The following is a 53,424-nucleotide window of genomic DNA, read 5'->3' as shown; positions in this document are numbered from 1 at the left end:
CCGCGCTCCACGAGCGCGCCTCGGACGCCGTCGACGCGGTCGCCGAGCAGGCACCCGACGGGATCGAGGTGGAGACGGTCGTCCGCGAGGGGCACCCCGCCGACGCCATCGTGGACTACGCCGAGGAGGCCGACGCCGACAGCGTCGCGCTGGGGACCCGCGGCCGTGGCGGCGAGGGCGGGTTCCTCCTCGGGAGCGTCGCGGAGGCCGTCGTCCGGACCTGCGAGCGGCCCGTTCTCACGGTTCGTGGCGACCGTTCCGGCGAGGGCGCCGCGGCCGAGGGCTGACAGCGCTGTTCGGTCGGGGTCGCCCGGCGGATGCCCGGCGGACGCCACTCTTACGCCCGGCCGTCACATCCGGCCGGTATGGTCGACCGACTGATGACGGTGAACGCGTACACCACGCTGGACCTGGTGGACGCCGTCGCCGAGGGACACGAGTTCGAGGAGGAGGCGTTCGCGACGCTGAACGTCACGTCGCCGAAGAAGAACCCCGACCACGTCTCCCTGCAGCTGGAACTGGACAACACGCAGCTGACGGAGCTGCCCGCACACGCCGAGACGGTGACGCTCACGCCCGAGCAGGCACGGAGTATCGCCGCCGACCTGGAGAAACACGCCGAGAAGGTCGAGGCCGCGCTGGCCGACGACGCGGACGACGCCTGAGCGCGGTCACCCCCCGTCGTCGCTCGCCGTCCGGTCCGCCTCGCCGTCGCTCGCCGCGCGCCACGCCTCACCAGCGGCCCGCTCGCGCCAGCGCCGCTGCTGCCGCCGTTCCGTGAGATGGTGGCCGCCGCCGGCGAGCGCCTCGCGTGCGTCGCCCTCGATGGCCGTCGCGTCGGCGAGGAACCCCGCGCGGAAGTCCGCCACCAGCTCGTACGACCAGCGGTCGCCGACGGCGCCGGCCGGCAGCACCTCGTCCCGGAGACGGTCGGCGAGGGCGTCGTGGCCGGCCTCGCGGAGGCGGCCGCGCGCCCGCTCGAACCGGTCCATCCCGCGGCCGATCTGGTGGTGGAACGTCACCAGCGCGCCGTACCCCCGCCGGACGTGTTCGAGCCCGAGTTCGAGGTCGTGGAGCGCTGCGCGCTCGATGTCCGTGAGCGCCTCGTCGTCGCCGGAGTCCCGGTCGCTGTCTGTGCGTGACATGTGGTACCGTTACACGCTTCTCGACAAAAGCCGTGTGGCGAAGCGGGTCGAGCCCACGCACGCTGGCGAGCCGGGATGACGCTGGCGGGATGACGCTGCCGGGGTGGCGCTGCGACTGTTTTTGTCCGTGCGACACCAGGGCCGGACATGGGTTCGACCGGCGACCCGCGCCGCACCCGGACGGACAGTCCGGTCTCGCGGGAGCGTGGGTTCTGTCCCTGCTGTGGCTTCCGGACGCTGGCGCCCGACACGCCCGGGTCGTACGAGGTCTGTCCCGTCTGTGGCTGGCTGGACGACCTCGTGGGGTTCCACCACCCGGACCACGAAGGGGACTACAACCACGTCTCGCTCCGCCGGGCCCGCGAGAACTTCGCCGAGTACGGTGCCTGCACCCCGGAGGCCGTCGAGGAGACGCGGGAGCCGGCGGGTGCCGAGCGGGACCCGAACTGGCCGTACGACTGACCCGCCCTCGCGGGGCTAGCCCGCCGGCCCGCCGGCCCGCCGGACCGACGAAGGGAAACGCCGTCCCGGTCTACCGGCGGGCATGGAACTCCAGTTCCTCGGTGGCGCGGGCGAGGTCGGCCGGAGCGCCGTCCTGGTCGACGGGCGCCTCCTGCTGGACTACGGGATGAAGACGGGCACGCCGCCCGCCTACCCCGTCGGGTCGGTCGACCCGGAGGCCGTCGTCGTCTCGCACGGCCACCTCGACCACGCGGGCGCGGTGCCGGCCCTGCTGTCGGGCCGCGACCGCCCCGAGGTCCACTGGACGCCACCGACCCGGGAACTGGCGCTGACGCTCGCGCGGGACACGCTGAAGTTGCACGGGAACAGCCACCGCTGCCCCTTCACCGAGACCGACCTGAAGCGGGTCGGGGAGGTCGACCACCCGCACGGCTACGGCGAGCCGTTCGAGGCCGCGGGCTACGAGGTGACCTTCTTCGACGCCGGCCACATCCCCGGGAGCGCGCACGTACTGGTCGATGACGGCGACACCCGGCTGCTCTACACCGGGGACTTCCACACCACCAGCCAGCGCGGGAGCGACGCTCCCGCGAGCCGCACGGATCGCCACGGGGAGCCGATCCGTGGACAGCGCCTCGTCGCGGGCACCACCGCACGCCCCGACGCTGACGTGGTCGTCTGCGAGTCCACCTACTCCGACGTGCAGCACGACCCCCGCGGCACGGTCGAGGAGCGCTTCGCCGAGAGCGTCCGGACGACGCTGTACGAGGGCGGTACCGTCGTCGTCCCGGCCTTCGCCATCGGTCGCACGCAGGAGCTGTTGCTCATCTGCGAACGATACGACATCCCCTGCTACGTCGACGGGATGGGACAGGACGTGACCCGGATGCTGCGCTCGTATCCGGAGTACGTCCGCGACGCCGACGCGCTCCAGCGGGCGAAATCACACGCCCGGTTCGTCACCGGCCGCGACGGACAACGCGAGCGCATCGCCGAGCAGAACGCCGCCATCGTCACGACGAGCGGGATGCTCTCGGGCGGCCCCGCGATGAGCTACATCCCCGAAATCCGGCGCAATCCGACGAACAAGATCGCGATGACGGGCTATCAGGTGGAGGGGACGCCCGGGCGCGAGTTGCTGGAGACGGGCAGTGCCGAGATCGACGGCCGCGTGATGCCCGTGGCGGCGCAGGTCGAACAGTACGACTTCTCCGCACACGCCGACCGCGACGGGCTTCTGTCGTTCCTCGACAGCTACCGCGACACGCCGGTCCTCGTCAACCACGGCGACCGCTGCACGACGTTCGCCGAGGAACTGCGGGTCGAGGGCTACGAGGCGAGCGCGCCGGCACTCGGCGACGCCGTGACGGTCTGAGCGAGCGTGGCGCGGGTACCGTGGCCGTTATGTCCGTCTCGACACAGCAACCGGCCGATGCGTGCGACTGGTTCCCGCCGCGAGACGCGTAGCGAGGTGACCGTCCGATGGGACTGTTGAGGCGTCTGCAGACCGGATTCCGGTTGACCGGCCAGAGCGCCGGCCTCCTCCGTCGGAACCCCCGGTTCGCCGTCCTGCCGCTGGTGAGCGGACTCGCGACGCTGGTCTACCTGGTCGCCGTCCTCGGGAGCACGCTCCTGGTCGGCGATATCGGCTCCCCCCTCGTCGCCGTCGGGGTGCTGTTCGCGGTCTACTTCGGCACGAGCCTGCTGGCCGCCTTCGGCAACGCCGCACTGGTGTACGCCGCCCGCGAGTCGTTCCGTGGGGCGGACCCGACGGTGGTCGAATCGCTCCGGGCCGCGGCGGGCCACGCCGGCGCGCTCGTCGTCTGGGCCCTGGCGAGCGCCGTCGTCGGGCTCGTCCTCCGGGCCATCGAGTCCTCCAGCGACCTGCTCGGCGACCTCGTGGCGGCGCTGCTCGGGCTGGCCTGGGGCGCCCTCACCTACTTCGTCGTCCCGGTGGTCGTCTTCGAGGACGCCGGTCCGGTCGAGATGTTCCGCGAGAGCGGACGCACCGTGCGTGATATCTGGGGGGAGGCGTTCGGCGCCGATTTCACCACCGAGGCGGTGAGTCTCCTGCTCGTCCTGCCGGGCATCGCCGTCGTCGCGGTGGCACTGCTGGTCCCGGACCCCACCGGGGCCGGCCCGCTGTTGCTCGTCGGTGTCGCGCTCGCGGCGGTCGGCTTCCTGTTCGGTGCTGCCCTCCAGGGCGTCACGAAGGCCGCACTCTACCGGTACGCCGCCGAGGACGGCTCCGTCGAGGGGTTCGACGAGGCTGTTCTCCGCGAGGCGACCGGCGACCGCTGACTCAGACGTTCCGCTCGATGATCTCGCGGAGGTCGCGCTCGACGGCGCCGGCGTCGGCGGTCTCCACGACGAGCGAGTCCTTGCGCTCGTCCGTGTCGGTCATCTCCGAGAGCAGGCCGCCCCGGCGGTCGACCTCGACGGCGACCGTGAGCCGGTCCGGCCCGGGGTCGAAGATGAGCTCGATCTCGTCGAGGTCACCCGCGAACGGGCCGCCGCTCGTCCGGAACTCGAACTCCTGGACGAAGCGGTTGCTGCCCCAGCCCGGAACCTCCTCGTTCTTCGCGGTGTGGAGCGAGAGCCCGAGCGACTCCGCGGCGTCGAACACCGCCTGCATCCGGTCGGTCGGCCGGACGTCGAGGTAGTCCTTGTCCTCGGGGTCGATGCCGGTCACGTCCAGCTCCGTCTCCAGCCACACCTCCACGCCGCCCATCGTCAGCGGCGTTCCCCAGGGGATATCGACCTGTGTGTCGATGGTCCGGGACTCGTCGGGCTCGATGGTGAACCCGTCGGTGAGCCGGGCCGTGTCGACGGTCCCCTCCCGGCGACCGTCCTCGGTGTGGTAGTACGTCTCGAACTCCAGGTCGATGTGGCGGACCTCCTGCTCGGCGTTGCCGCCCTCGATCCTGATCTCCGCGTCGACCGTCTCCCCCGGCTGGACCGTCTCGGAGGAGAGCACGGTGTCTACGGTAGCGTTGCCGATGCCGACTGTCGCGAGGACCTTCTTCATGGCCAGGTGGTGCTGCTACCGGCTCCAGCAAGTGTTTTGCCCCCCTCCGGAACTGTTGGTTCATTGCTGTCGAAGTGTCCAATCTAGGCATCAACCTGTTCCTACGGGCATTTGTTGGACAGATCTACCGATTCTCGGTCATCCATCCGACAAACCGAGGCGTTCGGCCAGCGGCCGCGTCACACGCTCGACCCGGCACGCCCGCTCGGGCGTCGCGTACCGCTCCGGCCGCGGCGGCGTCCCGGCGTGGCGGTGGACCTCCGTATGCGGCCGGCCGTCCTCCAGTCCGGTCGAGGTTGCGGGCGCGTAGTGGACCACGTCCACGACCGGCGTGGCGGTCCAGTCGGTCGTCGCGAGGTCCCGGCGAACACGGTCCGGCCAGTCGCCCGTCGCGCGGACGCGGCGGACGCGCCGCTCGCCGTCGTCGATGGTCGGGCGGCCGCCCCGGCCGTCGTGGCTGGGGTCGGCCATCCCCTCAGAAGGTGTGTTCGTCGCTCTCGTCGCTCATGTCCGCGGGGTCCTCGGCCGTGTCCCACATCTCGGTGGCGTACTCGTCGGCGAGCCCCGCCTCGCCGTCGTCCTCCTCGACGTTGTACGCGTCGAGCCCCATCCCGATGAGTTCCTCGTAGGCCTCGCCCTCCGAGATGAACTCGCTCTCGGCGATGCGCTGGAACCGCGCGTACAGGTCGTCGGGCAACTGGACTTCGAAGGTTGGCATTACGTCGAGGTAGGGCACCCCCCCATTTCAGACTTCGGCCCGCGGCCGCGGTCGGGGTCAGTTCCCGTCGCCGGTCGTGCCGTCCTCCGCGCTGCCGGTCGCCCCATCGTCCTCCCCGTCGGCCTCGTACTGTCGGACCTGGAACTCGGCGAAGCCGTGTTCGAGGTCCTCGCTGCGCCCGAACGCGATCTCGAGCGACCCGAGCCACCAGTTCCACTTCGAGGCGAGCCCCTCGTCCGGCGCGTCCTCGAGGTTGGCCACGACCAGCTCCGGGGTCAGGTCGTGGCCGGCCACGTCGCTGTAGTGGCCGGCCGCCGCGAGATCACTGGCCATCCGTACTACCGCGCGTCGCTCGCCGGCCGCGGCATCGAACGCGTCGGCCAGCACTCGGTCGAGTTCGTCGGCGTCCACGGCGGTCGTTCGGGGGCGGTCCCCTTAATCGCCGTCGTGTGTCGGGCATAGGTGCAAACTTTATCCCGCCGCTTACCCTTCGCTGCGTATAGATGTCGCTGGGCATCCTCATCGTGGACGACTCCGACTACATGCGGAGCCGTCTGAAGAGCGCGCTCGGCGACGACGAGTACCACGTCGTCGCGGAGGCGCCCAACGGGGCGTGGGCGGTCAAGCACTACCAGGAGCACCGCGAGGACGTGGATCTGGTGCTGATGGACATCGTGATGGACACCGCCAACGGGGTGAAGGCGACGGCTGCCATCAAGGAACTCGACGCCGACGCCAGGATCATCATGTGTACCTCGGTGGGCCAGCACAAGAAGATGAAACTCGCCCGGCAGGCCGGCGCGGACGGCTACGTGACGAAGCCGTTCACCGACGAGGAGGTGGCGACGGCCATCAGCGAGGTGCTCGCGGCGGGCGAGCGCGTGGGCGACGACGCCGAGCCCGACGAGGACGGCGACGCCGACGCCGACTCGGACCCGGAGACCGATGCGGAGTCCGACACGGACACGGAGGCTGAGTCGACCGCATGAGCGACCGCGACCCGGAGGCCAAACGGGCGGGCGGCGACCGGCACCGCGGCCGTGTGCAGCCCCCCAGCGAGGGCGCCCGCGAGAGCTGGACCATCCCCATCGAGAAGCTCGCGGTGATGAACCGGCTCGGCGAGGTCGGCGCCGACGGCGTCGAGGAGCGTGTCGGCAGACTCGGTATCGACGAGGTCGTCTCCGAGCAGGTCAAGAGCGGCTACGTCACCCCCGACGACGCGCATACGCAGTTCGGCGACGAGGACCGCGTCGGCGTCCGGGTGCGGCTCCCGGGCGCGCCCGGCGGCTACGTCCTCGTGCTGTTCGACCCCGCGAGCGCCAACCGTGCCGCCGCGGTCATGCTGGAGGATTCCGACGAGGCGGTCGAGACGGCCGGCGAGGAGATGGCCTGGAGCACCATCCAGGAGCTCGGCTCCATCATGTCCAGCGGCTTCGTCGACAGCTGGGCCAACATGTTCGACGAGCGCATCGACATCGCCACGCCCGATACGGTGTCCAACACCGAGGCCGAGATCCTGCGGGCCACCGTCGCCGCCGGCGACGACCTCGGTATCTACATCGCCAGTCAGCTCCACATCCCGGCGTACGACATCGACGCCTCCGTCTACGTCCTGCCGGACAACCGGACGTTCCTGAAGATCCTCGGACAGCTCGAGGTGGGCTCCATCCAGCGATGACGGCCGACCACCCGGACTGGTTCGGCGCAGGCGACGCGGCGCCCGCCGAGCGCGCTGCGGCGGCCCCCGCGGCCGAGTACGACGCCGCCGACTGGTTCGACGATGTCGAGCACACGGACCCCACGCCCGAGGAGGAGCCGTGGAGCAGCAATCCGCCGGCGGCCTCGCGCGGCGATGCGGCGGCCGCCGGCACAGCCGGCACAGCCGGTTCGACCGCCGCAAACGATTCGTCCGGCCGGGCCGCGGGCACCACCTCGGCGACCGGCACCTCCTCGACTGCCGACACCAGTTCCGCGGGCGGCGACGCCATGCAGCCGACCGCGGCCTCGGCCGACCGGGACACGGCGGGCGATGGCGCCACGTCGGGTCGTGACGCCGGCGGGCAGTCCACTCCTCGTGGCGGCCGCCGGCGGAGCCAGCAGGACGACTCCTCGGGTGGGTTCTTCGCATGGCTGAAGCGACTGCTCGGGCTGAACTGACGGCTCGTACCCTGCCTGCCGCCTACTCCACTTCCGTCTCCGCATCCACGTCCTCGTCCGGCCCCAGCGCCGTCACCGTCACCGCTTCCGGGAGCGTCGCGAGAACCTCGTCGGGCCACTCCCAGTGAGCGAGCGTGAACGCGACATCGGGGTTCGCCTCGACGAGCGCGGTCACGCCCCTGGCGGCCGCTGCCTGCGCCGCGCGGTCGGTCCGCTCGGGCACCTCCGCGGTGAGGGGGTACGTCTCCGAGAGCGCTCGGGGGAAGGGTCCGAACGGCGGGACGACGCGCCAGGTCTCGTCGTAGGAGTCGTTCGTGCCGCCCTCCGAGAGGAGGACCTCATCGCCCTCGACCGGGAGGGCGGCGAGTCGGTCGTGGTGGCGCAGAACCTCCGGCCGGCGGGCGCTCTCGGTCGAGAGGTGGAAGAAGCTCTCCTTGCTGGCGTCGTCGCTCCGCTCCAGGTCGTCGGCGTGGTCCAGCAGCGCGCGGTAGCCGTCCAGCACGGTCGGGTGCGAGCGTGCCCGGGCCTCCACCAGCTCGAGGAGGTCGCCGGCGCGGATGGCCTGCCGGACGCGGCGCATCTCCGCGAACGAGACGTGCAGGTTGTGTTCGGCGAGTCGGCGCTCGCGCTCGATGTCGTCCAGCGCCTGCAGCCCCTCGGCACCGTGTTCGGTGCAGACCGGACAGGAGCAGGGGAGGTACTCCAGGTCCGCGAGGTGTTCCGTGCTGCGGACAGTGAGGTAGCGGTCGTCGCGGGCGTACAGCGCGTACGCGGCCGAATCGAACAGGTCACAGCCGGCGGCCGCCGCGAGCGCGAACATCATCGGGTGGCCCGCGCCGAACAGGTGGACCGGCGCGGCCGGCCCCAGCCCCCGTTTCGCCGCGAGCGACACCTCGACGGCCTCGGCGTAGCGGTAGTCGTTCAACAGGGGGACGACCGCGCCGACCGGGAACACGTCGGCACCGGTCGCGCGGGCGTCCGCACCCGCCTGCTCGCGGAGGTCCGTGTCGGTGGAGCCCTGGACGGGCGCGTTCAGCAGCATCTCGCCGAGGTCCAGTCCCGAGGCGAGTTCCAGGCGCTCCTGCGTGCTCGCGAGTTCCGCCTCGGCGCGCTCGCGGGCGGCGTCCGGCGGCGTCGGGATGTCCACCGGCGTTCCGATGTCCGAGCCGATGTCGTACTGGAACTGCAGTATCTCCTCGGTATCGATGTCGACCTCCTCGTCGCCGTACACCGAGAGCTGGAACGAGCCCGAATCCGTGACGATGGCGCCCGAGAAGTCGTACAGCGAGTGGAGGCCCTCCTCGAGGGCCTGCTCGCGGTAGTCCTCGCTCCCGTAGAGGATGTAGCCGTTCGTGATGAGCACCTGCGCGCCGAGTTCCTCCATCCGGGCCGGCGAGACGGTCCGGAGATGGGGGTTGACGACGGGCATCAGCGCCGGCGTCTCGACGGTGACGCCCGCGCGGGGCACGTCGAGACTCCCGAGCCGGCCCGCGCCGTCCCAGCGGCGGACCTCGAAGACGTCGGTCATTGGTCCGTCTGCGGCGTGGTTGGCGGTAAGGGTTGTGTGTCGAGGGGAGCGGTGTGCGAGGTCCCCGCTCCCGAGCGCCGCTGCTGTCCGTACTTCCTCCGAAGAACGGGGATGTGCCCGGCCGCGGTGGATCGCCGCGATTCGCGCGGCTGGCCCCCCCATTCCACCAGGAACCGACGGGCGAGTGTCCAGTTCTCCGTCGCTCCCTGTACCCGTGTTGTGTCCTCTCACTATCGGAAATCTCTCCGAGTCGAATGGCTGCTCAGGAGATAATTGCCTGATGATTGCCGCGCGCGCCGCTCATGGCGGGGTACACAGCTGCGGTTCATCGCCGGCTCGGGCACATTCGTGTGCAACGGTATCCCACGAGTGGTCCACACATACTCTGGATAAGGGGCCGGATATATCCGCCTGAACCGAGAAAACCGCAGGACAGCGTGGGGGTGAACGGTCGGTGAAACAGTGTTTAGGTGACTCGTAACGGTCTGCAACAGTCGTAACTGCGGCGTGAATCTCCGATGCACGATTATTTCCGCAGATGGATCGAGAATATTCCATCGGCGGTGGAACGGTATGGCTTCCGGGGTGGAATGGTTCGCAACAGCCGTGAACGGCGCTGAACCGGGCGAACCGAGTTTCTTCTTTATCACCCCTGGCCCGATGGACTCGGATGCATACAATGAGTGTCCAGACAGACTTCGAGTACGATGCCAGCGAGCAGGAGACAGCTGACACGGACGGCCCCACGCGCACGAGTATCGAGAAGGACGACGCGTTCCACATCCTGCAGAACTCCCGGCGGCGTGCCGTGCTCCGCTACCTGCTCGACCACGACGAGGAGGACCGCTTCGTGATGCGGGACCTGGCCGAGGAGGTCGCGGCGTGGGAGCACGACACGACGGTCCAGCAGCTCGTTTCGGACGAGCGCCAGCGGGTCTACATCGCGCTCTACCAGTCTCATCTCCCCAAGCTCGACGACCACGACGTCATCGAGTACAACCAGTCCCGCGGCGTCGTCGAGCCGACCGGTCTCATCGAGGTGTTCGAGCCGTACCTCGAGGAGAGCCTCCACGCCGACACCGACCTCGCCGTCGACGGCACCGACACCCACGAGGAGTCCGACGAACGCTCCGAGGGCCGCTTCACCGGCACCGTCTCGTCGCTGTTCAAGCGGTGACCCCTCGACGGGCTGATTGACGCGCGCTCGTTCCGGACTGGAACGCGGTATATCTCTATTATATTGCTTCTAATTCAGATGAAGGCTGGATAATATCTTTAATACTCGGAAATATTATCGGTATATCTAGTAAGTGAACGGACTCACTCCTCCGCTGCGTCGGCTTCGTGCTCCAGTGCCCGGAGCGCGTCGAGGATGACCTGCTTCGTGACTGCGCCCCGCGTCGTTCGGTGGGACAGGTGCTGAGAACCGTGCGTCAGGGGAGAGTGATAACGATTCAACTGCTGTGGCCGTCCTGCCACACCACCCAGAGCAGCGAGCCGACGACGAACACCGCGAGGAATCCCAGGAGCTCCGTGCCGATCGTGACGTATGGAACGAACCCTCCGCCCGGAATCCCGTTGTTGTTCCCGAACCGGAGCAGCGTCACGCCGTAGGTGAGTGGGACGAAGAATAGCCCGAGGACGACCCATCGTAACCACTGCCGCAGTTTGCTCGGTTCTACCTCCCTCGGATGCAGACGGTGGGATGTGGTTCCTCCAGACTCACGGCGGAGATTGGCGACGACGAACCCGTATACCGTCCCTGCAGCCTCGTGACCCGTCGCGTACTCGTCCTGCAGTTCCTGCCACGCCGTCTCGTCCCTGACCTCGACTGCGACGGTCAGCACCAGCGCGTACTCCCCGTCGAACCGGTCCAGCCGCGTCCGGAGCCGCCCCTGTCCGCCTTCGGAGACGACCGGTTCGACGAGGATACCGACACGGTCGCCCACGACCACGTCAGGCGCCGAACCGCTCCGGTGTGACGCCACGACGTGCTGGTCCACCCCAGGTCCGCAGTTCAGTTTCCCGTCGAGGTACTCGCGGATGCTCGTCCGGTAGTCGTTGAGCCCGGATTCGTCGCCCTCCGGCGACCAGCCCTGCAGCTGCTTTCGAACAGCCGCAGCCACCCCTGGGTCGTCCGTCGACACGGCTCTCCGGTCGGTGTTCTTCCTGATAAACCTCCGGGCGCCGACAGAGTTAGTAACACCCGAACACGATTGTACAACACGAGATGTCAAGTAATACCTCAGAACCGACGGTCGTCAACGTCTCCGGGAAGGGGCAGGCGACCATCCCGAAGCCGCTCCGGGAGAAGTTCGGCATCGAGGCGCCGGGCGAGGTGTTCATCTACGAGGACGAGGGGCGCATCGTCGTCGAGCCCGTGCCGACGCTCTCGGACCTGCACGGCATCCACGCCGGTGACCACGACCCAGGTGAGGTCCTCGCGGAAGCGCGGGACCTGCGGGCAGCCGACCGCGAGCGCGAGGAGCGCGAGGCTGACGAACTGGTCGACCGGCACGGTGACGGGGACTGATGGTGGACTACGTCCTCGACACGGAGCCGCTGGTCGCCTTCCTCTACGACGAACCCGGGCACGAGGCCGTCGCCGAGGTGCTCGAACGGGTCGCATCGGGTGCGGCCGACGGCCTGCTCGCGGAGGTCAACGCCTCGGAACTGCTCTACCTCGTCGCGCGCATCGAGGGCGTCGACGGGACAGCGACCGACGCGTCGCTCCGCACCGCGGACCGGGACGTTCGCGCGCTGACCCGCCACGGACTGGAGCTGGCGCGTGCGGACTGGGCCCTCGCGGGTCGCGTGAAGGCCCACGGGGGAATCGCACTCGGCGATGCGCACGCCGTCACGCTGGCTCACGAGCACGACGCGACCCTGCTGGCCGGCGCCGACGGGGAGTTCGACGAGTTGCCGGTCGAGGTGACCGTGGAGCGGTTCCGGGACCACGGCGTGTGATTCGCTGATAACTCGTGAATATCTCGATAATGTGCTCGAAAATCGGATAATGGGGCTGTTAATGCTCTAGGGACGGGGGCGACTACTCCGATTCCACGTCCACCTCATCCTCCGGCTCCAGCGTCCGGAACGCGTCGAGGATGACCTGCTTCGTGATGGCGCCCCGCGTCGTCCAGTGGTGGGCGTAATCGAGCATGTCGTCGTAGATGTCCGGTTTACACCCGGCGGCCTTCGGGTGGCCGCCGCCGTTGACCTGCGCGGCGACCTCGTGGCAGCGTTCGAACGCGTCCGTGCCGCGGATGCTGGCCGAGCCCGAGGGCTTGACGACGACGGAGGCGTCGGCGCCCTGCTCGCGGAACGCCTCGGCGACCTCGTTCTGCGAGCAGCGGCCGTACGTCACCCCGACGGTCCAGCCGTTCACGTCGACGATCTGCCCGCGCTCGACGGCCTGCTCGATGAGCGCCTCCTTCTCGACGCGGCGCTCGGCGATGTAGTCCTCGACGTCCTCGGGGAGGTCGGCGCCGTGCTCGCGGACGACCTCGACGTACTCCTCGGGTTCGACCCAGTAGGCGTAGTCGGCGAGGTCGTCGCTGCGGGGGTCCTCGCGGAGCCAGAGGTCGTGGTCACGGGTCACCTCCGCGAGGTCGGTGAACCGCGCGGGGAAGTCGTAGTCCAGCGCCTCCAGCGCCACGTCCGCGGTACACACCTCGTCCGAGGGGCCGACCACGAGGTCGACGCCCGCCTCCTCGACGAGCAGGGTGAGTTCGTCGTGCCACTGGTGGTGGTCGAACCAGCGGATTTCGTGGCCGTCGGCCACGTCCCCGAGCGGTTCGATGTCGCGTTCGTCGTCCGGGCAGAGGTCACAGACGACGACGCGGGCGTCGGGGTCGGCGAACTCGGCGACGTACTCCAGCGAGTCGGCAATCTCGTGCGGACCGGTCGGAACGAGCGCGGCCGAGCCGAACGCCTCGCGCAGCAGTGCCACGCAGGCCAGCCCGTCGGCGTCCGGGTCCGCGATGACCACCGTCGAGGCGCCGACGATGGCCTCGCGTGCCTCGGCCTCCTCGCGTGCCTCGTCCACGGAGTCGGGCACGAAGAAGCCCTCCCCCGGGAGGACCGACTTCCGCGAGAGCGAGAGCCGGTCGTCGTCGATGAGATAATCGTCCATGCCTGTTCGAGCGCCCCGAGCGGTATCAAACGGCCGGTTGCGGTCGCGGGGGAAGGGTCGCTGTCGGCCGCGGGATGTCGTCGGCCATCGTCGAGCGGTTCGCGCCGCCGCACTACTTCGATCCGCCGGACGCGGACCACCCGCCCGTCCCCCGTCTCTCTCGGGAGGTGACCGACCCCGACGCCGGGGACGGCTGAGGAGGCCTTCGGGTGCAAGCCTCGCCGCCCGGACACTCCCGCCACCCGGCCGCCCGACGATTTAGGGCCTGGCGGGCCGTGCCTCGCGTATGGAACACGTGGCCGACGGGGAGCGCGAGACGGTCGAGGCCGTCCCGGGGGTCCACCTGACCCAGCTGGCGGCGGGCGAGGAGCTGAGCATCCAGCGGTTCCACATCGAGCCCGACGCCGAGGTGCCGGAACACGACCACCACCACGAGCAGACCGGCTACGTTGTCGAGGGGACGCTGACCTTCCTCGTCGGCGGCGACGAGTACGCGATGGGGACGGGCGACTCGTTCACCATCCCCGGCGGGGAACCCCACGCCGCGGTCAACCGGGGCGACGAGCCGGTCGTCGGCATCGACACGTTCGCACCGCCGCGGCCGACCCCGGACTGGGCACCCGACCCGGACGCCGAGTGACGACCCGCGGGCGCCGGCTCGTCGGCCCGCTCGCACTGGGTGCGCTGCTGGTGCTAGCGGGGTGTAGTATCGGCACCGGGGGTGGCGTTCCCGACCGGACGCCGACGCTGACGCCGGCGCCCATTCCCGGTGGCGAGCGCGCGGCGACGACCGATGCCAGCGGGTCGGGCGGCCCGCGGCTCGTGGAGGGCCGCCAAGTCGCACCGGGGCTCCGGACGGGTGGCGTGGCCGACCCGTTCGCGCTCGCGAGGGCCCACCACGCCCAGCTCTCCGACCACTCGTTCACCCGGGCCGACAGCCGGACCGTCGTCGACGGGAACGGGACGCTCCGCGCGACCCGGACCGACATCGAGGTCGCCCGTGGCGGCACACCGTTCCTGCTGACCCGGAGCTCCGTCTCCGCGCCGCGCTACGACGTGAATGCCCCGTACAGCGACGCGATGATATACCACGACGGGGACGCGGCGTTCTACCGGCTCGTCGCGGCGGACAACGTCACCTACGGGACCGATGCGGGGGCCACCGCTGCAGAGGTCGAATCCGACCGGACCGGCAGCGACGCGGTGCTGGGGCTGCTCACGACGTTCCGATGGGAGGTGACGCGGCTGGAAATCGGCGGTGCGGTCCGTTATCGCCTCGAATCGACCGCGGTCGTCGCGCCGGACGCGCTCGACGACGCCTACCTGCTCACGGACCCACGCGACGCCGAGGTCCGGATGCTCGTCGGCCCCGACGGTCGGGTCTACCGCTACCGGCTCGAATACGAGACCACCTACGACGGGCGTCGGGCCGGCGTGACGGAGACGGCCCGCTGGTCGGACGTCGGGACGACGACGGTCGACCCACCGGGGTGGCTCGACCGCGCGAGAAACGAGAGCGTCGGGGCGCCCAGCGAGGGCGAGACGAGGCCGTGAGCGGAGCGCTGGACGGCTGATTCGGCCGCACTGGAGCGGACGCGGGCAGCCGTCAGTTCCCGAAGAGCGACGACCAGGCGTTCCAGTTCAGGTTGGGGAAGGTGGTGTCGAACTGCGACCGACTCGGGTCGACGTTGCCGTCGCCGTCGTGGTCCGTGAACGTCCCCGCTCCCGCACCGGACTGGGCCATCCGGGTGGCTCCGCTGTTGCCGTTCCCGTTGTTGCCGTTGTTGTTTCCGGCGTTCCCGTTGTTGCTGTTTCCGGCGTTCCCATTGCCACCGTTTCCGGGCCCGTTCAGCTGCTCCTCGGGCGTGTAGACGTAGAGGCAGTCGTTCTTGTAGGAGCGACCGAACTGGTCGGCGTCCTCACAGCAGAGGACGCGACCGTCCTCCATCACGTAGACGTTGTCGACGTTGACGAGCGCGTCGTCGGCCACGTCGGCGGTGTCGGTCCCGTCCGGGCCGACGATGACCGGCTCCAGCCGCGAGACGTTGTAGTCGGGTTCGAGTTCGCCGCGGTAGACGACCCCGCCGTCGACGCGGTGCATCCGCAGGTCGCCCGCATCGTCGGCCATGTCGTCGTTGAACTCGGAGATGCCGAAGTAGACGTAGTCGCCGGGCGTCGCGCCGGGCACGCTGTCGACGCCCTCGGCCTTGTTGAACTCGACCGTGGCGCCGATCTCCTTCGCGGCGGCGCGGGTCTCGAGGAACGGCACGCGCCGGAGCTCCTCGGCGACGCCGTCCGGGCCGTTCGCCTCGTACTGCCGGGCCCACTCGACGATTTCCGCGTCGGTGATGTAGTCCCGGTTGCCGTTCTCGACGACCTCGCGGTCGGCCTGTTCCAGCACCTCGGCGGTGACCTCGTCGCCTCCGCTCCAGTCGCTGTGGGTGGCGAGGTAGTCCTTCTGGGTCACGCCGTCGTAGTCGGCGATCCACTCGGCGACCTCGCCGTTCGAGGCGTGTCCGAGTTCGAGCCACTCGATGTCGAGGGTCACGTCGGCCGGCGAGTTCTTCTCGGCCGCCGCCCCGGTCGTCACCTTCGGGGCGTACAGCGTCCCCGAGACGTCCATCGGGTCCGAGTAGCTCGGGATGGGACGGTCGGCGACGAACTTGTAGATGCCCTTGCTGTCGCCGTCCGAGCACTGGTAGACCGTCTTGCGGTCCTGCTGGAAGTCCGGGGCCTCCCACGACGCCCGGCCCATCGCGTAGTGCTTGACCGGCGTCGGCTCCTCGGCCGTCGGGTCCTGGAACTCCAGCTGGTAGCCGTAGCGATACGGGTTGGGATAGCCCTCGCCGATGGGGGTCGTGGTGTTGGTGTCGCCGTCCTGGTCGACGGGGTCGGCGCCGAGGTAGTACGCCAGCAGTTCGACGCCGCCCATCGCCCAGTACCCCTGGACGTACCAGGAGTCGTCGCCGTAGTAGGAGTCGACGGCCTCCTGGATGTCCGTGGGGTCTGGCCGGTTCCAGAACTCGTGTGCGGCGCGGAGCCCCTGCCCGCTGCCCGCGTCGACGATGTCGCCCACGGCCGCTGTCAGCGAGATGCGCGTGTGGGCGTAGTTCTCCTCGGAGGAGACCATCGTGTCCCACGGCGTCTTGTCGCCGTAGCAGTTGATGCGGGTGCCGCCGAGCTCGCGCATGGCCTCGGTGTTGGCCAGGTTCAGCGCGTTCTCCAGGTCCGCCTCCCACGACTCGCCGTCCTTGCTGACCGGGATGCGCGTGACGTTGCCGGGGCTGGCCTCGAAGTTCGTGAACAGGTAGCCCTCGGTGCCCGCGCCGTTCGTGGCGATGAACTGGTTGCAGTCCGGCGTGTAGCCGGCCTCGCTGTACCGCGAGCCGGCGAACTCCGTGATGGGGGTCCCGTCGGGCGTCTCCGGGACGCCGAGCTCCTCGCCGTTTCCGAAGGTGTCGCCCTGGCTCGCCAGCAGGACGTACTCGCCGTCGCTGACGCGGACCCTCCCCTGCTCCTCGTTGGTCTGGGGTGTCGACAGCTCGTCGAACTCGCTGCTGTCACCGTCGAACTCGAAGTTGAACCCCTCGACGTAGCCGATACCCGCCTTGTCGAAGGGCGCGGGATTGTCCGTGCTGGGGTGCTGGAGGCTGTACAGCAGCGAGCCGTCGTCGAAGACGAACGGTCCGGTCACCTCCGCGCCGAGCGCCGTCGAGGAGAACCGCTTCAATTCGCCCTTCACGCTGGGGGCACCGGGTGTATCCGACTCCTCCTCGTCCGCGACCGCGACGCCGCTCACGCTCGCTCCCACTGCCGCGGCGACGGAGGTCGCCATCAGGTTCCGCCGAGTGAACTCGGGCATACGAACGGATACCCACCTGTCGGGGATATGAACGCTTGTAATAGCCGTCCGGCCCCGTACGGTGACGGCCGAACCGCTCTGTGTGTTCGGGTCGGATATATAGCTGCCCGGGCCTCGTGAGAGGGTTCCCGATTCGCCGTGGCGCCGCTCGATACGAACGTCGAACACCGAACGTGTCGAAGATATAGGATATCAGTTATGTTGCGTGGCGGTTCGCTGTCACGCCACGCCGCGCTCGACGGCCCCCTCGCGGACCTCCTCGGCCCGCGCCCGGACGGTCTCGATGTACCGCTCTATCTGTCCCGGTTCCTTCCCGAAGAAGGAGGCGACCCACGCGGTGTCGGCGTAGCGCTGGGTCCGGAAGTACGCCGCCAGCGTGTCCCGTCCCGCCTGGATGATCTCCGGTGGAACGCCCCGATCGCCCGTCCCGTCCTCCTGGAACCCGTTCACGTCGAAGTAGACATCGGCGTACAGCTCCGCGTCCGCGACACTGTCGAACTCCTCACCGCGGTGCTGGGGCGCCTCGAACCGGTAGCGGGGGGCGTCGGCGCCGTCGGGGGCGACCGTGACGATGCGCACGTCGAGGATGTACTCACGGTGGACCGATTCGCCGTCTCGGGGTACGGACTCGGGTCGTGACATGGTGTCGGAGACCGCCGGCGGGCGGTCGCTCGACCGTGAGCACTGCCGGCCGTGGGTAGTTCGTTGCTAGTTTCCCTATATACCCGTCCGGACGGGACCGAACCTCCACAGCCCGCACCCTCGACATATCTGTCGAAATATCACCTCTGTCTGCATATCCTTGGATCTAATAACAAAAGCTCTGTATTACTCGGATATACTCTATCGAACGGGGGGTCGGGTCTATTCCCCGCTGTCCGCTTCGGCCACCCACTTCTCGGAGTAGGTCGTCCCGCAGTCGCACGCCGCGTACGCGTGGATGACATCGCCCTCGGCGTACTGGCCGCCGACCTCGGTGTTCTGTGCCTCCGCGAAGGCGAAGACGAAGCGGGCGCCGTGGTCGTCGCCGGCGCCCTCGGGGCAGTCGCCGCCCGTCGCGTCGCGGTGGACGTGCCCCTCGGTCTCCATCGCGCTCCCGGCGAACGACATCGGGTCGAGGCCGGTCGCGGACTCGAACGCCTGCCGGCCCTCGGCGCCCGGCAGGACGAGCACGACGCCGTCGTCGGTCCGCTCGCCGAGTTCGGCCAGTTCCTCGGGGTCCGCGATGCCGTCCTCGCGGAGGTAGATGAGGATATCGTCCGGGCGGTCGCCCGCGAGGAAGCTCCGGCGGGCGTCGCTGATTCCGTCGTCGGCGTCACCGCTCGCCGTGCCGTCGGTGTCGTCGCTCATGGTTCCTCCAGGTCGCGGGCGATGGCCGCGAGCCCGTCGTCCGGCCGGTCTGGCACCTCGTACACCGCCGACTCGCTCGGGGCGCGGACGCCGTAGAAGAAACCCTCGTCCACGACATCGACCAGTACCGAGCGGCCGAACGCCAGGTCCCGGTCCGCGACCCACGCGGGCAGGCGGTCCTCACCGTCGCCGGTACGAGCCTGCCGGGGATTGTCGTACAGCGCCCGGAGTTCGAGGCCGTCGTCGAGTCCGCGGTGGACGCGGGCGTGGCGGGTCCGGCCGTCGAGCGCCACCCGGACGACCTCGCCGACCGGGAAGGCGTCCCGCTCGCCGTCGGGGAGGTCGATACGGGGACGGTCCGTGCGGCCGACCCGCTCGAGCGTCGCGCGGACGGTCCGGACGGCGTCGTTGTCGTTGGCGATGCGCTCCATCGACGAGTGGCTTACTCGTCGTCCTCGTCGCCCTCGCCGAGCAGCTCGTCGATGGAGCTGTCGCCGCGGGTGACGATCTTGGCGTTGATCTGACGGGTGTCGTCGCTGACCTCGCGACCCCGGACCGTGACGCGACGGCGCTCGCCGTCGACCTGCGGCTCGTAGCCGACGCCGCCCGTCAGCAGGAGCTGCTTGAGATCCGTCCCGGGCACGTCGCCACGCATCGGGCGGCCGGCCGTATCGGAGCCGCCGGTGATCTCCACCTCGTAGCCGTCGAGGCCGACGGCGGTGCCGTCGACGGCCTCGCCGATCTCCCGACCCTGGAATCGGTTCGCGTCCTGTCCGTCGATCTCGAACTGGTAGGTCGTCCCGTCCTCCGGGTCCGCGACGACGACCTGGAAGTCTGCCATGCACGCAGCGAGTCGTGGAACGGCCAAAAGGGTATTGGAACGCGCTCCGGGCGGTACGTGCCCACACGCCGGCCTCGAAGGCGGTCTCGGCGGGCGACTACCGTCCGCCCACGAACGCCCGCGGGTCGAGGACGGGGACCACCCGCCCGGCATCGCAGACGACGGCCCCGTCGACCGCCGGGCTCGTGTCGACGCCCGCGAGCGGCGTCACCAGCGTCTCGTGCTCGCTCAGGACGCCGTCGCACCGGAGCGCCACGCGACCGCCCTCGCCGGGCTCGTCGCCCTCCACCCCGCTCGGCGGGTCGACCAGCAGGTACGCCGGTTCGTGCTGCTCGGGTGCCCCAGCCGCCGTTTCCGGCGCCACGAGCGCCGTCGCGAGGTCGACCGTCCGGTAGTCCACGGTCGACCCGAACGCCGTCTCGGTGCCCATGGCGTCGCGTTCGAGTTCGTCCGCACTGACCCGGACCGCGCCGTTCTGCACGCGTGCCTCGCTCGCCGGCACCACCCGCTCGAGGGGCCACCCGGGAACGGCGTACGTCTCGCCCCCCGCCGCGACCAGGTGGACCCGCTCGACGACCCCGTCGACGGGGACCGAGAGCCGGACGGCCGTCCCCTCGCCGGGCGTCGAGTCGACGGTCACCTCCCCGTCGAGGTCGGTCATCGCCCGGCCGACGACGTCCATCCCGACGCCGCGCCCGGAGAGATCGCTGTCGGCGTCGGCCGTCGAGAGCCCGGCCTCGAACAGCAGGTCGAGCGCCTCGTCGTCGGTCGTGTCGGCCGCCCCTTCGATACCGGCCGCGACGGCGGCCTCACGGACGGCGCCGGCGTCGATGCCGCGCCCGTCGTCGCCGACGGTGACCACCAGCCGCCCCGCCTCGCGGCGCCCCCGGACCGTGACGGTCCCGGCTTCCGGCTTCCCGGCGGCGCCGCGCTCGCGTGGCCCCTCGATACCGTGGTCGACGGCGTTGCGCACGCAGTGGACCAGCGGCTCCGAGAGCCGGTCGACGGTTTCGCGGTCGACCGCGGTCGGCGCGAGGTCGGCCGTGAGTTCGACGGGCGTCTCGACGTGCCGCCCGGCGCGCTCGACCGCGCGTTCGAGGTCCGGCGCCAGCGCGTCCAGCCGGCGCAGGTCGCCGGCGACCGTCTCGCCGAGCGCATCCGTGGCGAGGCGGAGCGAGGCCAGCGCGTCGGCCGCGTGCCCGTCGGCGTCGCCGAGCGCCGTGGCCAGCCGGCGCCGCTCGATGGCCAGGCCCCGGATCGCACCGAGCGGTTCCAGCGCCGCGCTCGGCTCGCGCTCGGCCTCGTCGGGGTCGATGTCGAACCGCTCGGCGTCGAGCGAACTCGACGCGATGGTCACCGCCGCGTCCGGCACCCGCCCCAGTCCCGAGATGGTGGCGCTACCGCTCGGCCCGTCCCCTGTGCTCGGTGTTCCGGTGGTCTCCGGTGCCATATCCGGGTCGGGTGTGGGCAGGGCCTCGCGGGACCGTTCGGGCTGTGATCGGTCGGCGGCCGACGCCACGGGTGCGTCGGTCTCGGCGTCGCGGATCGCAGCCCCGTCGGGCACCGATCCGTCCGGCGGGTCCGGTTCGGGCTCCACCACGGAACCGGCGTCGACCGCCTGCTCGGTGGCCGTGTCGTCGCCGGGCCCGGTGGCCGCCGCCTCGGCGTCGGCCTCGACCTCGTCGAACGAGCCGCCGCCCTCGAGGTCCGCGTACGCCTCGGCGTCGTCGTCCATCGCCGCCACGAGCGCGTCGAGGTCGTCGTACTCGCCGGCGGTCTCGAACGCTGCCCGCGCCTCCTCGTCGAGCCCGAGGTCGTCGAGGTCCGGCTCGGACGGGTCGGCCGCCGACTTCGTTCCGTCCCCCGCGTCCGCTGGGGCCTCCGCGACCCCGTCGGTCGCCGCCGACCCCGCGGTCTCCGCGCCGACGGCGTCGGTCCCGCCGAGATGGCTCTGGAGCTGTTCGGTCCACTTGTCCGCCTCGATGGCCGGACTGTCCCCGTCGCTCCGGATGCCATCGAGCACGCGCTCGATGGCTTCGACGGCGGCCACGCCCGTCTCGACCGCCGGCTCGTCGAGCGTCGCGTCCCCTGCCCGGGCCGTCGCGAGCACGTCCTCGACGGCGTGGGCGACCGCTGCAACGTCGTCCAGCCCGACGAGGTCGCAGTTGGCCTTCAGCGAGTGGGCCGCGCGGAACGCCTCGTCGACCGCCTCCCGGTTCGGCTCCTCGCCCAGCGACGCGAGCGACCCGGCGAGCGTGCGGACATGCCGCCGGTTCTCCCGGACGAACTCCTCCGAGATGTCGTCCGCCGGCCGTCCGGTCTCGCTCACGGTCGATACCCCCCGTTGCTGGTCAGAGCGTGCACGCTGCCGGGCGACAGTACGTACGCCGGCCCGTCGTCGAACGTGACGACCGCGCGGAACAGCGGGTCGTCGGTGGCGTCCCCGAGGAAGAAGTCCCCGGACTCGGCCGGCGGTGTCACCGCGTCCACCGGTGCCGTCAGGAGCCCGCTCGTCCCGTCGACCAGCAGGCCCACCGGCGGCCCCTCGTCTCCACGGATGACCACCACCTCGCGGTCCTCGCCCTCCGGGTCCACGTCGAGGCGGTCGGCGAGCGACACGAGGGTGGTCGGCCGGCCGGCGACGTAGCCCAGCCCGACCACCGGAGCGGGAGCGCCGGGGAGTCGTGTTCGCTCGGGGACCGGCGACACCCGGGCGACGTGGCCAGCCTCGAGCGCCAGCGGGAAGCCACCGAGCCGGAACCGGACGAACGCGACGCTGTCACGCTCCGCCTCCCCGTCTGCCCGGTTGCGCTCCGCCGTCTGCATGGCGCACCCGAGGGAGGGCGGCGCAAAGAGCGTTTCCCGGCTCGCCGACGCTCCCCGTGGCCGGCCGCGCTCGTGCCGACGGCTCCCGCCCCCCGACAGCTCCCGGCGGCCCATCGACGGGTTTCAAGTCCGCCGGCCGCCGAGACGTGGATATGAACCCAGGGGACCGCGTCCGCGTCGACCGCGGCGGGACGACCTACGAGGGCGTCCTCATGCCGTCGACGGACGCTGACCGACTCGTCGTCAAACTCGACGGGGGCTACAACGTCGGTATCGACCGCGCGGACGCCGAGGCCGAACTGCTCGAGTCCGGCGTCTACGACGTCGAGAGCGCACAGGACACCGACGAGGGGGCCAGCGAGATCCAGTTCGACGACGACCTGCCAACCGTCTCGCTCATCTCCACCGGCGGCACCATCGCCTCCACCGTCGACTACCGGACGGGTGCTGTCACGGCCCAGTTCGACGCCGAGGACGTGCTCCGCGCCGTGCCCGACCTCGCGGGGCGGGCGAACTACCGCGGCCGCGTCGTCGCCAACATCCTCTCGGAGAACATGACGGCCGACATCTGGCAGGAACTCGCCGAGGCCGTCCACGAGGAGATCGAGGCGGGCGCCGACGGCGTCGTCGTGATGCACGGCACCGACACGATGCAGTTCACCGCGTCGGCGCTCGCGTTCATGCTCGACACGCCCGTGCCCATCGTCTTCACGGGGAGCCAGCGCTCGGCCGACCGGCCCTCCTCGGACAACGTGATGAACGCAGTCTGCGCGGTCGAGGCGGCCAAATCCGACTGTGCGGAGGTGCTCGTCTGTATGCACGCCACCGAGTCCGACGACCGCTGTGCCCTCCACCGCGGCACGCGCGTCCGCAAGAACCACACCTCGCGGCGCGACGCCTTCGAGACGGTCGGCGCCGAGCCGCTGGGGTACGTGGATTACGATGCCGAGGCCGTCCACTTCCGCCGGGAGTACGCCGAGCGCGACGGCGTCGACCTCGACATCCGCGCGGACCTGGAGACGGACGTGGAACTGGTGAAGTTCACGCCGGGGATGGACTTCTCGCGGGTCGAGCGGCTCTCCGATGCGGCGGGTCTCGTGGTCGAGGGGACGGGTCTCGGCCACGTCCACACGGACCTCATCCCGACGTTCGAGTCGATGGTCGACTCGGGCACGCCGGTCGTGATGACCAGCCAGTGCATCGAGGGTCGAGTCTGCGACCGCGTCTACGACACCGGCCGTGACCTGCTCGATGCCGGCGTCGTCGAGGCCGAGGACACGCTCCCCGGGACGGCGAAGGTGAAGCTGATGTGGGCACTCGCGAACGTCGACGACGAGTCGGTGGCGGCGACGATGCGCCGCTCCGTGGCGGGCGAGATTCAGGACCGTTCGACGCCGTGGCAGTAGCGCGATGAGCGACGACGCTGGCGCCGACGGCGACGGGGACGCCGACGAGTTGACCGTCCGGCAGGTCCGCGCCGACGACCGCGAGGCCGTCGTCGCGTTCACCGAGTCGACGTGGCCCGAGCGCGGCGACGACTACATCCCCCGCGTCTTCGACGAGTGGGTCGAGACCGACGGCCCCACCCAGCGGACGTTCGTGCTGGACGCCGGCGACGACATCGCGGGCATCTGCCAGGGCGTCCTCCTCTCGGCACACGAGGCCTGGGCCCAGGGGATGCGCGTCAACCCGGACTACCGCGGGCGGAAGGCGAGTCCCCGCCTCACCCACGCCGTCTTCGACTGGGCGCGCGAACAGGGCGCGACGGTCTGCCGGAACATGGTGTTCTCGTGGAACGCGGCCGGCCTGGGACAGTCCCGCGCGGTCGGGTTCGACCCGCGGACGGAGTTCCGCTGGGCCGAACCGGCGCCGGACGCCGACGTGGCGGGTCCCGACGGCCTGCGGGTCGTCGAGAACCCGTCTACGGCGTGGACTGCGTGGCACCGCTCCGAGGGCCGGGACCACCTCGCGGGGCTCACGCTCGCCAGCGACGAGTCGTGGGCGCTCGCGGAACTGGCGCCCGAGCGCCTGCACGACGCGGCCGCGGACGAACGTGTGCTCGCGGTCGTCGACGACGACGGCGTCCGTGGGATGACGTTCCGCGTGCGCACGGACGAACACGAGGTGGAGGGCGAGACCGAGCGGTTTGCGGAGTACGGCGTCGGGGTGTGGGACGACGTAGCGGCGGCGCGGGCGCTGTTCGCCGCCGTCGCGCGGGACGCGGCCGACCTCGGGGTGGACCGGACGCGGGTGCTGATTCCGGAGACGGTCCGGCACGTCTCGGACGTGGCCGCCGCACGGGTCGGGTTCAGTGACGAACCGGATTTCGTGCTGGAGGCGGACCTGTCCGAGGTGTAAGTGCCGTATTAATTCCCGGAGTCTGAAATTAGTGTGTAATTTCTGGTGTTGGTCGATTATGTGGGGTACAATCTGCTATCCACCACTCACTGGTGGGAACAGCGCGAGGTCGTCCCCGTCCTCAAGCACGGTGTCGTAGCCATCGTCGACGACGAACGGGTTGCTGTCGTTGCGCAGCACCCGGATGTGGTCGCGGATGTCGCCGTCCTCGTCCAGTATCTCGTCCTCCAGTTCGGGGTGTGCGTCCAGCAACTGCTCGAACGCGTCCCGGAAGGTGTCGCCCGGTCCCGCCTCGACCGCGACGTGCTTCGTCCCGGCGGTCTCGGCGAGGTTGGCGAACAGTCTCCACTCCATACCCGGCGGTGGGTCGGCGGCGCGTTTAGGGGTTTGGCTCGCGGGAAACGTGGATGCCCTCGTTTCGGGTGGAACCGGCTGGGGCGGGTTCGTATCCACCGTCGTTTCGGGTCGAGTCGGCCCGTTCCACGATGGATTCGGGTGGGAATGAAAGGGGCCGGTCGCTCGGCGGTCCCCGGACGAAGCAAGCACGCGAGCGAAGCGAGCGCGCACAGCGAGTCCCGGGGCCCCGAGCGACCGGGGGCTTTCGACAACTGCTTGTGTCTCGTAACAGCAGGCGACCAGAAGCGGTAGAAAGCCCCCGCCGGCTGCGGTCGCGCGGCTCGCTGCGGTCCTCACTCCGCTCGCTACGCTCGCTCCGTTGTGGTCCTTGCGTCGCCGTGCTTCCCGCAGCCGGCGGCCCCTTTCAGTCCCACCCGAGTTCATGTCCCGGCGGGCGAATCTGTCTCGGGATGACGGTGGTGCGAACCGCGGTTGCCATCCCTGCGTTCGACTACATCTAGCTACCCGAACCCCTAAACCCGGCCGTGACCCATCCACAGCCAATGAGTCTCGACGTCTCGGTCGTGGGGAGTGGCTACGTGGGCACGACCCTCGCGGCCTGTCTCGCGGACCTGGGTCACGACGTGACCGCTATCGACATCGACGAGGACATCGTCGAGCAACTGAACGCCGGGGAGTCGCCCATCCACGAGCCGGGGCTGGACCCGCTGCTGACGGCGTATGCAGGCAACTCGCTCCGCGCGAGTACCACACACGACAGCGTCCCCGAGTCGGATGTCGTCTTCCTGACCATCCAGACGCCCGCGCGCGAGGACGGCAGTATCGACATCGGGCCGTTGCGTGCGGCGGCCGAGGACGTGGGCCGAGCACTCGCGGACGCCGAGGACTACACCCTCGTCGTCGTGAAATCGACCGTCATCCCGGGGATGACCGAGGAGGAGCTGATTCCGGTGCTGGAGGACGCCTCCGGCAAGACCGAGGGCGAGGAGTTCGGCGTCGCCGTCAACCCCGAGTTCCAGTCGCAGGGCTCGGCCGTGGACGACTTCATGAGCCCGGACAAGATCGTCCTCGGGACCGACGGCGACGAGCGGGCGCTGGACCTGTTCGCGCAGCTGTACGAATCACTCGTCGCCCAGTGGGAGGCACCGGTCGTCGAGACCGGCCGGCGCGAGGCCGCGATGGTGAAGTACGCCAACAACGTCTTCCTCGCCGCGAAGGTCTCGCTCATCAACGAACTCGGGAACATCTGCAAGGAGTACGATGTCGACTCCTACGACGTGGCCGACGCCATCGGCATGGACGAGCGCATCGGCGCGAAGTTCCTCCGGAGCGGGGTGGGGTGGGGCGGCTCCTGCTTTCCGAAGGACACCGCGGCCATCATGGCCGCAGCACGGCAGGCCGACTACGACCCCGACCTGCTGGAATCGGTCGTCGGGGTGAACGAGAAGCAGCCCCGACGGATGCTGGGGCTGCTCGACGAACACGTCGATGTCGAGGGCGAGCGCGTGGCGGTGCTGGGGCTGGCGTTCAAGTCCGGCACCGACGACATCCGTGGGTCGCGGGCGAAGCCCGTCATCGAGGGGCTGCAGGAGCGGGGCGCCGACGTGGTGGCGTACGACCCACTGGCGAACGAGTCGATGGCCGCCGAGTACCCCGACGTGACGTACGTCGACAGCGCGGCCGAGGCGCTGGACGGGGCCCACGGCACGCTGGTGGTCACGGACTGGGACGAGTTCGCGGCACTGGACACGGAGTTCGACGCGATGGAAGAGCGTGTCGTCGTCGACGGCCGGCGCGTCATCGCACGGCGCGAAGGGCTGACCTACGAGGGGCTGACCTGGTAGGCCGGGCGGCGGAGGCGGGTCTGGTTCCCGTTCGTCGTGCCTGACGAGCCGGCGGTGTCGAGGGTACCGGCGTCGACGCGTTCGCCGTTCTCGATGGCGGCCTCCGGTACGGTGACCGTCGCTGTGGTGTTGCTCTTCTGGAGGCTGATCTCGTACTCTCCGGGGTACGCGACGCGGAGCTGGTACCGGCCGTCGTCGCCGGTGCGGGCCTGACGGATGTACGTCGCCTCGGCCTCCTGACCGCTGACGGATACCGTGGTGGACAGTCGGACCGTCGCGTTCGACACTGGGCCGGTCTCGTTCTCGACCTCGCCGGTCAGGTTCCCACCGGGGACGACCTGGTGGACCTGATGGCGGTCGGTCACGTACAGGGCTCGGTAGTGGCCCGATCCGTCGAAGCCGTTGTATCGGCCGCCTAGCCCTCTGGTGAGCCGCGTCTGGAGCGTCGCGTCCTCCGCCTCCTGGCGGTTGAAGACGATGAACCCGTCACGGTTCCGCTCTCGCAGCCGCTCGTACCAGATGTCCGGGTCCGTCGACCGAAGGAACGTCTCGTAGTCGCTGAAGGCGAACCCGTACGACCGCGATTCCCCGTTCACGAAGTAGTTGTACATCCGATTCCGGCTCCAGGGAGAGAAGACGTAGTTCTCCGGATACTCGATATCGTTCTCCGCGGCATAGCCGTCGATCCACACCGCGGTCTCGAACTTGTGTTCGTCGATGGGGACCTGGTTGGCCTTGACCGGGGCCTGCGCGATGCTGAGGCCGGAGACGAGGAGGAAGAGGAACACCAGGGAGAGCGCTCCTCTCGCGCTCGGGATGCCGATGGGTGATTCCTGTCCGCCGCCGTCGCTCCGGACTGCGGTGGCATCACGGAACGGGACCGGGGGGCGAGCCAGGTCGACCCGCTCTGCGATGTGGACGAACCCGAACCCGGCGAAGGCCGCGACGAACGTGGAGAACTCCCCGGCGAACCGGATCTGGAACAGCGTGAGGACGAGGAACAGCCAGGCGTAGCTCCCACCGAGGAGCCAGCCCCTGCGCTCGGTGGCCTGGTCGGCTCCTGCGGCACGCACGAGCGCCAGGCCCATGTACGGAATCGCCAGGAAGAGGAGGAGCCCGAAGAGGAACAGCCAGCCGAAGGTCTGTGTCGAGAACAGCGATTGCCCCTCCACGATCTCGCTCCGGGTTCCGATCCGACCGAGCTGACTGAACAGCCGATCTCCGTACGCCGGGAGGACGACCACGAGCAGGCCCAGTCCGGTGACGAAACCGGCTGCTTCGAGGGCCGCCAGCGCGCGCACCTCCGAGACCGGAAGTGTCGGTGCCCGCCGAACCGCCTCACCGATGCCGGCGACGCCGACGACGCCGCCAGCGAGCAGCAGTGGTGAGAACGCGACCACGTCCGTCTGCCAGCCCAGCGACAGATGAATCGCCGCCGTCAGCAGCCCCGCGACGGCGGCGCCGGCGGCAACGGGTGCCAGCGCCAGCGCGGTCGAGTCACCACGTTCGAGCGAGACGAGCGCCGCGAGCGGCGCGTACAGGCCCAGCGGGAACAGGAGCAGGGGCCCCGCTTCCCAGGCAAGCACCTGTCCGGCGATGCCGACACCCATCACCAGCGCCCAGCCGAGGGTCCGCTGACTCCCCACCGAACTCCGAGTTGCCGGCGTCCGTGCCAGCCGGACCGCAGCGGCGGCCGTCATCGCGAGCCAGACGTAGTCGAAGGCGTGGTGGTCGGCGAACCCGATTCCCGAACGGAACGCCAGCACGGGGAGCACCGCGAGCATCACGACGGACGCGATTCCAATACGTTCGTCGTCGGTGAGACCCGTCGCGAACAGGTAGGTGAAGACGCCCGTTGCAACCCCGGCCACGACGGGGTACCACGCGAGCACGAGGGGTGCCTGCTCGATGCCCCCCACTAGCTCGGTGGCGACCCAGAGGACTGCCACGAGAAGAGGTTCGCTCTTCAGGAGTCCGAACGAGCCCGCCGTCAGCGCGCTGAGGTCCAGCACACCGTTCGACTGGCGGCTCAGCTCCTCCGTCCAGTAGAGGTAGAAGTACGGGTCGTTGCTCGAGAGCACGACCCGGCCACTGCGGAATATCGCATCGAACGCCAGGACCCGGAACACGAACACCAGCGCCAGCGCGCCCGTGAGCGCCGCGGCCACCCGCGGGTCGATGTCGAACTCGGGCAGGGAGAGCGAGAGCGACGTTCCCGAGCCGTCGCCGCTTTCGACCTCGCCGGCGAGCCCCCGCTCGACCGCATCGGGGTCCGCCAGCCGGTACTCCCCGTCCACCTTCTCCACGACGCCTTCGTCGACGAGCGCACCGAAGCTCCCGGAGTCCACTCCGGCATCGTCGAAGGTCCAGGTCGCGTGGCTGGCGTCGGTCTCCAGCAGCGACTCGAGCGCGGGTTCGAGGTTCGGGCGGTCGTCGAGCAGCGCCCGGACCTCGCGCGCGTCAGTCATGGACGGCGTTCGGCCGTCGGCGCGAATAAACCCACCGCTACCGCCAGGCGTGGCTCCCGCCGGACAGGGCGCGCACGCCGGAACCCGGCCGTCTCCCGGTGCGAACCGGCTTTGTGGGTCCCCCGCGTCCCGCCGGTATGCGCGATTTCGTCTGCCTCGCCCACGAGGTGCCGCTCGACGGGACCGTGTCGCTCGACGACCTGCCCGGTGCCGGCCGGCTGGACCTCCTCGCCCGGTTCGTCACGAGCGCCCTGCTCACCTCCCACGGCGTCCGCGAGGACGCCGCCGCCCACCTCGTCGTCCGCGACGAGTTCACCGTCCGAGTCGACGGCGCCACCGTCCGGAACCTGCGCCCGGACGAACGCTCGACCGCGGCGCGCCTCCGCGACGCGCTCGGCGCACGCGACGGCGCCATCGGCCATCAGGAGGCCGAGCCCTCCCCGGGAGTCCATGTCGGCCGGTTCGACCTCGCCGCGACGCTTTCCCGCCTCGACGGCCCGCTCGTCCAGTGCCACGAGGCCGGCACGCCGCTGTCCGAGGAGTCCGTCCCCGACGACCCGACGTTCGTGCTGTCCGACCACCGCGACTTCACCGACGCCGAGGCCGACCTGCTGGCCGAGCGTGCCGACGCCCGCGTCAGCGTGGGACCCGAGCGCCTCCACGCCGACCAGACCGTGACGGTCGCGCACAACTGGCTCGACACCGGCGGCTACCGGACGTACTGACCGGCGACCGGGGTCCGCAACGGTTTTACCCGGCAGGTGTCTTGACTCGACTGCGGGCCGGTGGGGTAGCTTGGTATCCTTCGAGGATCGGGTCCTCGGTACCTCGGTTCAAATCCGGGCCGGCCCACTTCCACGATATCACTTCTCTTGATAACTTATTTGTGCCTCCAATTACCTCATGGTACATAGACGAAATACGTATTTATCGGACCATTTCCATATTCAACCTGTAGAATAAAGAAGTCTCCACCAAGGGTTCCCCCTCCCTTCGAGCTATCGATACAGAAGAGGACAGGTGTTTCTTCATTCCCGTCGAAGGTCGGATTGGATTGAAGCGTTTCAAAAGGCTTAGTAACAACTAAACCATCGCTCGAATTATCCTCAAGAAATACGGAAACTGGGTTGTTCTTGTTTTGGCTACCGCTCCAGAAACTAATCCGTCCTCTTTCCCACTCTCGGGGTTGCGATCCAGAATTATTGAATGTAACTGTTAGTGGTGTTCCCTTTGTATTGGGGCATTTCCCGGTAGCATCTGTGCCGTTGAGAAATACAGTCCCGGAACCGGCTGGATTAATAGTAAATGGACTCGTCGGCCCGAGGCCACTACTATCTGTGTTCTGCACTTTGAACTCGACCTCTGCGTTCTCCTTCTTCCCTGGGGTAAATCCTGGGTCTCCGGGTGTACTGCTACCGAATGTAACATCAGCAAACTTCGGATCCTGGCTGATGCCGCTGATATCACTGGTAGACTCGATAAGGAACGTCACCTGTCCTTGCTCGTCAGTGATATCATTCCCTACGGCCGATACAGTCACATCTGATGATTCGGCTCCGGCATCAAGCGAAACTCCACTGACTGGGTTATTGAATTTATCCCTGGCCTCAACAGTGAAGGTACCCGTACCTCCCTCCGGGACAGAGGTCTGCTCACCTCTGACTACAGTAATATAATGCTTCTCTGGGTCCGATGTCTGCGATCCAATCCCGAGTTTTGTCAACTTCACGGAGTATTCCGTTCCTTTCTCCATGAAGATGGTGAGCTGTTTGAATTCTCCACTGCCCGTATAGTCACAGTCCACGATGAAGCGGCCGTCATCATTAGTCGTAGAGGGGTCTAAATCGGCGCATTCAGTGGCTCCACTGTCAGTAGAGTCGATCTCATCACTCAACAGAGTCCCGACCCACTTCTCTTCCGACAGTCGGGTCTGAATAGAGACCTGGACTCGGCCTGTTCCAGACTCTTGCACCAATACCCGGTTCGATGAAGCACTGAGAGTCTTGATATCAACAGAGACAGAATCAGTGGAGGCTTCCCTAAAGTCGCCCTCTATACCGATTAGATTGATACTCTTGCCGCTGACTAACGTCTGTTCTGAACTCGTGATGGTATCAGCGTCCTCGAATTTTCGGTAGAACACCGAATTCTCGATGACCATCTCGGGACTCTGGGAATGGAAATTGTAAGATGGTCGATATATGAGCGCTCGAGTCGGGAATGCAGGACTGGTAGTACCTGTGCTACTATCTCCTATGTAATCCTGTGTCTCTGGATTAGTTGCCTCTACGTTTTTAAGTGAGAGGTCGGAACCTGGGTCTACTGTTCTGAGGCTACCGCTAGGCGATGCTGGATTGATTGCAAGATAGCGTGCTGGGTATCGCGGGCCAAGCTTAATTCTGGTAGATTGCCCTTCGCCCAATGAAGACGCCTGTTGGATATTATTCCGTAAATTCGCCATATCTCCTTCAACTTCTTTACTATGTTGGAACTCTATCTCGGCATTCGCCTGTGGAACGAGAACTGTCTGATTGAGTCCCAGCAGTAGGACGACAAATCCAAACACGAATACCGCCCCTATAACTTCGGACTGTCCCCTGTTGTCCCCCCTCAGTACCATAGAGGGTGTCACTCTCTGACGGGCCTAAACTTTTCGCCGGACAGGAGATCCCTCTAAGTGGATTTTTCCGCCCAGGATAGTTTTCATTTCAGATTAATCTTCTTGCATGGAGGGCTCTTATTCGGCAAATACGATGCGGGCAGCAACACACTCACCGATGCTATCTTCTCACAACCCCCGACTCAGAATATTCCACAACCGGTTCTGCCGCTTCCGAATCGCGGCAACGGGCGACACCACCTCGTACTCCCTCCCCATCACGCTCGGCGATACCCTCCATCTCGAAGTCGCCGAGCGTCTCCTCGACGGTCGCCTCGGTGAACAGCGTCTGGCTCGCTACCGCCGCGGGCGTGGTCGGCTGCTGGCGGAACGCCATGAGGTAGACGGTCACGCGCTGGGGTAACTCGAAGAGGTCCACCAGAAGTCATCGACGAGCCTGCCACTGTCCCCGCCCAACCTTCACCTTCGATAACCGTCAATACCCGTGCGTTTATCAGTTTCCACGAGTACCTGTCGGCAATGCGCTGTGGGTGTTATCCGGTGACAGAGCCCAAGGTATGCGTGGTGGACCGGGGTAGGGGGGAGCGCCGTGCTTCCTGAACTCTGGCAGGTCGGGCTGGTCGCGAGTGCCGTCATCACGGTGTCGTTCGCCGCGATCGCGATCCGGCTGGTACTCGACCTGACGCGAACCGAGCAGTGGTCGGGGAACCCGCTCGGCGTTGCGACGATGCTCATCTTCCTCACCTGTGCGGCGAGCCACGGGGTCCGGACGGTGCAGTTGCTGGGGCCGGTGCTGGGCGTCGGGAGGCTGCCGGGGCTGGCCTCGCACGTCGAGTACAACTGGGCGCACATGGTGGTGCTCGACCTCCTGACGGCGTCAGCGGGGGCGTGGTACTGGACGATGCGCCGGCGGTATCCGACGCTCGCGCGGGGGGCGTCGCTGTTCGAGGACCTCCGGAGCCGGAACCGGCAGGCGCTGGCGGTGCACGACAACATCGTCCAGGGGCTCTCGCGGACCAAACTCGCGCTGGAGGCCGAACAGGACGAACTCGGGGAGGAGGCACTGGAGGAGACCCTCGAGGAGGCCAAGACGATGATAACCGAGCTCATCGACGAGGAGGGGACCGAGGGAACGCTCCGCCGGGAGGACGACTGAGATGTTCGGTGTCGAGCTGTGGGTCGTCGGCGTGGTGGCGACGACGCTCATGTGGGTGAGCTACGTCGGCATCGCGGCCACGCTGTTGCGCGGGCTGCTGGAGGGGCGCCAGTGGGCCACCAACCACCTCGGGATGGCCACCGCGCTCATCTTCGCCACCTGTGCGGCCGGCCACGGGATGCACACGATGCACGCGCTCCTCCCCGTGACCGGGACGGACCTCACGCTCGGCTCGGCCGCGCGCGTCGTGTTCGGCGACCCCCGGCTCGTCGTGGTCAACGTGTTCGCGGGGGGCGTGGCGGTGTGGTATCTCTCGTTGCGGAACCGGTTCAAGCTCATCTGGCGTGGCTCCGCGCTGTTCGACGACATGCGCGAGCGCCAGGAGCGGGCACTGGATATCAACGACAGCGTCGTCCAGAACCTCTCGCAGGCGAAACTCGCGCTCGACCAGGGCGACCGCGAACTGGCGCTCGAACTCGTCGACGAGACCCTCGACGACAGTAAACACCTCATCACGGAGATCCTCGGCGAGGAGGGCTCGGAACTGGCCTTCGAGGCGGGTGAGATACACCGACCGGACGCCGCCGACCTCTCCGACGCCACCGACGGCGGGGGGTCGTCGTGAGAGCCGCGACGGTGGTGCTGGCGGGGCTGGTGCTGGCGCTCCTCGCGACCCCCGTCGCTGCCCACCCGTTCCTCGCGTCCAGCGACCCGGCACCGGGCGAGTCGCTCCCCGAGGGGGCCAGCGTCGTCATGCTGGAGTTCGGCGAGTCCATCGACGCCGCGACGCTCGAGGTCACGGTGACCGACGGTCAGGGTCCCGATCTCGTCGAGTCGGTCGAGACCACCGGCGACGCCCGGACGGTCCGGGTGACGACCGCGTCGCTGTCGCCCGGGACGTACGAGTTGGCGTGGCGCGTGACGAGCACGGACGGCCATCCCGCGACCGGGACGCTCGCGTTCACCGTCGGGTCGGGTGGCGGCGGCGGTGCTGCCGGCGGCGATGCCAGCGCTTCGGATAGCGCGGCGCCCTCGTGGGATACGGTTCCGGGTGGTGCCGTGGCGCTGTTCGCGGAGACGCTGGCGGGCTGGGGGCTGCTCGTCGGCGCGCTGGTGACCGCGGGACTGGCGTTCGTCGGCACCGTCGTCGAGCCGACGGTCCCCCGGGCCTGGCGCTCCGCCGTGGTCGGAACGGCCGGTCTCGCCGTCGCCGGCGGGCTGGGCGTGGTCGCCGCGCTCGCCTATCGCCACGGCGACCTCGGAACCGCCGTCGGAACGACTGGCGGCGCCGTCCGGGTGGCTGGCGTCGGGCTCTTCGTCGCCGCCCTCGCTGCTGCGGTCGTCGCTCGCTGGCGACCCCGGGCCCGACGCCGCCCCGGACTCGGGGGTGACTTCCACGGCGGCGCCTTCGCCGGTGCGGGGGCGCTGGCGCTCGGCGGCCTGCTGGCGGATTCGTTCGCCAGTCACGGACTCGCGGGCGCGAGCGCGATGGGTATCGAGGGGGCCTGGGTCATGCTCGTCGGCCTGGTCCACACGTCCGCGGCGGCGGTCTGGTTCGGCGGGCTGGTCGGTGTCAGCCTGACGGCACTCCGGGCCTCGCGGACGGACGCGCTGGCCGCGGCCCGCCGGTTCTCGCCGTGGGGCCTCGGGGCCGTCGTCGCACTGGCTGTCACCGGTGTCGTCTACGCCGACGCGCACCTGCTCCGGTGGAGCGACCTGCTGACGACCCGGTACGGCGGGCTCATCCTGCTGAAGGCGGGGCTCATCGTCGTCCCGCTGGCCTTCGCCGTGTACCACCGCTATCGCGTGCTGCCGTCGGGCCGGGGTGACCGACTCCGGCGGTCGGTCCCGATGGAGGCGCTGGCACTCGCGGCGATGCTCCTGCTGGCGGCGCATCTCGCGGCCCACCCGCGGCCCGCCCACGACGTGGCCGACGCCGACCTCGACCGTGGCCGCTGGCAGCAGGTCGAGCGCGGCGAGTACCGGTTCACGCTGGTGACGCCCGACCCGCCCCGTCCCGACGCTGACACGCCCGTCCGGTTGCGCGTCGACAGCCGCTCGCTCCCCGGCATCTCGCTGCCGACGCCCGAGGTGGTGGTCGACCCGCCCGGGTCGGCGACGCCACACTCGGTCGCGCTGGTCCGGGATGGCGGCGCGTGGCGGCTCCCGGACGATGTCCTCGACCGCCCCGGGGAGTGGGAACTCGAAGCCCGGCTCCACGGGCCACACGGCGCCGCGAGCGCCGACTGGACGGTCCGGCTGGAGCCGACGCCGGAGGTGACCGAGCCGTGAGTCGCTCCGACGAGACGCCGACGGTCCCACTCGAGTCGCTTCCGACCGCCGCGCTCGTCGTCGCGGACGGGCAGGTCACCGCCGCGAACACCGCCGCACGCGACCTGCTCGGCGACGGTCTGCAGGGGACCCCGCTCGCCAGGCTGTTCCCCGCAGAGCTGCCCGATCCAATCGCGGACGCCGCCGAACGACCGGCGGGCCCCGAGGCTGCATCCACCGGCCACGATACGGCGTCGTTCCAGCGCGTCCGGGCGACGCCCGTCGATGGTGACCCGGTCGAGGTGGCGGTTGCGCTCGGCGACGCCCCCGGCGATGGGAGCCTGCTTCTCGTGGTCCCCGCCGACCGGCTGGCCGACCACTCGGACGACCTCCAGCAGTTCGTCTCCGGCGTCTCGCACGATCTGCAACAGCCGCTGGGCGTCATCCGGGGGTACCTGGAACTGCTGCGGCCCGCCGTCGAGGACGAACTCGACGAGGAGGCTCTCGACCACCTGCAAGGAGCCCACGGTGCCGTCGACCGGGCCGAGACCCTCCTCGACGACCTCCTGACGTACGCCCGGGTCGGCCTCGACGAAACCGAACGGCCGGAGAGCGAGGCGGTCGACCTGAACGACATCCTCGACGAGGTGGTCGACGCGCTCCCGGCCCGCTGGGACGAGCCGGCGTCGGTAGACATCGGGTCGCTCCCGACGATTCGGGGGCAGCGTCATCGGCTCGTCCGCCTGTTCGAGAACCTCGTCTCGAACGCGCTGAAGTACCAGGACGACTCCCCACACCGCGTCCGTATCTCCGCCGAGCAGGCAGGAGCGGACGGCGACTCCGTCCGGATAACCGTCGCGGACAACGGCATCGGCATCGACCCGGACGAGGTCGACACCCTCTTCGACCTGTTCGAGCGGGGCAGCGCCGGCCGGGAGGTCGACGGGTCCGGTGTGGGCCTCGCGCTCTGTCAGGGTATCGTCGACGACCTCGGCGGTCGCATCGAGGTCGAGACCGAGCCCGGCGAGGGGTCGTCGTTCCACGTCATCGTTCCCCCGGGCGTGGTGGCCGAGCCGGCTCGGGTGGCCGACTCGAGCCCGGAGACGGCGACCGAGTCGGAGCTCGCGTCGGGGTCGGACGCGGATTCCGGGCCCCGCTCGGTCATCCTCGTCGACGACGTGGAGGGGCTCCGGTCGCTCGTCCGGACGGTGCTGGAGAAGACCGACCGGTACGAGGTGGTCGGCGAGGCCGGCACCGGCGAGGAGGGCATCGAGGTCGCCGCGGAGACGGAGCCGGACGTGGTCCTGCTGGACCTGTCGATGCCGCGGATGGACGGGCTGGAGGCGCTCCCGGAGATCCGCGATGTCGCGCCGGACGCGGACGTGGTCATCTACTCCGGCTTCCAGAAGGGACGGATGGTCGAGAAGGCCCAGGAACGCGGCGCGGTGGGCTACATCGAGAAGGGGGCGAACCCGGGGGAGATAATCGAGCAACTGGAGGCTGCCCTCGACGGTGACGCCGGCGACGGCTCCGACGCCCCCGAGTCGGCCGGCTCCGTCTCCTGAGGCTCAGAGCCCGCGGCTCAGCAGGTTCCAGAGCCGGTTCTGCCGCTTCCGGATGACCGTCACCGGGGAGACCACCTCGTACTCCTCGTCGCCGTTTCGCTCGGCGATGCCCTCCATCTCGAAGTCGCCCAGCGTCTCCTCGACCGCCTCCTCGGTGAACAGCGTCTGGCTGGCGATGGCTCCGGGCGTGGTCGGCTGCTGGCGGAACGCCGTGAGGTAGACGGTCACGCGCTGGGGTGACTCGAGGATGTCGACCAGCAGTTCCTCGACGAGACTGCCGCCGGGGTCGGCGTTCTCGGCGGTGTACTCGATCTCCTCCTCGTCGGGTGCTTCCTCGCGGGCCACCTCGAGGCGGTCCTCGATGGCCTCGATGGCGGTCTTGCGGGCCTTCCCCTCGCGCTCGCGTTCGAGGAGCCGCTCCAGTTCGACCGGCTCCCGGAGCTCGTCGACCAGGTCCTCCAGTTCCGCGACCGTGTACTCCGCCGGGTCGACATCGACCAGGTCCGCCTCGGTCACATCGTCGTCCGTCTCGAAGCCGACCATCCCGAACCCCTCGATGTCCATCTCCATGCCCAGCGTGTGGGTTCCCTTGCGGAGCCGGGGGGCGTCGATGATGACCTGGACCGTCTCCGCGAGGTCGAACGGGACGGGGTCGTCGGCCGAGACCGTCGCCGCCTCGACCAGCGTCCCGTTCGACAGCTCCAGCGTGATATCCTCGGGGTCGACCGTCTCGTCGTCCAGCGTCACGTTGCCGATCTCGTGGAGTTCCCCCTCGATGAGCCGGTTCTTCAGTTCGAACTCCACCCCGCGTGTCGTGTTCTGCAGGCTCTCCCAGGTGAACAGGCGCTCCAGGTACTGCTGGACGGACATGCCCGGCGCGAAGCGCCCCGCTTACTTCGTTCTTGTTGCTGCCACGAGCCCCGTTCCGCCGTGCCATGGTTCGGGACGGCTGCCCGGCGGCGGTCGCCCCTCGCGTGGCTCCGTGGCCGAGATTTAAGCGCCAGTGCTTCGCGAGGCGGGTATGAGCCTCGGGTCGGAACTCCGTGACGGGTTCGTCACCGGTCTCCTGCTGGTCGCACCGCTCGCGGTCACCCTGTTCGTCGTCCAGTTCGTCGTGCGCCGGCTGTCGGGCGTGCTGGACCCGGTCGTGGCGACGCTGGGCCTCGGTCGCGTCGTCAACGACACGCTCGCGGCGCGGGGGCTCGCGCTGGTCGTGCTCCTCGTCGGCCTCACGCTGCTCGGGCTGCTCGCGAGCTACGGGACCGGGCGCCGACTGGTCGACGCCATCGACCGGGCCGTCAGCCTCGTACCGCTGGTGAGCGTCGTCTACACCGGCGTCCGCCAGGTGAGCAACGCGCTCTCGGAGGGTGACACCCGCTTCCGCCGGGTCGTCATCGTGGAGTACCCGCGGCTGGACGTCTACTCGATGGGATTCGTCACCGCCGACGCGCCCGCGGCCGCCGACGAGGTCGCGGGTGAGAAGACCTCGACGGTCGTCGTCCCGCACAGCCCGAACCCGACGGCCGGCCACCTCATCTTCGTCCCCGACGACCGCCTCCACGAGACGGACCTGTCGGTCTCGCGGGCGGTTCGCCTGCTCGTGACGACCGGTGTCGCCGAGAGCGAGGAGGAGTTCGTGGAGATGCGGGAGGACATCGAGGGCGACCACCCGCGGGCCGCCGACTGAGCGGGCGCGGTCCAGCAGGCGCGGCCCGCCGACTGAGCAGACGCGGCCCGGCCAGCCGCCCCCGCCAGCCGCCCGCGTCGTCGGGCTTTTCCCCATGCCCGCCGCCTGCTCGGGTATGACCGACGACGCCGACCGCGACGCTGACACCGCCGACGCCGACGCCGACCCTGACGCCGACTCGGATGCCGACGACCGGATCGCGACCGAGGCGACCGAGGGGGCCACCGACCCGCTGGCGTGGGAGACGCTCGACTCGACGACCGACTACGACTGCCCCGGATTCACCGTGCGGCGCGACGAGGTCCGGCTTCCCGACGGCACCGAGACGGCGTTCCACAGCGTCGAGAACGGCGACTCCGTGGTCATCCTTCCGTTCACCGAGGACGGCGATGTGGTCCTCATCGAGGAGTGGCGCCAGTCCGTCGAGCGTGTGAACCGTGGCCTCCCGGCGGGCAACGTCGAGGGCGACGAGCCGCTCGCCGAGGCCGCGCGCCGTGAGTTGGCCGAGGAGACGGGCTACGAGGCTGCCGCCGTGGAGTTCCTCGTCGCCCACGAGCCCTCGAACGGGCTGCTGGACGCGACCTTCCACTACTTCGTCGCGCACGGCTGCGAGCCGACCGGTCAGCAGGCCCTCGACGACAACGAGTCCATCCGGGTGACGACCGCACGGTTCGACGAACTCCGTGACGCGGCGCTGGGCGGCGGGATGCGTGACGGCCGCTCGGCGCTCGGCGTGCTGCAGTACGCGCTGCGCACGGAGTAGCCCGGCAGTGGTCTGCCGGGACCGACGCTCTTTGGCGGCTGGGCCTCTCACCCCGGGTATGAGCCGTCGCGTGCCCGAAGCCGCCGTCCTCGTGGGAGTGGTGCTGTCGCTCTCGTTCGCGCTGTACGGCGTCCTGTTCGGCGACCCCCTCTCGACGGCGCTGGTCAGCGTGCTCGTCCTCTACGCCTTCGTCGGGTACGCCGTGAGGGTCGACGACGACCCGGCCGCGACCCTGCTCCCGGACCCGATGCTGGCGGCCGCGACGGTCGCCGGGGCGCTCGCGCTCACGTACGGGCTGGCGACGCTGCGCCCCTTCCTCGGGTTGCTGGTCGCGCTCGTGCTCGTCGTGCCGGCGGCGCTGTTCCACGCGACCCACGGCGAGTCGGTGAACCCGCTCCCGCCGGACGCCACGCTCGCGCTCGCGGCCGCCGCCGGCGTCCTCGTCCTGCTCGCGGGCGTCGCGCTCGGTCGGGTCACGGGCGACCTCGCCGGGATGACGAGCACGGCGGCCTTCGCCGCCGGCGTGCTCGTCCTCGGGGCTGCCGAGTACCACACCCGGCGTGCCACGGCGCGGCTCCCTCGCCGGGTCGAGGGCGCCGCCGTCGTCCTGACGCTGGGCGGCGCGGCGCTCGCGGTGGGCTACTTCGCGTTCGTCGCGGACGAGGCGCTCGCGGGGCTGGCTATCGCGGTCACGCTGCTCGGCGTCGGTGCCTACTTCGCGCTCGTCGACGAGCGCCGTGAACGCGTCCGCCGGCGGCGACGCCGCCGTCGGGGTGGCGGCGGCTGGTTCTGAGGCGGTCAGGAAACGGGAACGAGACGCCGCGAGGAACCGTTCAGCTCGTGTCCGGCGTCGTCTGGATGTTGAACGTCTTGCGGATGACCTGGGTGAACCCCATCGAGCAGAGGAAGTACCAGACGATCCACACCTGGATGGGGCCGGCGACGCCGGCGGTCCACTCGCGCTCGCCCACCAGCGGGATGACCATCGTGCCCAGCTCGCCCGGATGCTCGCGGATCATCCAGTACATCCAGAGGAACACCGGGATGGTGAACAGCATGATCCAGACCATCGGGCGGAACTGCTCTTTGAACATGCCGAGGTTGTCGCCCATGGCCTCCATCTTCTCCTCCTGGATGCGGTCGAGTTCCTCCTCGTCGTCGCGCTCGCGGGCCTCCTTCTCGCGCTCCTGGATCTCCTGAAGCCGCTCCTGGTACTTGGCCATCTTCGAGGTGTCCATCAGGTTGTCCTGGAGGATGGTCGAGTACAGGCCCGTGAACAGCGAGAGAACGAGGATGACCGCGTAGAACGGGAGTGCGGCCTCCAGCGGCCCCAGCCCGATGTCGAGGACGCTCGCGATGGCGTTCCGGACGTTCGGGAGCGAGTAGCCCGCGAACAGGCCCAGCGCGCCGACCGCGGCCATCTTGTCGTACACCGACCACGAGGAGTCCTCGTCGTCGATGTCCACGTCCGATGACGTACTCGACGCGCTCGACGCGCCCGTGGTCGTCCCGCCGTCCGTGACGCTCGCCGCGCTCGCGCCGCCGACGACGGCCGCCACGTCGCCGGGGTCGTTGACCTTGCAGCCCCCGTCACCCGTCTTCTCGAGGACGCGCTCCTGGATGAGCCGGCTCCACTGTCCGGTCGTCAGGTCGTCGCTCACTGCCTCCCACGTCACCCGGCCACCCTCGGCCCGGTCGAGGACCGTCTGGAGTGCGTCGCGCATCTCCGGGTCCTCGTCGATGAGGGACTCCACTCGTTCTGCGGTCCGTGCCATTGCCCGCTCGTAGCCGTCGCCCGCTAATCAACCTTTCACTGTCCAGAGCATGCTCACGAGGTCCCCTCGGTCGAACAGCGCTGGTCGGAGGAATTCCCATGTGTGAAACCACCACACGAATTATATGGGTGGGTCCGCAACCCACGGAAGTATCCCACACGGTGTGGGGGGAGGGGGTGGACGCTGACAGATGGGCACGAGACAGCTTGACACGGCCGAACTGTACCGATTACTGGAGACCGTCGAGGACCCTGCGGCGAGATACCACATCAGGAACGCGATCCAGTACGCCATCGCGCTCGAGGAACACGGGCGACTCGGCCCACAGCCGATTCCGAAGTCCGAGTCGGACGCCGACACGGACCCGGACGCCGACCGGACCGGCGACGACTGAGCACGCGTCGGCCGCTGCCGAGGCCCGGGCCCCTCCCGCCGACCGGAAGACACTTGCTCGCCGGTTCCACGGTCGCCGACATGTCCGATACCGCCCTCCGTCGGACCATCCGGCGCTGCACCGCCCTCCTGCTGATACCCCTCTCGCTGTGGCCAGTGCTGTTCGTCGACTGGCTCCACACCACCCGCGGCCGCGAGTTCCTCCGCCCGGCACTGGCGTTCGGCGACGAGGCCGCCCTGCTGGTGCTGCTGGGCGCAACCGTGTACCTCCTCGGCAGCGTCTTCGCCGGGCTCGCCACCACGGAGCAGCGCCACGATACCGCTGCTGAATCCTCCGAGTGACATCTGCACCCTGGTTAATTACGGAATAATAGCTCGCTTTCGCGTTTTAGTCGCTACATAAGTGGAGAATGGCCACTATCCACGACGGATGATGCCCTCGAACAGTCCGGCCATGACGGTCGTGTCGTCGTCGGTGCGGACGGCCTCGAACGCCGCGGTGACCTCGACCCGGTCCCCGTGGTCCACGTCGACGAACGTCACCTCGCAGGCGATATGCTGGCCGGTGTAGACGGGGCGGCGGAACTCGAACTCCATCCGCGAGGCCAGCACGTTGAGGTCACCACCCACCTTCGTCGGGAGTGTGGCCGTGAGCAGTCCCTGCACGAGGAGGCGCCCTTCCTCGTCGGTCTCGACGTGGTGGTCCCCCTCGTCGCCGGAGACCGTCGTGAACGTGCGGACCTCCCCGGGCGTGAACGTCCGCTCGTGCGTGACGACGATGCCCTCGGAGAGGTCCTCGGGCGTGAGGTCGGTCATCGGTCGGAGTGTCGGGTGGCGGGGTGATGAGCGGTGGGGTGACCGCAGCGGTGGCGCCGGGGGTGCGTGATTACTTCTCCTGCGAGTGCCGGACCTGCACCACGACGCCGCGCGTCGAATCGACCATCGCGCGGCCGTGGGCCTGCGCGCGGCCGACGGCGAACGCCTTCGGCCCCTCGACGACGACCTCGTCGCCCACACGAATCGAGTCGTCCGCGTCGACGACGCCCGGCGCGAGGACGCTGCCCTGCGGGACGAACGCGTCGATCTCCACGCGCTTGGTCGGCACGTCGCTGCTGGCCCAGCGGCGCGCGCCCGCGAGCGTGAGCGAGAGCGTGCCGTAGTTGGGGACCATCGTGGCGACGTGGACGGCGCCGTCGTCGTCGGTGTCGTCGCCGGGCCGCGCCTCGATGCCGGCGTCCATCGCGCGTAATTTGGGGTAGCGACCGCCCGTCCGCAGCTCGCGGAAGAAGTCCTCGCCAGCGCCCTCGCCGAAGACGTAGTCCGCGAGCGCGCGGACGGTTCGGTGCTCGCGTTCGCGCTTGCTGAAGCGGTCCGCCCCCTCCAGCGCGCCCGCGAGGTTTGCCAGCGAGTCGTCCGTCGTCGGGTGGTCGTCGACGGTGAACTGGACCGGCGGCGCGTCGTCGAGGCGGTCGATGGCGCGCTCGACGATGGGGCGGTAGTCCTCGGGCAGGTGCGCGACGACGCGCGGGTAGTCGGCCCGGTCGAGATAGCGCCGGAGGACCGCCGCGACGAACTCGTACTCGGTCTCGGTCCAGCGCCCGGTCACCACCGAATCGTAGTGCTGGGCCGGGTACGTGGTCTCCAGCTCCTGGGGCACGATGCCGATGGGCGAGGTCATCGACACGGTGTGGGCGCGGTAGTCGATGGCGCGGTGGAACTGCGCGTGACTCTGTGACTCGCTGTACGGTTTGGTGGCCGAACAGGGGACCAGCAGCAGCGGCAGGTCGTCGAACCGCGGGACGTAGCGGCTCGTCACGCGGTCGGCGAAGCGCTGGATTTCCGGCCGCCGGAGGGTGTCGTCGGTCGCCGAGAGCATCGACTCACGGCGGAAGAGGGGGGCGCGCTCCTCGACGTAGGCGTACTCCTGGTCGAGGCGGCGGAGCACCGAAGTCGGGAACGACTCGTGGCGGCCCTGCCCTTCGAGGTAGTCGCGCAGGCGGCCGTCCCGGACCCGCGTGCGGACGGTCGCCAGCGCCGTCTCCAGCGCGTTGACGTTGTGCTCGGCACACGCCTCGCGGTCGAACGCCTCGCGCCCGCCCTGACAGGCCGGACACGCGCAGGGGAGCTCCTCCAGATCCTCCAGGAAGTACTCGCCGTCGGTCGTCTGGTAGAACCCCTCGGTCCCGCGCACGTACGCGCGGTCGGCGTCCACGAGGTCCACGCCGGCGTAGACCAGCGCCGCGACGTTCGCGGGTGTCGCGCCCCCGGCCAGGTACAGCGCGCTGTCGTCCGGAATCGCGCGGCGGACGCCCGTGATGGCGTCGACGAACGACGCGGCGTGCCCCACGAGCGACGGGCCACCGGAGAGGACGTACGCGTCGGCGCCGTGGTCCGCGGCGGTGTCGGGCCCCACCACGACGGCGGTCGGGAACTCGAGGTCGGCGGCGTCCGGGGCGTCCTCGCCGGCGGCCACGCCGTCTTCGGGGTGCGGGCTGTCGCCGGTCGCGGCGTTCCCGGCCCCGCCGAACGTCTCCCGGACGCTGTCGGGCGTTCCTGGCGGCAGTGCGCGGTGCGGGAGCACCGTCAGCGCGTCCGGGTCCCCGTCGGGCGTCGCGCGGGCGGCGGCCCACTCGCTCCCGGCGTCGTGGAGCCGGTCCCCCACCAGTCCCGGCGTCCGGAGCGGGGTCGGGAGGCGGACCTCGCCGATGCGGGCCGCCCCGTCCCGCGCGTGGACCTCGAAATGGTCGGTCATACCCCTTCTCGCGGGCCGTGCGTCAACCCTCTTGCGTTCTGTGGGTGACCTCCCCCGCGGCTCCCGGCGCGGCCGTCCCCGGCACGGTTTTGCCGCCTGGCACCATCGCAGGAGCCGTGCGCCGGTTCAACCCCATCCCGCGGCGGTACGCCCGCGAGTACCTGGAGGCGGCACCGACGCTCGTCTGGCTCGTCTTCGGGACGCTCGCCATCGGCGTCATCGGCCTGCGCTGGTACGTCGACCGCGGGCTGGCGGGCGTCTCGACGTTCCTGTGGCCGCTGTTCGCGGACTCGCCCGCTGCCACGTTCCTGGGGTCGCTGGCCTTCGCCACCCTCCTGCCGGCGCTGGGGCGCCCGCTCGAGGACGCCCCGTTCAACCGCCCGCTCGCGTACCTGCACACGCTGGCGTTCGTCTGGCTCGTCGAGACGGGGCTCTGGACGCTCGTCGCGCTCAATCTCGGCTTCGGGGCCTACTTCCCGGACCCGTTCGCCTACTTCGGCGTCATCGGGAGCCACCTGGCGTTCGTCGCAGCCGCGTACCTGCTCCCGCACGCGGCGCGCACGACGCGTGGCGCGCTCGTGTTCGCGCTCGGCTGTGCGCTCGTGAACGACCTCGCCGACTACGGGTTCGGCCTCCACCCGCCGCTGCGGTACGACCCGGGGATGGGACTGGCTGTCGCGTCGGTCTGCACGTCGGTCCTCGCGGTCGCCCTCGCCGCCCTCGCGTTCGAGCGGATGCGTGTCTAAGCGACCGCATAAACGGTCTGCGGGCCGCTAAACGTCCCATTTCATCTCCAGTTCATTCCGTTCACGCGGCCGCCCGCCCGTGAACCGTTCGAACAACTGGCCGGGTTTTAGCCGGTGTGGCGGATAGGTGGTGGTGATGAGACGAGCCTCGATCCTGATTGCGGTCGCCGTGGTCCTCGCTGCCGTCGGGACCGGTGCGGTCGCCGGCGCCAGCGGGGCCCTTCCGGCGGTCGCCACGCAGGAGGCAACACCGACCCCCACGCCGACGGCGACCGACGGGAACGAGACGAGCACGACCACCGCGAACGAGAGCGAGGCCGACGGGAACGCCTCCTTCGGCCTGACGGTCGCCTCCTTCGCCCAGGCCAGTGCTGCGGAGGCCGAGGGCGAGGTGCAACACGGGATGTTCACGGCCGCGGTCAACCGGACCGACGGGCAGGCCCGGGCCGCCGTGGTCCGCCAGCGGACGACCGAGCTGAGCGAGCGCGTGGCCCAGCTCCGCGCGGAGCGGGCCGAACTGCTCGCCGAGCGCAACCTGACGGTCGGCGAGCGGGTCCGGGCCGCGCGGCTCGCGACCCGGGCCAGCCAGCTCGAACAGAACGTCAACCAGACCGAGTCGGTCGCCGAACGGGTCGGCGTCAACGAGACCCGGCTGGAGCGGCTCCGGACGGAGGCCGGCGAGCTGACCGGCCCCGAGGTCGCCGAGATGGCCCGCGGGCTGGCCGGCATGCCCGACACGCCCGGCCGGAGTGGTGACCAGGGCCCTCCCGGGGAGCGCGGCCCGAGTGGTGATGCCGGGCCGCCCGGCGAGCGCGGCAACGGGGCCGGTGCCGAGGAGGACGGGAACGTGACCGACGGCGAGCGCGGGCCGCCGGACGAGCGCGGGAACGACGACGCCGGCGCCAACGCGGGCGGCGGCGCATCGGGTGACTCCGGCAGCGACGACAACGCCAGCACGAGCGGGAGCGCCGGCGACGACACGGGCGCTGGCGATGGCTCCACGGGCGATTCCGACGGCTCCGACTCCACCGATAGCTCCGGGGACGGTTCGGGTGGCGATTCGGCCGACGGGGGGTCCGGGCCCCCCGGTGACGGCAGTAGCGCGGGCGGTTCCGGTGACGCGTAACGGTAGACACGCTTTTTCCTCTCGGCGACCTCCTCCCGAGTAATGGACTCGGCGGCGCTGCTCGATCTGCTCGGGAACGAGAACCGGCGGCGCATCCTCCGGCTTCTGGCGCGCAAGCCCTGCTACGTCACCGAGATATCCGAGTACCTCGGCGTGAGCCCGAAGGCCGTCATCGACCACCTCCGGAAACTGGAGGAGGCGGGTCTCGTCGAGTCCCGCGTCGACAGCCAGCGGCGCAAGTACTTCTCCATCGCCCGGAACCTCCGGCTGGAGGTGTCGGTCTCCCCGTACGGCTTCGGGACGAAGTCGGCCTACCCCGCCAGCCGCGGGTTCGACATGTCGCGCTGTCGCTACCTCTCGCTGGATATGGGTCTCGACCCGAACGCGGCAGCCGGGGACGGTGAGGACGACGCTGACGGCGAAGGGCGCCCGGGCGGCGACCTCGCGTCGCTGGCTGGCGAACTGGGGCGGCTGGAGGCACTGGAGAACGAACTCTCGATGGCCCAGCGGTGGGTCCAGGGCCGGCTCACCGACGTGATGGACGACCTCAGCGAGCGGTTCGACGACCTCGGCGGGATGGAGGGCCGGTTCTACGCCGAGGTGGCCGCGGCGGTCGCCGATGGCGCGGCGGCGCCCGAGCGCATCGCCCGGCAGGTCGATGCCTCCCCCGAGGCCGTCGACGAGGCGCTCCGGCTGCTCGCCGACCACGGCGTCATCGAACGCACGGAGGACGGCTGGCAGGTCGCCGGGGACTGACTCCCGACGGGTCGCGTCGACGCTATCGCGCCGCTCAGACTCCCCGCGTCAGCCCGTCGTGCAGGTCCCGACCGAAGTAACAGCCCAGCACCGCCGCCAGCAACCCGGCCGTCCCGCCGACGGCCGCCAGCGGCACCGTCAGGTCCGCCACTGCGGCGATGAACAGTTGACTGAGCAGCGTGCCAGCCGCCGCGGTCCCCGCCCCCGCGACCGCGAGTTCGAGGTAGTGGCCGTGCCCCACCAGTCCCAGTCCGAAGGCCGCGACGAAGATGCCGACGAGCCCCGCGATGCCCCCGAGCGGGACGACGAGGCTCGCCGCCACGAACGCGACGATGGAGACGACGAGCGACAGCCCCAGCCCCCGTATCGTGAACCGCGGCAGGGGGAGCGAGGGCCGGGAGAACGAGGGGCGCGACGGGAGCCGCGACCGCAGACCGCCGCCGGACGCCGTCTCGTGGTTCGACGATCGCTCTGCTGGGTCGCCCCGGTCGCTCCGGTCGGACTCCTGGTCCTCCGACAGGAGGCCGTCGATGTCGACCTCGGAGTCGTACTCCAGTTCGTCCGACCGGCTCATACCCGACGGTGGGGCCGGCGGACGTATCGGTCTTTCTCCGGTCGTCGTTCGGTGGGTCCGACTCCGAACGCCGACGGAACTGGGTTCGTTCTCCGGACGCCCCCGATGGAACTCACGTGAGAAATCCCGTGGTAGCTGCGCTCGCTAGTCCTTCTTCAGGTTCTTCAGCCGGATGCCGTCGTCGACGAGTCGGCGGTTCCCCTCGCGTTCGAGGCGGTCGGCCAGCCCCTCGTGGGTGGTGAGCTGTCGGACCAGGTCGGCGTAGAGGTCCCGCCAGGCGATGGCGTAGGCCGGCGACTGGCCCCACGCGCGCAGCTCCGGGACGAAATCGTCGTAGGTCTCGATGCGTGCTTCGAGATGCTTGACCACGTCCAGCACCTCGGCGGCCACCTCGGCCGCGTCGTCGGCGGTCTCGATGGTGGCGTTGACGTGGCGCTCGAAGCCCGCCACAGCACGTTCCATGTCGCGCGCGGCGTTCTCACCGTCGCCCGGCAGTAGCTCGATGACCGGCTCCGGGATGGTCAGCTCCACCTCGTCGATGTCCATACCGGCGCTACGCCACCCGGGCAGGTAAAGCCTCGTCGCCGACCGCCCGGAGAACGGTACCGGACCGCCGCCGTCGCCTCAGACCTCGTCCTCGATGGCGGCGTGGAGCTCCTCCCAGACCTCGTCGGGGGCGCCCTCGCCGTCGATGCGGACGAGGTCGTCGCGGATGTCGTAGTGGTCGATGACGGGCTGGGTGTTCTCGTCGAACACGTTGAGCCGCTCGCGCACCGTCTCCTCCGTGTCGTCGTCGCGCTGGATCAGTTCGCCGCCACACTTGTCGCAGACGCCCGCCTCCTCCGGCGGGCTGAACTCGACGTGGTAGTTGGTGCCACACTCGTCACAGATCCGGCGGCCGGTCAGGCGCTCGACGAGCTCCTCCCGGGGCACCTCCAGCAGCGCCACGACGTCCAGCTCGGTGATCTCGTCGAGGTACTTCGCCTGGTCGAGGTTGCGCGGGTAGCCGTCGAGGACGTAGCCGTCGGCCTCCTGGAGCGCCGTCTTGACGATCTCGTTGACGACCTCGTCCGGAACGAGTTCGCCGGCGTCCATGAAGCCGCCCGGCGTGTCGTACTCGACGTCGAGGTCGGAGATGTCCATCCCCTTGTTCGAACGGAGCGCGTCGCCCGTGGTGACGTGGTCGACGCCGTACTCCTCGACGATGTTGCTCGACTGCGTACCCTTGCCCGCGCCCGGCGGCCCGAGCAGCAGGATGTTCGGCTGGCTCATGGCGCGCCGTTCGGCCTACCGGGTTAAAACATTGCAGAAACCGTTCCGCCGTCGGCTCGACCGGGAGAGGGGCTACTCCGACGCGAAGGCGAGCCCCATCCAGTTCCCCCAGCCGGCGATGGAGCCGAACAGCGGCCCGAGCGCGTGGTTGACGTAGTAGTAGCTCCCGCCGGCCTTCGGCATCGCGGTTCCGAGTTCGCTGGCCGACATCGCGGTGAACAGCGAGATGACCCCACCGACGACGAACGAGAGCGCCACGATGGGGCCCGCCGCGACCGCCGCCTCCCCCGGCAGCACGAAGATGCCGGCGCCGATCATCGTCCCGGCGCCGATGGTCAGGGCCGCCAGCGGCCCGAGGTCCTTCGCGAGCTCCTCGTCGCCGCTCATGATTCGGGTGACGGGAGCGACACCACGGGGAGGTCGTTCTCGGTCACGAGTCGTTCCGTCCGCTTTCCGGTCAACAGGCTCAGCAGGGTCCCCCCGCCGCGGGGAACGAACGCCACCGCGGTCGCGTCGTACTCCGCGGCCGCGCCGAAGATGCCCTCGACGACATCCGTGTCGTACACGATTTCGGTTTCGACCGTCGCGGGGACCGCCACGTCGTCGAGCGTCTGCTCGAAGGCGTCGAACGCCTTCTCGGCGTGGAGCTCACGCTGCTCGACGCTGGCCTTGTCCGCCGCGCCGCCGGCCTTCTCGACCACGTAGACGAGCGACACTGTCGCCGTTCCCTCGAGGAGCGGCGCGAGCGCCCGCGCGGTCATGCGGGCGTCCTCGTCGTCGGCGACCGGGACCACCGGTGCTCCGAGCAGGTCGGTCACCCGGACCACCCCCGGTTCGGACGAGTTCTGGACGTGCCGTGGCGGTGGCTCCGCGAACTTTGCTGCATATCCGCGGTGATGCCCCCATCCCGTTTAGCGGTTCGGGTCGCAGGGCGTCCCGTGAATCAGTACGTGGACGGACGGTCAGAGGCACGCGCCCCGGTGGTCTGGAGAAGGCGGGTGACCGCGGGACGAGTGAGAATCGACCGTGTAATGGGCGCCATTATGTGTCATATGGCTCTTATTGGGTCTGGAGTAGTGCATCTGGGCTAGAGAATCCTGTATAATCCGTTTGTGGTCTCCGCTCGACGCTATCGTGGTGCTGCCGGAACTTCTCGCCGTTCCGGTCGCCGCTGCCGCCGGAGGTACTCGCCGGCCGCGAGCGGCGAGAGGACCGCGAGCCCGAGCAGGCCCCAGACGCCTCGCTCGACCATCGGCGGGAGCTCGTTCGGGGCCGGCGGGTCCCCGACCACGATGGCGCCCTTCATCCCGATGTCCTCCAGCGTCGAGCAGGCGTACTTGCTGATGCCCTCGCCCTCGAACCGGCGGCTGAACGTGTCGCCGGCCTCGCTGAGCCGGGGGCTCGCGTAGCCGAGTCGCTCGTCGACCACGTCGTGTTCGGCCTCGCCGGTCCACTCCCAGACGACGGTCGTTCCGGAGTCGACCTTGACCGCTGGCGGGTCGAAGGCGTACATCCCGCCGTTGCCCTCGGTGCCGACGGCGATGCGGATCTCCTCACGCCCGGTCATATCGACCGTCCCATCGTAGTTGCTCACGCCGTCGAGCCAGTGGCCGTAGATGGGCTCCTCGGCCACCGTCTGGGCCGACCCCACGCCGAGGTCACCGACGACGACAGCCCCCTTCATGCCCATCTGCTCGTGGGGCACGCAGACGTAGTAGTGGACCCCCTCGGTCTCGACGGCCTGCTCGAAGGTGTAGCCCCCCTCGTCGGTCAGCTCGCTCTCGAAGGCGCCCCCGGTCTCGGCGACGTTGTGGAGGCCGCCGTCGCCGGTCCACTCCCAGACGACGGTCGTGCCGGGGTCGACCTGGATGGCGGCCGGGCCGAAGCCGAACGCGCCGCCGTTGGCTTCCGACCCGACGGCAACGCTGACCTCGGACTGTCCGCGGTAGTCCGCGACGCCGTCGTAGTTGCCCACGTTCGAGAACCAGGCCTCGAACTCCTCGTCGGCCGCCGCGGCCGTGCCGGCCCCGGCGCCGACGCCGGTCGCAGCGAGGGTCCCCGCCAGCGCGGCCGTCCGGAGGAACCGCCGCCGCGGCATCGTGGTGGATGTGTGCTCGGTCATACCTGCTCCTCGGCGCTACCGGGGGTAACACGCTTCTGTGATTCTCGACATATAGGAATGTGTATGTGTATATATTCGTGGCCGGGGCCTCTCTCAGGCTGTAATCATGAACCAACCCAACACCACGCGACGACGGATGCTTCAGGGGATGGGTGTCGGCGGCGCTGCGGCTCTCGCCGGCTGCTCCGGGCGCCCGGGTCTCAGTGCGGTCGACCCGAACACGGGCGGAGAGCCGGCCGAGGCAGCCGACCTGGAACCGGCGAAGGCGGTCGATGTCGACCGTGTCGCCGCGGACCCACGGGACCTCCCGCCGCCGATCACGCGCGACGAACCCGCGGTCGTCCCGGTGACACTGGAGACGGAGGAGGTAGTCGCGGAGATCGAGCCCGGCGTCACGTTCACGTACATGACGTTCAATCGACAGATTCCTGGGCCGTTCGTCCGGACCCGCGTGGGTGACACGGTCGACCTGACCTTCCGCAACAACACCTCCAGCACGATGGCGCACAACGTGGACTTCCACGCGTGCCGTGGCCCCGGCGGCGGCGCCGAGGCGACGACGGTCGGGCCGGGCGAGGAGACCAACCTGAAGTTCAAGGTGACCTACCCGGGTGCGTTCATCTACCACTGTGCGGTCGCGAACGTCGACTACCACATCTCCAGCGGGATGTTCGGCATCATCCTCGTCGAGCCCGAGGAGGGCCTGCCCGAGGTCGACCACGAGTTCTACCTCGGCCAGCACGAGGTGTACACGAACGGTGACACCGGTCAGGAGGGCCACCACCAGTTCGACTTCGAGAAGATGGCCGACGAGAACCCGACCTACTCGCTCATCAACGGCGAGAAGTACGCCATCACCCCCGGCAAGTACGACGAGATGAACGTGAAGACCGACGAGACGGTCCGCATCTTCTACGGCGTCGGCGGCCCCAACCAGTTCAGCTCCTTCCACGCCATCGGCTCGGTGTGGGACGAGGTCTGGAGCCAGGGGTCCATCGCCTCGGAGCCCCAGCGCTACGTCCAGACGACGCCGGTCCTGCCCGGCAGCACGGCCATCGTGACGATGCACTCGCCGGTGCCGGGCGGCTACAAGCTGGTCGACCACGCGCTCTCGCGGGTCGCCCGGAAGGGCGCGCTCGCGATTGTGAACGTCGAGGGGCCCGAGCCCCCCGAGGTCTTCGACCCCGCCGAGTAGCCCGGCACGCTCCCCTCCTCGTCTCCGTCTCCTCCTTTCCTGTCCTTCCTCCACTCGGCTTCCCCGGGCTGTCTCCGTGCCGGCCACGCACATCACCGTCGTGCCTTTATCACTTGCACCCGTACCGTGCAGCGATGGCGAACCTCGAACTGTACGAACTGGAGGGCTGTCCCTACTGCGCGAAGGTCATCGACAAGCTGGACGAGCTCGGACTCGAGTACGAGTCCCACATGGTCCCCCGATCGCACGACGAGCGGACCGAGGTGAAGGAGGTCTCCGGACAGACCGGCGTGCCCGTCCTCGTCGACGAGGAGCACGGCGTCGAGGGGATGCCCGAGTCCGACGACATCGTCGAGTACCTGGAGGAGACGTACGGCAGCGGCGCGGCCTGAGGCCGGCGAACCCTTTTACGTCGCGGTGTCGACCGTGCCGTATGGTCCCCGAGTGGTATCGCCGTTTCGACGAGCAGTATCGCTCGCTCGGCCTCGTTCCGCGATTCCTCGTGCTGTTCGTCTCCATCTCCGCCGCCTCGGCTATCGGCCGGATGCTGCCGTACGACGGTCCGTACCGCCTGGGCGTCCAGATCGGCGTCGTCACGGTCGTCGTCCTGGTCGTGCTGGTGGCGCTGGTCGCCGTAATCGCCACGGTGCGGGGGTGGCGTGACGGGAACGACCGGCGGCGCCGGGACGACGACCGCCGGTGAGAGCCCTCCCACTGTCGACGTGTCCCCCGCCTACCGCCACACCCGCGGGTCGCCTCCGGTCAGCCGGACGCCGACCAGCAGCCCGACCCCGACGCCCGCAACCGGGAGCACCCCGAGCGGAACGACGCCCGCAAGCAGTGCCCGCCCACCGACCACGAGTGCGTAGCCCAGCGCCAACCAGCCGGCCCACGCGGCGGTCGCATGCCCGTGTGTCGGCCACGCTATCGAGGGGTCGGGCTCCTCGTCGGGCAGCGGTGGGTCGTTCCACCCCTCGTCGGACGGTGGCATCGCCCCGTCAGAGGCACTCCTTGTACGCCTCCAGCGTCCGCTCGACATCGTCCTCGGTGTGGCCGTGGGAGACGAAGTTGGTCTCGTACTGGTTCTGCGAGACGAGCACGCCCTCGTCCAGCATCCGCGGGCGGAAGATGCGGGCGTAGCGGTCCGTCGCGGCCTCGTCCGTGTCCGTGCCGCGCTTCGGACACGAGTCGTAGCGGTCGCACGAGGGGTCCTGCCGGCAGCCGTTCGCACAGCACTCGCTCTGTGACGGGCCGTCCGCGCGCGTGAAGATGACCTTGAACATGGAGTCCAGTCCCGTCACCGTGTACGCGGGTGCCTGGTCGGCGACGATGTCGGTGAGTCCCTCGCGGAGCTGCCGCCCCAGGTCGTTGACGTGGTCGTACACGTCGTTCTCGGCACAGTAGCGGAGCGTCTCCAGCCCGGCCGCCATGGTCACGGGGTGTCCGGAGAAGGTGCCGGCCTGGAACACGTCGCCCGAGGGCGTGAACTGCTCGATGTACTCGGTCTTGCCGCCGATGGCGCCGACCGGGTAGCCGCCGCCGATGATCTTCCCGAACGTCGTGATGTCGGGG

The 53,424-nt window shown here is 69.5% G+C and carries 62 protein-coding genes, 1 tRNA gene and 2 pseudogenes (2 of these 65 cut by a window edge); 34 read left to right on the top strand and 31 right to left on the bottom strand.

All coding sequences use genetic code 11. From position 1 onward, the window contains the following. Both NL114_RS06920 and NL114_RS06915 read left to right on the top strand, forming a co-directional pair. Positions 1-287, top strand: the 3' portion of a protein-coding gene (locus NL114_RS06920; protein WP_254824059.1) for a universal stress protein. 169 nt of this gene lie to the left of the window's left edge; only the last 287 of its 456 coding nucleotides appear in the window; the start codon falls outside the window, past its left edge; its stop codon occupies positions 285-287. Between the two features lie 78 nt (positions 288-365). After that, positions 366-665: a DUF6360 family protein gene (locus NL114_RS06915; protein WP_254824058.1), complete on the top strand. Its 300-nt coding sequence runs from the start codon at positions 366-368 to the stop codon at positions 663-665. A gap of 6 nt (positions 666-671) precedes the next feature. On the opposite strand, the gene NL114_RS06910 is transcribed toward NL114_RS06915, so the two are convergent. After that, positions 672-1,145: a hypothetical protein gene (locus NL114_RS06910; protein ID WP_254824057.1), complete on the bottom strand. Its 474-nt coding sequence runs from the start codon at positions 1,143-1,145 to the stop codon at positions 672-674. Positions 1,146-1,292: 147 nt separating this feature from the next. On the opposite strand from NL114_RS06910, the gene NL114_RS06905 reads away from it, so the two are divergent. The 3 genes from NL114_RS06905 to NL114_RS06895 all read left to right on the top strand — a co-directional run bounded on the left by NL114_RS06905 (position 1,293) and on the right by NL114_RS06895 (position 3,908). Then, positions 1,293-1,607, top strand: coding sequence for a CPCC family cysteine-rich protein (locus NL114_RS06905; protein ID WP_254824056.1), 315 nt, complete (start codon positions 1,293-1,295; stop codon positions 1,605-1,607). Positions 1,608-1,689: 82 nt separating this feature from the next. Further along, complete coding sequence (locus NL114_RS06900; protein ID WP_254824055.1) at positions 1,690-2,982, top strand: MBL fold metallo-hydrolase; 1,293 nt, start codon at positions 1,690-1,692, stop codon at positions 2,980-2,982. Positions 2,983-3,089: 107 nt separating this feature from the next. Continuing rightward, on the top strand, positions 3,090-3,908 hold the full coding sequence (locus tag NL114_RS06895) for a DUF6159 family protein (RefSeq protein ID WP_254824054.1): 819 nt from the start codon (positions 3,090-3,092) through the stop codon (positions 3,906-3,908). A gap of 1 nt (position 3,909) precedes the next feature. Here NL114_RS06895 and NL114_RS06890 read toward each other — a convergent pair whose 3' ends face one another. The 4 genes from NL114_RS06890 to NL114_RS06875 all read right to left on the bottom strand — a co-directional run bounded on the left by NL114_RS06890 (position 3,910) and on the right by NL114_RS06875 (position 5,764). Then, positions 3,910-4,635 carry a sporulation protein gene (locus NL114_RS06890; RefSeq protein WP_254824053.1) on the bottom strand — a complete coding sequence of 242 codons (726 nt, stop codon included), beginning with the start codon at positions 4,633-4,635 and terminating at the stop codon, positions 3,910-3,912. Positions 4,636-4,773: 138 nt separating this feature from the next. After that, positions 4,774-5,106, bottom strand: a complete 333-nt coding sequence (locus NL114_RS06885) for a hypothetical protein (protein WP_254824052.1) — start codon at positions 5,104-5,106, stop codon at positions 4,774-4,776. Positions 5,107-5,110: 4 nt separating this feature from the next. After that, positions 5,111-5,353, bottom strand: a complete 243-nt coding sequence (locus NL114_RS06880) for a DUF7120 family protein (RefSeq protein WP_254824051.1) — start codon at positions 5,351-5,353, stop codon at positions 5,111-5,113. Between the two features lie 57 nt (positions 5,354-5,410). Further along, positions 5,411-5,764 carry a WNWW family protein gene (locus tag NL114_RS06875; protein WP_254824050.1) on the bottom strand — a complete coding sequence of 118 codons (354 nt, stop codon included), beginning with the start codon at positions 5,762-5,764 and terminating at the stop codon, positions 5,411-5,413. Between the two features lie 92 nt (positions 5,765-5,856). Between NL114_RS06875 and NL114_RS06870 the strand changes: the two are divergent. The 3 genes and pseudogenes from NL114_RS06870 to NL114_RS06860 form a co-directional block, all read left to right on the top strand. Next, positions 5,857-6,225: pseudogene (locus tag NL114_RS06870) on the top strand (response regulator); the annotation flags it as partial. A gap of 113 nt (positions 6,226-6,338) precedes the next feature. Further along, complete coding sequence (locus NL114_RS06865) at positions 6,339-7,031, top strand: chemotaxis protein CheC (protein ID WP_254824049.1); 693 nt, start codon at positions 6,339-6,341, stop codon at positions 7,029-7,031. After that, positions 7,028-7,510, top strand: coding sequence for a hypothetical protein (locus NL114_RS06860; RefSeq protein WP_254824048.1), 483 nt, complete (start codon positions 7,028-7,030; stop codon positions 7,508-7,510). The genes NL114_RS06865 and NL114_RS06860 overlap by 4 nt, the downstream gene beginning before the upstream one ends. A 22-nt stretch (positions 7,511-7,532) precedes the next feature. On the opposite strand, the gene tgtA is transcribed toward NL114_RS06860, so the two are convergent. Beyond that, a complete protein-coding gene (gene tgtA, locus NL114_RS06855) occupies positions 7,533-9,038 on the bottom strand; it encodes a tRNA guanosine(15) transglycosylase TgtA (protein ID WP_254824047.1) in 1,506 nt (501 codons plus the stop codon). A gap of 679 nt (positions 9,039-9,717) precedes the next feature. On the opposite strand from tgtA, the gene NL114_RS06850 reads away from it, so the two are divergent. After that, positions 9,718-10,215 (top strand): DUF7344 domain-containing protein, encoded by a 498-nt coding sequence (locus tag NL114_RS06850; protein WP_254824046.1) that lies wholly within the window; start codon positions 9,718-9,720, stop codon positions 10,213-10,215. A gap of 277 nt (positions 10,216-10,492) precedes the next feature. On the opposite strand, the gene NL114_RS06845 is transcribed toward NL114_RS06850, so the two are convergent. Beyond that, positions 10,493-11,185, bottom strand: coding sequence for a hypothetical protein (locus NL114_RS06845; RefSeq protein ID WP_254824045.1), 693 nt, complete (start codon positions 11,183-11,185; stop codon positions 10,493-10,495). A gap of 83 nt (positions 11,186-11,268) precedes the next feature. Here NL114_RS06845 and NL114_RS06840 point away from each other — a divergent pair, with 83 nt between their 5' ends. Next, complete coding sequence (locus NL114_RS06840; RefSeq protein ID WP_254824044.1) at positions 11,269-11,571, top strand: AbrB/MazE/SpoVT family DNA-binding domain-containing protein; 303 nt, start codon at positions 11,269-11,271, stop codon at positions 11,569-11,571. After that, positions 11,571-12,005, top strand: a complete 435-nt coding sequence (locus tag NL114_RS06835; RefSeq protein WP_254824043.1) for a PIN domain-containing protein — start codon at positions 11,571-11,573, stop codon at positions 12,003-12,005. The genes NL114_RS06840 and NL114_RS06835 overlap by 1 nt, the downstream gene beginning before the upstream one ends. Positions 12,006-12,087: 82 nt before the next feature. Here the strand turns inward: NL114_RS06835 and NL114_RS06830 are convergent, their stop codons facing one another. Continuing rightward, a complete protein-coding gene (locus NL114_RS06830) occupies positions 12,088-13,173 on the bottom strand; it encodes a DHH family phosphoesterase (RefSeq protein ID WP_254824042.1) in 1,086 nt (361 codons plus the stop codon). Positions 13,174-13,247: 74 nt separating this feature from the next. On the opposite strand from NL114_RS06830, the gene NL114_RS21610 reads away from it, so the two are divergent. The 3 genes from NL114_RS21610 (at position 13,248) to NL114_RS06820 (ending at position 14,727) form a co-directional block, all read left to right on the top strand. Beyond that, complete coding sequence (locus NL114_RS21610; protein ID WP_286671102.1) at positions 13,248-13,370, top strand: hypothetical protein; 123 nt, start codon at positions 13,248-13,250, stop codon at positions 13,368-13,370. Positions 13,371-13,459: 89 nt separating this feature from the next. Continuing rightward, on the top strand, positions 13,460-13,813 hold the full coding sequence (locus tag NL114_RS06825) for a cupin domain-containing protein (RefSeq protein WP_254824041.1): 354 nt from the start codon (positions 13,460-13,462) through the stop codon (positions 13,811-13,813). Next, positions 13,810-14,727 (top strand): hypothetical protein, encoded by a 918-nt coding sequence (locus tag NL114_RS06820; protein ID WP_254824040.1) that lies wholly within the window; start codon positions 13,810-13,812, stop codon positions 14,725-14,727. Before NL114_RS06825 ends, NL114_RS06820 begins: the two co-directional genes overlap by 4 nt. A gap of 52 nt (positions 14,728-14,779) precedes the next feature. Here NL114_RS06820 and NL114_RS06815 read toward each other — a convergent pair whose 3' ends face one another. The 7 genes from NL114_RS06815 to NL114_RS06785 all read right to left on the bottom strand — a co-directional run bounded on the left by NL114_RS06815 (position 14,780) and on the right by NL114_RS06785 (position 22,052). Then, positions 14,780-17,035: an alkaline phosphatase PhoX gene (locus NL114_RS06815; protein ID WP_254824039.1), complete on the bottom strand. Its 2,256-nt coding sequence runs from the start codon at positions 17,033-17,035 to the stop codon at positions 14,780-14,782. Between the two features lie 219 nt (positions 17,036-17,254). Further along, the gene (locus tag NL114_RS06810; protein WP_254824038.1) at positions 17,255-17,677 is read right to left on the bottom strand and encodes a hypothetical protein; all 423 of its coding nucleotides are present in this window, start codon (positions 17,675-17,677) and stop codon (positions 17,255-17,257) included. 222 nt (positions 17,678-17,899) lie between these two features. Then, complete coding sequence (locus tag NL114_RS06805) at positions 17,900-18,385, bottom strand: DUF5807 family protein (RefSeq protein WP_254824037.1); 486 nt, start codon at positions 18,383-18,385, stop codon at positions 17,900-17,902. After that, positions 18,382-18,816 (bottom strand): DUF7112 family protein, encoded by a 435-nt coding sequence (locus tag NL114_RS06800; RefSeq protein ID WP_254824036.1) that lies wholly within the window; start codon positions 18,814-18,816, stop codon positions 18,382-18,384. The genes NL114_RS06805 and NL114_RS06800 overlap by 4 nt, the downstream gene beginning before the upstream one ends. A gap of 11 nt (positions 18,817-18,827) precedes the next feature. After that, positions 18,828-19,226, bottom strand: coding sequence for a 30S ribosomal protein S6e (locus tag NL114_RS06795; protein ID WP_254824035.1), 399 nt, complete (start codon positions 19,224-19,226; stop codon positions 18,828-18,830). Positions 19,227-19,323: 97 nt separating this feature from the next. After that, complete coding sequence (locus tag NL114_RS06790) at positions 19,324-21,555, bottom strand: chemotaxis protein CheA (RefSeq protein WP_254824034.1); 2,232 nt, start codon at positions 21,553-21,555, stop codon at positions 19,324-19,326. After that, positions 21,552-22,052, bottom strand: coding sequence for a chemotaxis protein CheW (locus NL114_RS06785; RefSeq protein WP_254824033.1), 501 nt, complete (start codon positions 22,050-22,052; stop codon positions 21,552-21,554). The genes NL114_RS06790 and NL114_RS06785 overlap by 4 nt, the downstream gene beginning before the upstream one ends. Before the next feature lie 152 nt (positions 22,053-22,204). On the opposite strand from NL114_RS06785, the gene gatD reads away from it, so the two are divergent. Together gatD and NL114_RS06775 are read left to right on the top strand one after the other, a co-directional pair. After that, entirely contained in the window at positions 22,205-23,458 is a 1,254-nt protein-coding gene (gene gatD / locus NL114_RS06780; protein WP_254824032.1) for a Glu-tRNA(Gln) amidotransferase subunit GatD, read from the top strand. Between the two features lie 4 nt (positions 23,459-23,462). Beyond that, positions 23,463-24,410: a GNAT family N-acetyltransferase gene (locus NL114_RS06775; protein ID WP_254824031.1), complete on the top strand. Its 948-nt coding sequence runs from the start codon at positions 23,463-23,465 to the stop codon at positions 24,408-24,410. 75 nt (positions 24,411-24,485) lie between these two features. On the opposite strand, the gene NL114_RS06770 is transcribed toward NL114_RS06775, so the two are convergent. After that, the gene (locus tag NL114_RS06770) at positions 24,486-24,764 is read right to left on the bottom strand and encodes a ubiquitin-like small modifier protein 1 (RefSeq protein ID WP_254824030.1); all 279 of its coding nucleotides are present in this window, start codon (positions 24,762-24,764) and stop codon (positions 24,486-24,488) included. A gap of 545 nt (positions 24,765-25,309) precedes the next feature. Between NL114_RS06770 and aglM the strand changes: the two genes are divergently transcribed. Then, positions 25,310-26,611 carry a UDP-glucose 6-dehydrogenase AglM gene (aglM, locus tag NL114_RS06765; protein ID WP_254824029.1) on the top strand — a complete coding sequence of 434 codons (1,302 nt, stop codon included), beginning with the start codon at positions 25,310-25,312 and terminating at the stop codon, positions 26,609-26,611. On the opposite strand, the gene NL114_RS06760 is transcribed toward aglM, so the two are convergent. Continuing rightward, the gene (locus NL114_RS06760) at positions 26,590-29,079 is read right to left on the bottom strand and encodes an STT3 domain-containing protein (RefSeq protein ID WP_254824028.1); all 2,490 of its coding nucleotides are present in this window, start codon (positions 29,077-29,079) and stop codon (positions 26,590-26,592) included. The two genes, aglM and NL114_RS06760, sit on opposite strands and share 22 nt — an antisense overlap. Before the next feature lie 137 nt (positions 29,080-29,216). On the opposite strand from NL114_RS06760, the gene trmY reads away from it, so the two are divergent. Beyond that, positions 29,217-29,804 carry a tRNA (pseudouridine(54)-N(1))-methyltransferase TrmY gene (gene trmY, locus NL114_RS06755; protein WP_254824027.1) on the top strand — a complete coding sequence of 196 codons (588 nt, stop codon included), beginning with the start codon at positions 29,217-29,219 and terminating at the stop codon, positions 29,802-29,804. Positions 29,805-29,858: 54 nt separating this feature from the next. Then, positions 29,859-29,931, top strand: a tRNA-Pro gene (locus NL114_RS06750). A 49-nt stretch (positions 29,932-29,980) separates the two neighbouring features. Here the strand turns inward: NL114_RS06750 and NL114_RS06745 are convergent. Then, positions 29,981-31,699 (bottom strand): Ig-like domain-containing protein, encoded by a 1,719-nt coding sequence (locus tag NL114_RS06745; RefSeq protein ID WP_254824026.1) that lies wholly within the window; start codon positions 31,697-31,699, stop codon positions 29,981-29,983. Between the two features lie 160 nt (positions 31,700-31,859). Further along, positions 31,860-32,117 (bottom strand): hypothetical protein, encoded by a 258-nt coding sequence (locus tag NL114_RS06740; protein ID WP_254824025.1) that lies wholly within the window; start codon positions 32,115-32,117, stop codon positions 31,860-31,862. A gap of 171 nt (positions 32,118-32,288) precedes the next feature. On the opposite strand from NL114_RS06740, the gene NL114_RS06735 reads away from it, so the two are divergent. The 4 genes from NL114_RS06735 to NL114_RS06720 are packed head-to-tail and all read left to right on the top strand — an operon-like array spanning position 32,289 to position 36,691. Further along, positions 32,289-32,855, top strand: coding sequence for a hypothetical protein (locus NL114_RS06735; protein ID WP_254824024.1), 567 nt, complete (start codon positions 32,289-32,291; stop codon positions 32,853-32,855). A gap of 1 nt (position 32,856) precedes the next feature. Beyond that, a complete protein-coding gene (locus tag NL114_RS06730) occupies positions 32,857-33,480 on the top strand; it encodes a hypothetical protein (protein ID WP_254824023.1) in 624 nt (207 codons plus the stop codon). Continuing rightward, positions 33,477-35,147 carry a copper resistance CopC/CopD family protein gene (locus NL114_RS06725; RefSeq protein WP_254824022.1) on the top strand — a complete coding sequence of 557 codons (1,671 nt, stop codon included), beginning with the start codon at positions 33,477-33,479 and terminating at the stop codon, positions 35,145-35,147. Before NL114_RS06730 ends, NL114_RS06725 begins: the two co-directional genes overlap by 4 nt. Further along, positions 35,144-36,691, top strand: coding sequence for an ATP-binding protein (locus tag NL114_RS06720; protein WP_254824021.1), 1,548 nt, complete (start codon positions 35,144-35,146; stop codon positions 36,689-36,691). The genes NL114_RS06725 and NL114_RS06720 overlap by 4 nt, the downstream gene beginning before the upstream one ends. Positions 36,692-36,694: 3 nt before the next feature. Here NL114_RS06720 and NL114_RS06715 read toward each other — a convergent pair whose 3' ends face one another. Further along, a complete protein-coding gene (locus tag NL114_RS06715) occupies positions 36,695-37,561 on the bottom strand; it encodes a hypothetical protein (protein WP_254824020.1) in 867 nt (288 codons plus the stop codon). A gap of 151 nt (positions 37,562-37,712) precedes the next feature. On the opposite strand from NL114_RS06715, the gene NL114_RS06710 reads away from it, so the two are divergent. From NL114_RS06710 to NL114_RS06700, 3 genes are all read left to right on the top strand, one after another. Further along, complete coding sequence (locus NL114_RS06710) at positions 37,713-38,378, top strand: DUF502 domain-containing protein (protein ID WP_254824019.1); 666 nt, start codon at positions 37,713-37,715, stop codon at positions 38,376-38,378. 115 nt (positions 38,379-38,493) lie between these two features. Next, complete coding sequence (locus NL114_RS06705; protein ID WP_254824018.1) at positions 38,494-39,141, top strand: NUDIX hydrolase; 648 nt, start codon at positions 38,494-38,496, stop codon at positions 39,139-39,141. Positions 39,142-39,199: 58 nt separating this feature from the next. Continuing rightward, entirely contained in the window at positions 39,200-39,934 is a 735-nt protein-coding gene (locus NL114_RS06700) for a hypothetical protein (protein ID WP_254824017.1), read from the top strand. Between the two features lie 40 nt (positions 39,935-39,974). Here NL114_RS06700 and NL114_RS06695 read toward each other — a convergent pair whose 3' ends face one another. Continuing rightward, complete coding sequence (locus NL114_RS06695) at positions 39,975-40,916, bottom strand: DUF106 domain-containing protein (RefSeq protein WP_254824016.1); 942 nt, start codon at positions 40,914-40,916, stop codon at positions 39,975-39,977. A 190-nt stretch (positions 40,917-41,106) separates the two neighbouring features. Between NL114_RS06695 and NL114_RS06690 the strand changes: the two genes are divergently transcribed. Beyond that, positions 41,107-41,310: a hypothetical protein gene (locus NL114_RS06690; RefSeq protein ID WP_254824015.1), complete on the top strand. Its 204-nt coding sequence runs from the start codon at positions 41,107-41,109 to the stop codon at positions 41,308-41,310. A gap of 80 nt (positions 41,311-41,390) precedes the next feature. After that, complete coding sequence (locus NL114_RS06685; RefSeq protein ID WP_254824014.1) at positions 41,391-41,651, top strand: hypothetical protein; 261 nt, start codon at positions 41,391-41,393, stop codon at positions 41,649-41,651. A 75-nt stretch (positions 41,652-41,726) separates the two neighbouring features. Here NL114_RS06685 and NL114_RS06680 read toward each other — a convergent pair whose 3' ends face one another. Together NL114_RS06680 and arcS are read right to left on the bottom strand one after the other, a co-directional pair. After that, positions 41,727-42,125: a hotdog family protein gene (locus NL114_RS06680; RefSeq protein ID WP_254824013.1), complete on the bottom strand. Its 399-nt coding sequence runs from the start codon at positions 42,123-42,125 to the stop codon at positions 41,727-41,729. A gap of 70 nt (positions 42,126-42,195) precedes the next feature. Further along, positions 42,196-44,061, bottom strand: coding sequence for an archaeosine synthase subunit alpha (gene arcS, locus NL114_RS06675; RefSeq protein ID WP_254824012.1), 1,866 nt, complete (start codon positions 44,059-44,061; stop codon positions 42,196-42,198). Positions 44,062-44,177: 116 nt separating this feature from the next. On the opposite strand from arcS, the gene NL114_RS06670 reads away from it, so the two are divergent. From NL114_RS06670 to NL114_RS06660, 3 genes are all read left to right on the top strand, one after another. Next, entirely contained in the window at positions 44,178-44,807 is a 630-nt protein-coding gene (locus tag NL114_RS06670) for a DUF1405 domain-containing protein (RefSeq protein WP_254824011.1), read from the top strand. 136 nt (positions 44,808-44,943) lie between these two features. Continuing rightward, entirely contained in the window at positions 44,944-45,933 is a 990-nt protein-coding gene (locus tag NL114_RS06665) for a collagen-like protein (protein ID WP_254824010.1), read from the top strand. A gap of 42 nt (positions 45,934-45,975) precedes the next feature. Further along, positions 45,976-46,689 (top strand): ArsR/SmtB family transcription factor, encoded by a 714-nt coding sequence (locus tag NL114_RS06660; RefSeq protein WP_254824009.1) that lies wholly within the window; start codon positions 45,976-45,978, stop codon positions 46,687-46,689. Between the two features lie 34 nt (positions 46,690-46,723). Here the strand turns inward: NL114_RS06660 and NL114_RS06655 are convergent, their stop codons facing one another. From NL114_RS06655 to NL114_RS06630, 6 genes and pseudogenes are all read right to left on the bottom strand, one after another. After that, on the bottom strand, positions 46,724-47,263 hold the full coding sequence (locus NL114_RS06655; RefSeq protein WP_254824008.1) for a DUF8526 domain-containing protein: 540 nt from the start codon (positions 47,261-47,263) through the stop codon (positions 46,724-46,726). A 144-nt stretch (positions 47,264-47,407) separates the two neighbouring features. Beyond that, the gene (locus tag NL114_RS06650; RefSeq protein WP_350355417.1) at positions 47,408-47,803 is read right to left on the bottom strand and encodes a DUF7971 family protein; all 396 of its coding nucleotides are present in this window, start codon (positions 47,801-47,803) and stop codon (positions 47,408-47,410) included. Positions 47,804-47,887: 84 nt separating this feature from the next. Beyond that, positions 47,888-48,535: an adenylate kinase gene (locus NL114_RS06645; RefSeq protein WP_254824006.1), complete on the bottom strand. Its 648-nt coding sequence runs from the start codon at positions 48,533-48,535 to the stop codon at positions 47,888-47,890. 78 nt (positions 48,536-48,613) lie between these two features. Then, a pseudogene (locus NL114_RS06640) lies at positions 48,614-48,922 on the bottom strand (amino acid permease); the annotation flags it as partial. Then, entirely contained in the window at positions 48,919-49,353 is a 435-nt protein-coding gene (locus tag NL114_RS06635; protein ID WP_254824005.1) for a universal stress protein, read from the bottom strand. The gene NL114_RS06635 and the pseudogene NL114_RS06640, both read right to left, overlap by 4 nt. A gap of 311 nt (positions 49,354-49,664) precedes the next feature. Beyond that, complete coding sequence (locus NL114_RS06630; protein WP_254824004.1) at positions 49,665-50,657, bottom strand: halocyanin domain-containing protein; 993 nt, start codon at positions 50,655-50,657, stop codon at positions 49,665-49,667. Between the two features lie 106 nt (positions 50,658-50,763). On the opposite strand from NL114_RS06630, the gene nirK reads away from it, so the two are divergent. From nirK to NL114_RS06615, 3 genes are all read left to right on the top strand, one after another. Continuing rightward, positions 50,764-51,852, top strand: coding sequence for a copper-containing nitrite reductase (gene nirK / locus NL114_RS06625; RefSeq protein ID WP_254824003.1), 1,089 nt, complete (start codon positions 50,764-50,766; stop codon positions 51,850-51,852). 134 nt (positions 51,853-51,986) lie between these two features. After that, on the top strand, positions 51,987-52,244 hold the full coding sequence (locus tag NL114_RS06620; protein ID WP_254824002.1) for a glutathione S-transferase N-terminal domain-containing protein: 258 nt from the start codon (positions 51,987-51,989) through the stop codon (positions 52,242-52,244). 41 nt (positions 52,245-52,285) lie between these two features. Continuing rightward, positions 52,286-52,555 carry a hypothetical protein gene (locus NL114_RS06615; protein ID WP_254824001.1) on the top strand — a complete coding sequence of 90 codons (270 nt, stop codon included), beginning with the start codon at positions 52,286-52,288 and terminating at the stop codon, positions 52,553-52,555. A gap of 30 nt (positions 52,556-52,585) precedes the next feature. Here NL114_RS06615 and NL114_RS06610 read toward each other — a convergent pair whose 3' ends face one another. After that, on the bottom strand, positions 52,586-52,843 hold the full coding sequence (locus NL114_RS06610; protein ID WP_254824000.1) for a hypothetical protein: 258 nt from the start codon (positions 52,841-52,843) through the stop codon (positions 52,586-52,588). Between the two features lie 7 nt (positions 52,844-52,850). Then, positions 52,851-53,424, bottom strand: partial view of a glutamate-1-semialdehyde 2,1-aminomutase gene (hemL, locus tag NL114_RS06605; protein ID WP_254823999.1) — the 3' portion only. The gene runs 767 nt beyond the window's last position; the window shows 574 of its 1,341 coding nt (coding positions 768-1,341); its start codon lies off the right edge, out of view; its stop codon occupies positions 52,851-52,853.

This window comes from Haloglomus halophilum, from assembly GCF_024298885.1.
In the GTDB taxonomy this organism is placed as follows: Archaea; Halobacteriota; Halobacteria; order Halobacteriales; family Haloarculaceae; genus Haloglomus; species Haloglomus halophilum.
This window is presented reverse-complemented; position numbering and strand designations above follow the sequence as displayed.

Coding starts and splice junctions, on each gene's coding strand:
- NL114_RS06915 (WP_254824058.1), top strand. CDS start 366: ATGGTCGACCGACTGATGACGGTGAACGCGTACACCACGCTGGACCTG.
- NL114_RS06910 (WP_254824057.1), bottom strand. CDS start 1,145: ATGTCACGCACAGACAGCGACCGGGACTCCGGCGACGACGAGGCGCTC.
- NL114_RS06905 (WP_254824056.1), top strand. CDS start 1,293: ATGGGTTCGACCGGCGACCCGCGCCGCACCCGGACGGACAGTCCGGTC.
- NL114_RS06900 (WP_254824055.1), top strand. CDS start 1,690: ATGGAACTCCAGTTCCTCGGTGGCGCGGGCGAGGTCGGCCGGAGCGCC.
- NL114_RS06895 (WP_254824054.1), top strand. CDS start 3,090: ATGGGACTGTTGAGGCGTCTGCAGACCGGATTCCGGTTGACCGGCCAG.
- NL114_RS06890 (WP_254824053.1), bottom strand. CDS start 4,635: ATGAAGAAGGTCCTCGCGACAGTCGGCATCGGCAACGCTACCGTAGAC.
- NL114_RS06885 (WP_254824052.1), bottom strand. CDS start 5,106: ATGGCCGACCCCAGCCACGACGGCCGGGGCGGCCGCCCGACCATCGAC.
- NL114_RS06880 (WP_254824051.1), bottom strand. CDS start 5,353: ATGCCAACCTTCGAAGTCCAGTTGCCCGACGACCTGTACGCGCGGTTC.
- NL114_RS06865 (WP_254824049.1), top strand. CDS start 6,339: ATGAGCGACCGCGACCCGGAGGCCAAACGGGCGGGCGGCGACCGGCAC.
- NL114_RS06860 (WP_254824048.1), top strand. CDS start 7,028: ATGACGGCCGACCACCCGGACTGGTTCGGCGCAGGCGACGCGGCGCCC.
- tgtA (WP_254824047.1), bottom strand. CDS start 9,038: ATGACCGACGTCTTCGAGGTCCGCCGCTGGGACGGCGCGGGCCGGCTC.
- NL114_RS06850 (WP_254824046.1), top strand. CDS start 9,718: ATGAGTGTCCAGACAGACTTCGAGTACGATGCCAGCGAGCAGGAGACA.
- NL114_RS06840 (WP_254824044.1), top strand. CDS start 11,269: ATGTCAAGTAATACCTCAGAACCGACGGTCGTCAACGTCTCCGGGAAG.
- NL114_RS06835 (WP_254824043.1), top strand. CDS start 11,571: ATGGTGGACTACGTCCTCGACACGGAGCCGCTGGTCGCCTTCCTCTAC.
- NL114_RS06830 (WP_254824042.1), bottom strand. CDS start 13,173: ATGGACGATTATCTCATCGACGACGACCGGCTCTCGCTCTCGCGGAAG.
- NL114_RS21610 (WP_286671102.1), top strand. CDS start 13,248: ATGTCGTCGGCCATCGTCGAGCGGTTCGCGCCGCCGCACTACTTCGAT.
- NL114_RS06825 (WP_254824041.1), top strand. CDS start 13,460: ATGGAACACGTGGCCGACGGGGAGCGCGAGACGGTCGAGGCCGTCCCG.
- NL114_RS06815 (WP_254824039.1), bottom strand. CDS start 17,035: ATGCCCGAGTTCACTCGGCGGAACCTGATGGCGACCTCCGTCGCCGCG.
- NL114_RS06810 (WP_254824038.1), bottom strand. CDS start 17,677: ATGTCACGACCCGAGTCCGTACCCCGAGACGGCGAATCGGTCCACCGT.
- NL114_RS06805 (WP_254824037.1), bottom strand. CDS start 18,385: ATGAGCGACGACACCGACGGCACGGCGAGCGGTGACGCCGACGACGGA.
- NL114_RS06800 (WP_254824036.1), bottom strand. CDS start 18,816: ATGGAGCGCATCGCCAACGACAACGACGCCGTCCGGACCGTCCGCGCG.
- NL114_RS06795 (WP_254824035.1), bottom strand. CDS start 19,226: ATGGCAGACTTCCAGGTCGTCGTCGCGGACCCGGAGGACGGGACGACC.
- NL114_RS06785 (WP_254824033.1), bottom strand. CDS start 22,052: ATGCAGACGGCGGAGCGCAACCGGGCAGACGGGGAGGCGGAGCGTGAC.
- gatD (WP_254824032.1), top strand. CDS start 22,205: ATGAACCCAGGGGACCGCGTCCGCGTCGACCGCGGCGGGACGACCTAC.
- NL114_RS06775 (WP_254824031.1), top strand. CDS start 23,463: ATGAGCGACGACGCTGGCGCCGACGGCGACGGGGACGCCGACGAGTTG.
- NL114_RS06770 (WP_254824030.1), bottom strand. CDS start 24,764: ATGGAGTGGAGACTGTTCGCCAACCTCGCCGAGACCGCCGGGACGAAG.
- aglM (WP_254824029.1), top strand. CDS start 25,310: ATGAGTCTCGACGTCTCGGTCGTGGGGAGTGGCTACGTGGGCACGACC.
- NL114_RS06760 (WP_254824028.1), bottom strand. CDS start 29,079: ATGACTGACGCGCGCGAGGTCCGGGCGCTGCTCGACGACCGCCCGAAC.
- trmY (WP_254824027.1), top strand. CDS start 29,217: ATGCGCGATTTCGTCTGCCTCGCCCACGAGGTGCCGCTCGACGGGACC.
- NL114_RS06745 (WP_254824026.1), bottom strand. CDS start 31,699: ATGGTACTGAGGGGGGACAACAGGGGACAGTCCGAAGTTATAGGGGCG.
- NL114_RS06730 (WP_254824023.1), top strand. CDS start 32,857: ATGTTCGGTGTCGAGCTGTGGGTCGTCGGCGTGGTGGCGACGACGCTC.
- NL114_RS06715 (WP_254824020.1), bottom strand. CDS start 37,561: ATGTCCGTCCAGCAGTACCTGGAGCGCCTGTTCACCTGGGAGAGCCTG.
- NL114_RS06710 (WP_254824019.1), top strand. CDS start 37,713: ATGAGCCTCGGGTCGGAACTCCGTGACGGGTTCGTCACCGGTCTCCTG.
- NL114_RS06705 (WP_254824018.1), top strand. CDS start 38,494: ATGACCGACGACGCCGACCGCGACGCTGACACCGCCGACGCCGACGCC.
- NL114_RS06700 (WP_254824017.1), top strand. CDS start 39,200: ATGAGCCGTCGCGTGCCCGAAGCCGCCGTCCTCGTGGGAGTGGTGCTG.
- NL114_RS06695 (WP_254824016.1), bottom strand. CDS start 40,916: ATGGCACGGACCGCAGAACGAGTGGAGTCCCTCATCGACGAGGACCCG.
- NL114_RS06690 (WP_254824015.1), top strand. CDS start 41,107: ATGGGCACGAGACAGCTTGACACGGCCGAACTGTACCGATTACTGGAG.
- NL114_RS06685 (WP_254824014.1), top strand. CDS start 41,391: ATGTCCGATACCGCCCTCCGTCGGACCATCCGGCGCTGCACCGCCCTC.
- NL114_RS06680 (WP_254824013.1), bottom strand. CDS start 42,125: ATGACCGACCTCACGCCCGAGGACCTCTCCGAGGGCATCGTCGTCACG.
- arcS (WP_254824012.1), bottom strand. CDS start 44,061: ATGACCGACCATTTCGAGGTCCACGCGCGGGACGGGGCGGCCCGCATC.
- NL114_RS06665 (WP_254824010.1), top strand. CDS start 44,944: ATGAGACGAGCCTCGATCCTGATTGCGGTCGCCGTGGTCCTCGCTGCC.
- NL114_RS06660 (WP_254824009.1), top strand. CDS start 45,976: ATGGACTCGGCGGCGCTGCTCGATCTGCTCGGGAACGAGAACCGGCGG.
- NL114_RS06655 (WP_254824008.1), bottom strand. CDS start 47,263: ATGAGCCGGTCGGACGAACTGGAGTACGACTCCGAGGTCGACATCGAC.
- NL114_RS06645 (WP_254824006.1), bottom strand. CDS start 48,535: ATGAGCCAGCCGAACATCCTGCTGCTCGGGCCGCCGGGCGCGGGCAAG.
- NL114_RS06630 (WP_254824004.1), bottom strand. CDS start 50,657: ATGACCGAGCACACATCCACCACGATGCCGCGGCGGCGGTTCCTCCGG.
- nirK (WP_254824003.1), top strand. CDS start 50,764: ATGAACCAACCCAACACCACGCGACGACGGATGCTTCAGGGGATGGGT.
- NL114_RS06620 (WP_254824002.1), top strand. CDS start 51,987: ATGGCGAACCTCGAACTGTACGAACTGGAGGGCTGTCCCTACTGCGCG.
- NL114_RS06615 (WP_254824001.1), top strand. CDS start 52,286: ATGGTCCCCGAGTGGTATCGCCGTTTCGACGAGCAGTATCGCTCGCTC.
- NL114_RS06610 (WP_254824000.1), bottom strand. CDS start 52,843: ATGCCACCGTCCGACGAGGGGTGGAACGACCCACCGCTGCCCGACGAG.